Source organism: Rhodopila sp. (assembly GCF_965277165.1).
Taxonomy (GTDB): Bacteria; Pseudomonadota; Alphaproteobacteria; order Acetobacterales; family Acetobacteraceae; genus Rhodopila.
On record NZ_CBDICE010000005.1, the window covers coordinates 616,372 to 672,169 of the forward strand.

A 55,798-nucleotide genomic window follows, 5' to 3' on the forward strand; every position below is an offset into this window, starting at 1 on the left:
TCGATTGGCGCAATCCGACCTGGGACGCATGCTGGATCCGATTGCCGACAAGCTGCTGGTCGGGGCGACGCTGATGCTTCTGGTGGGCCAACACCGGCTCTCCCCGCTCGGGCTCTATCCGGCCATCGTCATTGTGCTTCGCGAAATCCTGGTCAGCGGCTTGCGCGAATATCTGGCCGGCATCCGGGTTGGTCTTCCGGTGACGCGACTGGCAAAATGGAAAACCGGTTTCCAGATGGGGGCGCTCGGCACGCTGCTGGCTGGAAGCACCTCGGCCAGCATGCTGGGCATCGGCTTTCTTCCGGTGTCCCTGATCGGTGAGGTGATGCTTTGGATCGCCGCGGCGCTAACGCTGATAACGGGTTGGGATTATCTCAACGCTGGATGGCGTCATGCCGCTGCGTCGGGCACAAGCCGACCTGGCGTGGCTGAAGGCCCGAATGACGCGGGAAGCGCTGGGCCGGATGCGTTGCGCGACCGGCGGAAGTTGGGCTCGGTCTCCTCGTAGCCTTGCCCGGGGCTGGGTCTGAGCATGGGGCCTGTCCGGTTAATCATCGCGGTATGGCATTGACTGTGGCAATGCTTACAGTGCTGTCAATAGTGCGCCGCCGGCAATGGTGCGCCGCCGGCAAAGAGGCAGACATGGCCACGCGCAACGTCGATCAGGCGCTGGGGCAATCCCGCTACGCTTCATTGGGCTTGAAGAAGATACACTTTTTGTGTATCTTCTGCTATGCTGTTTTCATGGGACGAGGATAAGCGACGGGAAAACTGGAGCTACGGAAGGTCGATCTTCTGGAAGCCGCGCTGATTTTCGGGGACCCGGAAGTCATCGAGTCCGTCGATCTCCGCAATGACTATGGCGAAGAACGCATTCAGGCGCTTGGTCAGGCGAACGGCACGTTTTATGTGATCGCCTACACATGGCGAGGCGACACAAGGCACCTGATTACTGCATGGAAGGTAGGAGAGCATGGCAGGCGACGATACAAGGCAGTCTTCGCTCGAAGAGATCAAGCAAATGAAGGCGAAGGGCCAGACGAGAGCGACACCGGCGGATGCTCCTGAAATCACCTTGAACGAGGGTTTCTGGCGCAACGCCGCCATCATGGAAACCGATGTGCCGGGCAAGACCGCTGTGCATCTGCGCCTTGAACCGGAAACCTTCGCGTTCTTCCGGGCCGGGGGAAAAGGCCACCTTACCCGTATGGCGAAGGTGCTGAACGCTTATGCGCGGAGCCATAAGCCTTAATTCGCGGTCTCACGTATGTTCCTGCCGGACACTCGGGCATTATCGCTTCAGGTTGAACCGATAATGCCCAGCAAACCATTGTTTGTAGAGGGCGATTCACGCTTTTGGTGATGCCGCCAAAAGCGATCGCGCGCTAATGCTCGCGCAAGAACCCGCGGATCTGGTCCTCGCCCATGATCTTGGATGCGCACAGACCCGAAAGGTCGCGATGGAATGCCTGCAGGCGGGTTAGCAATACATCTGCCGTGACATCGATCTGGACAGGAAAACCCTGTCGATGCAGTCGGCGCAGGCGGCGCAGGATGTTGGCTGTGCCGGCGCCGCCGCCGAACGGCTCGAAGAATAGCAGCTTGTAGTAGAAAATATGCGGCGGACGGGTATTGGCCGGGCGCAGCACGATTTCGGCAATTTCATCGATCCAGTTGATCAGGTCGCGGATCCACAGTTCTCGATCGGCCGACCCCGGCATCGTCCACAGTCGAAGCAGATGGTCGTTCATCGGTTTTTCCAGCGCGGTGAGGATGCGTTCGGCCTTTTTCTGCGTGTAGGCCATCTCCGGCAGGACGTCTGAAGCAACCAGATCGTGCAGTTCCATCGGTCTGTTCCTCCCCCCGTTGTTGGGCGCCCCGTTGTGGGGATTGCGATCGGTCAAATCAGCCGTCGTGTGGTTTTTTAGCAACGCTTGTGTATGAACGCCACGCTTCCTCCATAAGGAGGTTGCGCCAAACTTAACACATATTCATTAGATTTGCCGAGGGCTGGTGATCGTTTTCGCCGGCACCGGGGGACCGAATAGGCGGGGCAAGCAGATCGCCGGCGAACCGGCGCTACAAGGAGGACTCACATGCGCAAACTTCTCATGACCAGTGCCGCCATTCTTGGAGCATCCAGTAGTCTGGCGCTTGCCCAGAAAATTGCGAACCCGAACCAAGGCCAGTTGGTGGCGCCGTATGGCGCCGGCCCGGCCGCCAACAACAACAACAACGCCTGGGGCACCGCCAATACGCCGACTGGCTCAGCCGCCGCGGGTCCGCTGTCCACCATCTATGCGCCGAACGTCGATGCGGTGCCGGCGCCCGGCACACTTGTCATCCGGCTGAATGGGCGCGTGGAATCCGACGTCGTGGCCGATTACTCCACAGGGAACGTCGGGATTGCCCCCAGCCCGACCGGCGGCACGCCGAACGGCTACAAGCTCAATCCGGTCGGGATCGCGACCTACCTGCGGCTGTATCCCGGCATGGATGCGATGGCCGCCAACGGCCTGCGCTACGGCGCCGCGGCGGAAATCCGCACCGCGTTCTATGCCGGCATCGCCCAGTCGGGCGGCGGCGGCGCATCCAACACCCCGGGCGCGCAAACCAGCCCCAGTGGCAATACCTCCACCGAGACCCTGTTCGTCCGGCGGGCGTTTACCTACCTGGCGGCGGACCGCCTGGGGATCGTGCGCATCGGCCAGACCGACGGCGTGGTCGGGCTGTTCGACAACTGCGTGTTCAGTTCGTCGTGCTGGGACGGCGGCGTCGGCACCTTCCAGGGCGGCCTTCAGGCGACCGGGGCGATTTCCGCGGTTGGCGGTGGCGGGCTATCCTGGCCGTGGCTGGCGCAGGCCGGCAACGAATACGGCAACGCCAAGATCGTCTATCTGACGCCGCAGTTCTTCGGCTTCGACTTCGGCGTGCAGTACGCCCCCAGCCAGGGCAACGCCTATTCCAACAACACCCAGACCAACCCGCTATCGTCGACGCTGTGCAACCAGGCCAGCAACACCTGTATCTCGGTCACCTCGGGCGACGACGCGCAGCGCTGGTACAACCAGACCGGTATCGGTGGTCGTTTCCAGCAGAACTTCGGGCCGGTCGACTTCAAGGCCTACGCGTTCTATGAGGCGGCCAGCAAGGAGGACCTGACCACCACGGCCTATGTGGCGGCCCCACCTGGCTCTCTTGCTTTCAAGACCGCGAACGGCAACTTCCTGCGCTATGACACCCTGAGCTTCTACCAGGCCGGCATCGCCGTCACGGCGGCCGACTTGACCGCCGCGGTGTCGTATATCGGCGGTGCGTACAATGGCCAGGCGTCGATGCGTCCGACCGGGGGTGCGCCGGAAAATTCATTCCTCTATGGTCTGACCTACGCCAACGGCCCGGTCACCGCCGGTATCGATGCCGGCATCATCCAAGACCAGGGCAGCGCCAACCTGGTACACGTGTCGCAGCGGCATCAATTCGAGTTCGGCTTCGGTGGTGCCTATCGGCTGGCTCCCGGCATTCAGTTGGTCGCCGAATACCAGTATGTAGAGCGCCACCAGGGCGGGTTCGACTTCAACACCGGCGGTCTGGGTACCTCCAGCCCGAGCGGGGTGCCGGGTTCCAGCACCCGCGACGCGCATGGCCAGGGGTTCCTATTCTCGACTATTGTGACCTGGTGAGGGCGGCTACCTTTGGAAGACGACGACGGCGGGGCATTACCCCGCCGTTTTCCTAGTGTCCCGAGTCGGAAGTTCGCCATCATGGGCGAACCTCAATCTCGCGCCACTAGCTGTTTGTTTTCAGTGGCCTGCTTGTCTTCTATGTCCGCCGCAGAATGCGGCGAACACAGCAGGCAGGACACTCGGGCATTATCGCTTCAAGTTGAACCGACAATGCCCAGCAAACCATTGTTTGTAGAGGGCGATTCACGCTTTTGGTGATGCCGCCAAAAGCGATCGCGCGCTATCGCACCCGGTCGGACTATCCAACGCGCGGCCCTGGTGCTGTTACGCCGGCGTTGGAGGCTTCGGCCAGCGCGCGCAGTTGATCCCGGACCCCTGCGATGACGCTGCACCAGTCGCCCATCGCCGGCTGTCGGAACAGCCGAACGGTCGGATACCATGGGCTGTCGTGGCGGTGTAGCAGCCACCGCCAGCAGGTGTCGAAGCGATTCAGCAGCCATACCGGCTTGCCCAGCGCGCCGGCCAGATGGGCGACCGCGGTGTCCACGCTGATGACCAGATCCAACGCGTCGACCAGCGCCGCGGTGTCGGCGAAGTCCTCGAGCTGATCGTTCCAGTCGTGCAAATGAAGGCCGGCAGGTGGCATCCGCAATTGTGCCGCCGCTGGTCCCTTCTGCAGCGAGACCAGTGAAACGCCGGAAATCCGCGCCAGCGGCGCGAAGGCCGCCAGCGGGATCGACCGCCTGCGATCAATCAGCTCCAGGCCCGGATCGCCCTGCCGCGCGCTGCCCGCCCAGACCAGGCCGACTTTCAGGGGCTCGACACCGGACAGCAACTGCCGCCAATACCGGCACGGTTCCGCCGCCGCGGACAGGTAGCGCGGTTCGGACGGTATCGTCGCCAGTGTGGTGCGCAACGCCAGCGGCAAACTGGCCAACGGACAATGATAGTCGAACCGATCCGGCGCCTCGGACTCCGCGATGACCTCGATACGGGGATCCAGGGTGCAGATCAGACGCAGCAGCGGACGCTGGACCGAGAGGATCACGGTGGCACCCATGTCCTGCACGCGTTTGGCGAAGCGGCAGAACTGGATCGTGTCGCCGAACCCCTGCTCCCAATGGATGAAGATCGTCTTGCCGGTCGGGTCCTGCTGGCCCAGCCAGGGCGGCTGGCGAAACGTCCGGTTGCCGCGGGGCGGATCGAGCCGCTTGCGCCACTCGAAATGCGTCCATCCGGCCTCGAACCGACCCAACAGCAGGAGCAGGACTCCCTTGTTCCAATTGGCGTCGACAAAGTCCGGCTGCAGCGTGAGGGCATTGTCGTAACTGACGAGAGCATCCGAGTGACGCCCGAGGTCGTGCAGGACGCGTCCGCGATTGGAATGGGCCTCGACATAGTCGGGCCGCAGCGCGATGGCCTGGTCGAAGTCGGCCAGCGCCTGTTGATGGCGGTCCAGCGCCTGCAGCGCAACGCCGCGGTTCGAATGGGCCCGGGCGTGGCGTGGATCGGCGGCGATCGCCCTGGCGTAGCTGTCTATCGCATTTTCGTAACGTCTTAATTCGCGCATCGCGTTGCCGCGGTTGTACCAGGCTTCGGCGAAGCCCGGCCTGACACCGATCGCCTGTTCGAAACTGACGATCGCGTCTTCAAGCTTGCCGATGCTCTGGCATGAGTTGCCGCGATTGAAATATGCATCGCAAAAGTCCGGCCTTGCCGCGATGGCGCGATCGAAGCTGGAAATGGCCTGATCGAAGCTTTTCAGCTCCTGCAGGGCTCGGCCGCGATTGTAATGATCCTCCGCCGCGTTCGGATCCAATTCGATCGACTTGTCGAAACTGGCGATCGCTGCTTCGGGGCGGCCGAGTAACATCAGTCCGCTGCCCAGTGCGCCGAACTCGGCAGCCGAACGCGGATCGAGCGTGGTTGCCCTGGCCAGGAGCCCGACCGCCAAGGGCACGCGGCCGGTCTGCAGCGCGAGGATGCCGAAATGATACAGCGTTTCGACGTGGTTTGGCTGCTGGCGGAGCATAGCCGCATAGATGTCCTCGGCGGCAGCAAGCCGGCCCCGCTCGTGCAGCGCGAAAGCTTGCGCCAGTCGCTTCGGCGGCGGGCTTGCATCGCTGTTGCGACGGGGCATCTCGGACCTCATCCCTGTCTGACCTACAATGACCGGCGTGCGTCTTCCTGACCCGGTGTTGGGAAGTAATGGACGGCAGTCAGCCCATGTCGCGCTAAATCGCGCCGGCTTGCTGCAATCGCGCGACGCCGTCCGTGCCCAGCCCCAGCCATTCGCCATAGACTGCCATATTGTGCTGGCCGAGGGACGGGCTGGGCAGCGGTTCGACCCGTTCTGACCCGTGCAGCCGCAGCGGAGAATCCGGCACAATGATCGATCCCAGCGCGGGATGCTCGATCCGTCGCAGCATGCCGCGTTCGTGCATGTGGGGGTCGTTCATCACCTCGACGGGGTTGCGCACCGCGGCGGCGGGGATGCGGTTGCGTTTTGCCGCCGCCACGACATCGGCGTTGTCCAGGCCGACGGTCCAGGCGGTGACCAGCGCCTCGGTCGCGTCCATGTTGCGGGCGCGCGCCGCATGGCTGGCGAAGCGCGGATCATCGGCCAGGTCGGCGCGGCCCATCACGCGCAACAAGGCCTGCCAGTGCGCGTCGGTGACGGTGTAGATCGCCACCCATCCGTCCCTGGTCCGGAACGCGTTGTACGGCGCGCTGCCCAGCCCGGCCGGTCGGTTGCCGGTGCGCGGGGGCACCTTGCCGGTGCGCAGATGGTAATCGTAGCTGGTGGCGAGTGTCGGATACACCGCCTCTTGCATGGCAACCTCCACCAGTTGGCCCAGGCCGGTGGCCTGGCGCTGCAGCAGCGCGCTGAGGACCGCCGCATAGAGATGGATGCCGCCGAGGAAATCGACCAGCGCCGGGCCGGCTTTCATCGGCGGTCCGTCGGGGTCGCCGGTGATGCTCATGATGCCGGAGGCGGCCTGGATGGTGAAATCCATCGCCAGGTTGTCGCGGTCCGGCCCGCTGATGCCGAAGCCGGTGCCGGTGGCATAGATCAAACTTGGATTGATCGGCCGCAGCACATCGTAGCCGACGCCCAGCCCATCGAGCGTGCCCGGCGCGAAATTCTCCAGCAGCACGTCGGCCTTCGCCACCATCTGCTTCAGCAGATCTTTCCCGGCTTCGGATTTCAGGTTCAGCGTCACGCCGCGTTTGTTGGCGTTCAGCATGGCGATCGGCAGGGTGGTTTCGCCGCCGGTGGCGATCACCCGCCGGCGTAACGGCTCGCCGCCGGGCGGCTCGATCTTGATCACGTCGGCGCCGGCCTTGGCCATCAGCATGGTGGCGTAGGGGCCCTGATAGATCTGACCGAAATCGAGCACGGTGATGCCTGCCAGGGGGGTTGTCATGGGTGGGAGCCTCTTTGCCGCGGTGGGGGGAGCATAGGGCGGAAGGCGGGCGGTGGCGACGGTTGGGGAGGATTGGTCGGTGTGCGCATCAAGCCTGGCGTAGTTGTCGTTTTGCGGTCGAGCCTGGACATCCTCGGCCGCAGCATTATATAAATATTGCTAAATTCTAGAAACGAGCACAAATCATGGCGCTTAGCTTGAAGGACAAAGAGACCGACCGCCTCGCGCGCGAAATCGCGGCCCTCACCGGGGAGTCACTGACCGACACCATCCGCAAGGCGTTGCGCGAGCGGCTGGCGCGCGAGCGGCTGCGGCGCGGCCAGCCGACCGACCTGGCTGCCCAACTCGAGGCGCTTGGTAAACAGTGCGCGGCACTGCCGGACTACGACACGCGCAGCGCGGACGAAATCGTCGGCTACGATGAAGCCGGCATGTGGACCTGATGGTCATGGACACCTCGGCAATCGTTGCGGTGCTGTTCGACGAACCCGATCAGCGCCTGTTCGATGAGGCGATTGCGGCCTCGGTCGTACGCCTGGTGTCGGCTGTGACCCGGGTCGAACTCTCCTGCGTGATCGAAGGTCGCAAGGGAGAGGCCGGACGCGACCAACTCGATCGGTTCCTGGCCCTGACCGGGGTCGATATCATCGACGTGACCCACCAGCAGGCGGGGATCGCCATCAACGGCTTCCGCCGCTTTGGCAAGGGGCGGCATCGCGCGGCGCTGAATATCGGCGACTGCTTCTCCTACGCGCTGGCGATCGCCACCGGGCAGCCGCTGCTGTTCAAGGGCAACGACTTCGTTCACACCGACGTCCGCCCGGCCTTGCCGCCGGTCAGGCCGCCGTCAGCCGACTGAAGCTGACGCAGGCCGCCACCCCAGCCACGCCGGCGGCGATGAACAGCGTCACGGTGGTGCCGGTCAGCGGGAACGCGGTGAACACCAGCGCCACCATGGCCGCTCCGGTGGACTGGCCCAGCAGCCGGGCGGTGGCCTGCATGCCGCTGGCTCCGCCGGTGCGGATCGGTGGTGCCGAAGTAATGATCGCGCGATTGTTCGGGGTGTTGAAGAAGCCGAAGCCGATGCCGCACAGCGTCATCCGCCAGACGATGTCGAGGGTGGACGGATGGTCCGGCAGCAGGCTCATCGCCAGCAGGCCCAGCCCCATGACCGCCAATCCCGCTCCGCCCAGCAGCCCGGCTGGGTATTTGTCCGCCAACCGCCCGGCGAACGGCGCGATCACCGCCACCACCAGCGGCCAGGGCGTCATCAGCAGCCCGGTCATCACCTGGTCCAGTCCGAAGTGGTGCTCGAACAGGAACGGCATCGACACCTGCGCGGCGGCTTGGGCGATGAAGGCGCAGACCGACGTGGTGACCGACAGCGCGAACAGCGGAATGCGCAGCAGGTCGACCGGCAGCAGCGGCGCGGTGCGGCTGAGTTGGCGCACCACCAGCACGCAGCCGGACACCGCGGCGACGGTCAGTTCCACGCTGACGCGGACCCATGAGTCGCCGTGCCCCATCTCTGAGATGCCGAACAGCAGCAGGCCGAACGCGACCGCCTGCAGCGCCGCGCTGGGGAAGTCGAACCGGCTGCCCGACAGCGGCGTCATCGGCAGCGTGCGCAGCGCGATCACCGCGCCCAGCAGTCCCAGCGGCACGTTGATCGCGAACAGCCAGGGCCAGGGCGCCACCGCCAGGATCACCGAGGCCACCGAGGGGCCCAGCGCCGAGGCGATCGAGCCCACTGTGGCGTTCAGTCCGACGCCTCGGCCAAGCCAGCGGCGGGGGTAGATGAAGCGGATCAGGGCGCTGTTGACGCTCATGATGCCGGCGGCGCCGAGGCCTTGGAGCATGCGCGCGACGATCAGCGTCGGCAGCGAGGACGACAGCGAGCAGGCCAGCGAGGCCAAGGTGAACAGCGTCAGTCCGGCCTGGTAGATCCGCCGGTAGCCGTAGATCTCCCCCAGGGAGGACAGCGGCAGCAGGGCAATCGTCACCGCCAACTGGTAGGCGTTCACCACCCAGATCGAGTTCGCCGGCGAGGTGTTGACTTCGCGCGCGATGGTCGGCAGCGCGACGTTGGCGATGCCGCCGTCGAGCACCGCCAGGGTCAGGCCGAGGGCGATGGTCAGGATCGCCCACATCCGTTGCGGCATCGGCACGCCGTCGGCTGGAACGCCGGCGGCGGCGGTGCTCCTTGTCGGCCGGATCGGGCTGTCAGGCATCAGTCGCGCGGGCATCAATCGGGCCGGCATCTTCCGGGCGGACATCTTCCAGGCTGGCACCAGTCGGGCCGGCACCAGTCGGGCGGGCATCAATCGGTCCGGCATCCGTCGGGCCGGCATCAGTCGGGTCGGCATCACCAGTCGGGCAGGCATCCGTCGGCAGGCTTTGCAGCACTGTCTCGACCGCCAGGTCGGCCAGGTCGGGCCGCTGCAGAACCCGGGTCCAGCGGCCGCTCGGGGCGCATTGCGACGGGTTGGAATCGGCGGAGAACAGGGTGGTCGTCGCACAGCCGGCGGTGGCGAGCAGATGCATTGGGCCGGTGTCGTTGCCGACCGCGAATTGCGCCGCGCGGGCCAGGTCCGCCAGGTCGCCGAAGCCGGTCTGCCCGGTCAGGTCGATCGCCGAGGGAATTTGGGCGGCGAGGTCTTGCTCCGACGCGCTGCCGATCACCACCGGCGCGATGCCCTTCTGCCGCAGCAGCTGCGCCAGCGACTGATAACGCGCCGCTGGCCAGCGCTTGGCCGGACGCGAGGGCGAGCTGCCGGGCACCAGCAGCGCGAAATCGGCCGGCAGCGCGAAACGGGCGATGTCGCCGCGGCACCAGGACAGGTCGGCCGGCGGGAACACGCTGATCCCGGCCTGGCGCAACTGGCCCTGCTGGCGAATGGTGTCGTGCAGCACGTTGCGCCTCGGATCGCGATCGGGCAGCGCGCAGCCGAACGCGATGCCGGACCACTGCGGCCGGTGCTTGGCAGGGAACAGCCGAAAGTAGCGCGAGGATCGCGCCGAGGTCTGCAGGTCGTACACCCTGGCGAACTGTCCGTCGGCCAATGTGCGGCCCAGCCGGTGCAGGCCCGCCAGGTCCCACCAGCGCGGTCGGGGGTCAACCAGCACGTCATCGAAATAGGGAAAATCGCGCAGCCAGCCGGCGTAGGTTTGGCTGGTCAGCACGCTGATCCTGGCGCCGGAATGATGCTGGCGGATCGCCGCGAATGCCGCCAGCGAGAGGATGATGTTGCCGAACGCCCCGAGTTTGACCACTAGGATATTCTGCCGCGTGATCCGCTCGGCCGGCCGCGTCGCTGTCGTCGCCTGCGCATCGGGGGGCATGAAAGTCCGTATCAGCGTGGACCCGCAGCGGCAACCGGCGGCGGGAAATTGGCCACCCAGTGGCGCACGATATCCAGCCGCCGGGTGACCCATACCGCGTCGAACCGGCCGATATGGTCGAGCAAGCGCTGCAGGCCGGCGGCGCGGGCCGGATGCCCGATCAGGCGCATATGCAGCCCGATCGACAGCATTTTCGGCTGCGTCCGGCCTTCGGCGTAGAGAAAGTCGAAGGCGTCGCGGCAATAGTGGAAGAAATCGTCGCCGGTGGCGAAGGTGCCGCGGCCGTATTTTGAATCGTTGGTCGACAGGGTGTACGGCACGACCAGATGGGGCTTGCGGTCGACCTCGGTCCAGTATGGCAACTCGTCGTCGTAGGCATCGGAGTCGTAGAGGAAGCCGCCTTCCTCGACCAGCAGGCGGCGGGTGTTCACACTGGGGCCGCTGCGGCAGTACCAGCCCAGCGGGCGTTCCCCCATCGAGGTCCGCAGCGAGGCGACGGCGCGGGCGATCCGCTGGCGTTCGACGTCCTCGGATAGTTCGAAATGCTTTTCCCAGCGCCAGCCGTGACAGCAGACGTCGTAGCCGGCCTGGGCGATCGCGGCCGCAGCCGGGGGATTGCGCTCCAGGGCGAGGGCGCAGCCGAAGATGGTCAGCGGCAGGCCGCGTTGCTGGAACAGCCGCAGCACCCGCCAGAAGCCGACCCGGCTGCCGTAGGCGAACATGCCCTCGGCGGCGAGGTCGCGCCCGGCCACGCCGGGGTCGCCGCTGCCGTATTCGGTCAGAGCCCATTCCGAGCCGGCATCGCCATCGGCAACCGAGGGTTCCGAGCCTTCCTCGAAGTTCAGCACGAAATTGACCGCCAGCCTGGCCCGGTTCGGCCAGTTGGGATTGGGCGGGTTGGCGCCGTAGCCGATCAGATCGCGTTGCATGGGCGGCGTCCTGTCCGATGACCCGCCAACGGTATAGAAGCTGCCAGGGCGCAAGGCGAGGGACCCGGGCAAGGCGAGGGACCCGGGCAAGGCGAGGGACCCGGGGTCCGCATTGACCTTTGATGATTGACGTTTGACGGCGGGGCGCCGAAAAGCCCAGGCATGTCCGACACTGCCGCCGCATGGGTGATCAGCGAGGGTCTGGCCGGCCTGCGCGCGCAGGCGTTGGGTCTGGCCGAGGCGGCTGGCCTGACCCCGGAGTTGCGCGAGCTGAAGCCGGCCGCGCCGTGGAAATGGATCGCCGCGAAATTCTGGCCGAATCCGCTGGCCGCGGTGGCCGATGCGGTCAGGGCGCCGCGCCCCGCGCTCGCCATCGGTTGCGGCGGCATGGCGGGGTCGGTGCTGGCGGCGCTGCGGCGGCGATCGATGCGCGTGGTGCAGGTGCAGAACCCGCGCATGGATATCCGCCGCTTCGATCTGATCGTCGCCAACCGCCACGACGAGCTGACCGGGCCGAACGTCTTCGTTACCCGCACCGCGCTGCATCGGGTGACGCCGGCTCGGCTGGCCACCGAGGCGGAGATCTGGCGCGACCGACTGGGTAAGTATCGGCGCCCGCTGGTGGCCGTGCTGTTGGGCGGCAGCAACGGGCGCTACCGGCTGGACCGCGAGGTGGGCGCCGGGCTGGCGGCCGACCTGTCGGCGATGGCAAGCCGCGACAAGGTCGGCGTGGTGGTGACCCCGTCGCGGCGCACCGACCCGGCCGTCACCGACCTGATCCGCACCGCGTTGGCACCGAGCGGCGGCTGGGTCTGGGATTTCAGGGGCGAGAATCCTTACTTTGGACTGCTGGCGCTGGCCGATCTGATCGTGGTGACGCAGGACAGCGTGTCGATGATCTCGGAGGCGGCGGCCACCGCCGCGCCGGTGATGTTCGCGGCGCTGCCCGGATCCTCGCGCCGCCAGCGGTTGTTTCTCGACGGCATGATGCGGGAAGATCGGATTCGGCCGTTCGCCGGGCGGTTTTCGACCTGGAAGGTGGCGCCGATGAACGACACGCCGGCCGCCGCGGCGGAGATGCGGCATCGCCTGGGAATGCCGGGGCTGACACTTCCGGCGCCACAGCTTCCGGGCCCCGAGCGTCCGGGCCCCGAGCGTCCGGGCCCCGAGCGTCCGGGCCCCGAGCGTCCGGGCATCGAGCTTCCGGCCCCCGAGCGTCCGGGAATCCAGCATCCGGCGCCGGGGCTCGACGGATAGATCGGGGCGTCGGAACACACATGTTGCGCATTCAAACCTTTGACGCCCGCGCCGGGGGCAACGTCATCTACAAGGCGCTGGCCCATCCATTGGCGGCCGAGGCGATCGCCGCCCTGTACGCGCGACTCGAACCTCCTGTCGCACTGTACGACCCCGACGGCATCGCCGATGCGCTGCTGGCGATGTATCCGACCGCGGTCGACAGCCTGTTCGTGCACGACGTCGCCGCCGTGGGGCAGACCCGGGGCGGGCTGACCGCGCGCGCCTTGACCCGGATCGGGGAAAGCGGTGCGCGGTCGGTGCTGATCGCCGGTTTCGACGCCGCCAGGACGCTGGTTCGGGTCGCGCCGATGCTGCCCACCGGCGCGATGGTGGCGACGCTGGACGACATCCGCCTGCCGGACGCCCTGCTGACGTTTCGCGCCCGCTACCTGGACAAGCTGAACTTCGCCACCAACCACGCGTTCTTTCGCGACGCGGATGGCTTGAGCACGCGCGTGGTGTCGGCCAATTATTGGGCCAATTATGGCGCTGCCGAGGTCCGGCTGTGGCTGCGGCTGTTCGATACCGATGGCGCGGTCCTGGCGACCTGGGAGCAGGCGTTGCCGTCCGGGGCCGGCGGCTTCTCGATCGACAGCCGCGAGGTCAGGCGGCGCTTCGGTCTGGGCCCGTTCACCGGCCAGTTGTTCATCCATGCGATCGGCGTCGCCGGCCACGATGTGGTGAAATACGCGCTGGATACCTATGCCTCCGACAACGGCGCGTCACTGTCCTGCACGCACGACGCCAACGCCTGGCCGTCGGACCGCTTTGCCGGGCTGCCGGCGCCGCGCGCCGACGAGACGGTGGTGCTGTGGCTGCAGAACAGTCACGCGGTGCCGATTCCCGCGGGAGGCATCGCGCTCGACCGCATGGGGGCCGAACGACCGGTGGCGCTGGCGCAGGAAATCGGTCCGTTTGCGACCGTGGCGCTGGATGTCGCCGATCTGCTGCCGGGGCTGCGCTGGCCGGCGCAGTTGGAAATCCGCGCCGGGCGCCATGTGGTGCGGCCGCGCTACGAGGTGACGCAGAACGACCGGGTGCGGATCGCCCATGTCAATGTCGAGCGCGACAATCTGCGTGCCGACCCTGGAATCGCCACGCTGCCGGCGGAGATGGGACGGGGTTATATCCTGCCGTTCCCGATCCTGCCGGCGGACCGGTTCCGCACGTCGTTCCAGCCGACCCCGATGTCCACCGCGCAAACCAACCTGCCGATCCGGCTGGATGTGTTCGCCGCCGATGGGACCAGGCGGGGCGAGAGCTTCCTGGGGTGCCTGCGGCGGGACCATGGGCTGGCGATGGACCTGGACGGGTTCGACGTGGAGCAGGGACATGGCGAACTGGTCTACGATTTTCGCGACGGCGGCGAGGCCGACGGCTGGCTGCACGCGCTGTTCCGCTACCAGGACCGCGACTCGGGTCATGCCGCCGAGTCCAGCTTCGGCGCGCATATCTTTAACACCGCGATGACCTATCGCGACGAGCCGCAATCCTATGCCGGGCCGCCGCCGGGGCTGACCACACGGCTGTTCCTGAAACTGGGCGATGCGGTTCGGCGGAGTTTCGCAGTGCTGATCTATCCGGCGTCCGGGCCGTGGCATCGGTTCTCCTCGACCACGCTGCAACTGCTTGACGGAAGCGGCGGGTTGATCGCCGAACAGGCGGTGCAGATCGCCTGTTCGGGGTCGGTGATGGTGTGGCCGCACGCCGCGTTCGATGCCGCGGCCTTGGCGGCGGCGGGGCCGGATGGCTACGTTTTGGTGCGCGACCAGACCTGCCGCCTGTTCGGCTATCACGGGCTGATGGATCAGGCCGGCGGTTTCTCGCTCGACCACATGTTCGGATTCTGAGGGCGGCGCGGCGACGGCGCTGTTGCGCCGGCAACACGCCGCGCGGTTTCCCGGCGGAAATTTCCGTGAATTCGCAACGAATTTGCTTTTTCCGGTTGCGGCACGCATGGCGGATGCGGCAAGAATATGGCGTTGCCGATCAAAATGTCGCGAGTTTATTTAAGCCGACTCCCAGGGAACCGCGACATCGGAACCGCCTCGACGGCTCGCTGAACACCGCAACCAAACACGCATAAGGCCAAGTCTATGTCGCACTCCACACCCCTCTCGGTCGAAGAGCATGTCCATGGTGAAACGGTCTGGGTGGCGCTGCGTTCGCGCGGCGCGGACTGGTCCTGGCTGACGCCGGATGAGGCGGTCCGGCTTGGTCGCGAATGGATCGAGAAATACGCCGCGGCTGCGGTCGCGGCCGAATAATTGTCGCGCCGGTTCGGCAACCGGCGCGAACCGGGCCGAACCGGCGCGCCTTCGCGGCGTTAACCTGCGTGTCGCAACAAAGGGGACACAGATGAAACTCGGCACTCTTGGCTTGATCGGGACCGTTGTCGCCGCGCTGGCGCTGCCGGCGGCGGCGCAGACTACACATACAACCCCGAGCAAGCCTTCCCCTACGCTGGCTTCGCCTAGTCCGACGACCGGTTCGAGTTCGGCCCGTTCGACCTTGGTTGACATCAATTCGGCGTCGGCGGCTGACCTCGACGCCCTGCCGGGGCTTGGCAAGACGCGTGCGGCCGCGATCATCAAGGGGCGTCCATACAAGGGCAAGGACGATCTGGTGAACCGCAAGATCATTCCGTCGAACGTCTATAACGGCATCAAGGACAAGATCATCGCCAAGCAAGGGTAGGCGCTTTCGCTGTTTGGCGAGAGCCTGGGGCGGCAAAGCCGGGGCGGCAAAATCCTACGCATGGACATGCGAATGGGCGGCCACTCCGGATCCGTGATCGTGGATGGCGACCGACGTCCGCGCCGGTACGACGTGCAGATTGGCATGCCGAACTCCCCTCTGCGCGGTCAGTACATCCGCCAATCCGCGCACCGCGGACGTGTCCCCTTTCAACACCGACACCTCTAGACAGCTTCCGTGATCAAGATGGACGTGCATTGCGGCGACGGTCAGGTCGTGACGGTCGTGCGAGGCTTGGGTAAGCCGCCGCGCCAGGGCGCGGGTCGCGTGGTCGTAGACGTAGCCGAGCACGGCAATGCAGGGCGCTGCGTCCTCAGATGAGGGTTGCCGCGTAGCCGAATCGCGGATCATGTCTCGCACCGCGTCCGACCGGCTGGAGTAATTGCGCCGCCGCACGACAGCGTCGAGCGTTTCCAGCAGATGATCGTCGATTGTGATGGTGATGCGCTGCATGGGAGTTCCGATCCGATGACGGCGCCGAACTGCCCACTGGACGTCCTACTTTTCAAGTAAATAGTATGCTGGAAAAGACATCAAGGGGCAGCCATGCAACGTGTTATCGCCGGCATCTTCAGCGACCGGGCGGACAACCTCCGACCGAAGATCGCGGGCCTTTACGCGATCCTGATCGGTTTCAATGTCGCCGCCTGGGCATGGGCGCTGCTGGCATTCCGTCACCACCCGGTGCTGCTCGGCACGGCTTTGCTGGCCTACGGCTTCGGCCTGCGCCACGCCGTCGATGCCGATCACATCGCGGCCATCGACAACGTCACCCGCAAGCTGATGCAGGAGGGAAAGCGGCCGGTCGGGGTGGGGTTCTTCTTCTCTTTGGGCCATTCGACGATCGTCGTGCTGGCCTCGGTCGCCATCGCCGCGACCGCAATGGCCTTCAAGAACCAGTTCGACGCCTTCCAGAGCGTCGGTGGCGTGATCGGGACGCTGGTCTCGGCACTGTTCCTGCTGGCGATCGCGGCGATGAACATCGTGATCCTGATCACCGTGTATCGGACTTTCAGCAGGGTGAAGGCCGGCGCGCCTTACGTGGACGAAGACCTGAACATGCTGCTGGCCGGGCGTGGACCGCTGGCGCGGCTGTTCCGCCCGATGTTCCGGCTGATCCGGCGGAGTTGGCAGATGTATCCGCTAGGCTTCCTGTTCGGCCTGGGCTTCGACACGGCAACCGAGGTGGGGCTGCTTGGGATCTCGGCCGCGCAGGCGTCGCAGGGTCTGTCGATCTGGTCGATCCTGGTGTTCCCGGCGCTGTTCACGGCGGGCATGTCGCTGGTCGACACCACCGACAGCGTCCTGATGCTTGGCGCCTACGGCTGGGCCTTCATCAAGCCGATCCGCAAACTGTACTACAACATGACCATCACCTTCGTGTCCGTGGTGGTCGCCCTGCTGGTCGGCGGGATCGAGGCACTGGGGCTGATCGGCGTTCAGTTTGGTCTGACAGGTCGGTTCTGGGACGGCATCGGGGCGCTGAACGACAATTTCGGCACCATCGGCTTCCTGATTATCGGGTTGTTCATCGTGAGCTGGATCGCATCCGCGGTGATCTATCGGGCCCGCGGATATGATCAGCTGGAGGTCAATGCCGGCTGACGACGGCCAAAGATCCGATCGTCAACTCCAGGTGTCCCCGGTCCAGCCGTTCTCGTCGTATTCGGCCATGCACTGATCGACCAGCGCCTCCATTTTGGACATATCGCCGCCCTTCTCCGCGCCGGTCAGCGCCTGGGCTCGAATATCCTCCCAGCCGCCGGCGTAGTTGCGTTCATACAGCTCGTGCCGGCCGCCGAATTCGGTACCGACGCAGTCCCACAGCAGTTTCATGATCTTGATTCGCTCTTTGTACTCAATGCCATGCGAGCCGCGGACGTATTGCCGCAGATAGGGGTCGATCGCCGGATTGGCGAAATCCCTCGCTGACGATGGCAGGTAGATCAGGCCGGAGGCGACGGTCTGCTCGACGATCGCCTTGATCCGCGGATAGACGTCGGGGGCGAACACCCGATAGGCCTGACCCGCCTTCATGTCGGGCAGCACGGCGTCGCCGTTCCACGGGCTTGGGTTGTGCGCCATCGCGTTGGACAGCGACCAGAACAGGTTGCGCCAGGCGACCGCCTCGCCCAGCAGGACCTGGTTGCCGCGCGCCTCGTCGCCGCCGGTGCAGCGCAGCGCCTTGGCCAGCAGGCCGACGATGAAGTCCAGCTTGACGGCAAAGCGGGTGCAGCCTTGGAACTGAAAGCCGTGGGTGAAACCGGAGCGGGGATAGAAGCTGAGCACGCGCGCCGGATCGCGATAGATGAAGACATCCTCCCACGGGATGAAGACCTTATCGAGGACGAAAATCGCGTCATTCTCGTCGAACCGGGACGACAGCGGGTAGTCGAACGGGCTGCTCTGCCTGGCGGCCTGCTCGTAGGAGGTGCGGCAGAACAGCTTGAGGCCGGGGGTATCGATCGGCACCAGGAACATCAGCGACATGTCCAGATCCTCGGTCGCGGTCTTCGAGGATTGGCCCATGAAGTTGTACTGCGTCATCGCCGCCGATGTCGCGACCACCTTGGCGCCCGAGACGATGATGCCGCCATCGACCTCTTTCTGCACACAGACGAAGACGTCCTTGCTCGCTTCGGCCGGTTTGTGCCGGTCAACCGGCGGATTGACGATCGCATGGTTCATGAACGGCACGGTTTCCTGCGCCCGCTTGTACCAGGCGCGGGCGTTGCCGGCGTAGGGCCCGTAGTACTCGGGATTGCCACCCAAGGTATTGGTGTAAGCGGCCTTGTAGTCAGGGGTCCGGCCCATCCAGCCGTAGGTCAGGCGGGCCCACTCGGCGATCGCGCCTTGCGCTCCGATCAGCTCGTCCCGCGATCGTTGCACGCGAAAAAACTTGTGGGTGTAGCCGCCGGACCCGGTGTCGGTCGGGCAGGTCAGTGCGTCGTGCCGCTTTGGGTCGTGCAGCGAGTCATACAGCCGAGCGATCGAGCGGACCGAATTGCGAAACGCGGGGTGGATGGTGACGTCGGCGACCCGTTCGCCATCGATGTAGACCTCGCGTCCGTCGCGCAGACTTTCGATGTATTCCGCCCCGGTGTAGGGCCGGCGCTTGTCGGCGATGACGTCTTCCGGACGCATGTGGGTTCTCCCTGACAGCCTGCCGACCGGGGATGACAGAGGCCGATCGTCGATGCCGGCGAAGGTTAGCCCATCGCGGCCGGAAATGCGCGATATCCTGGAACCGGTCAACGCGCCGCGGCCGCCGCGGGTCAGCCGGCCCGCTGCAGGGCGGCGACTTCCCGCACCTTGCGCGCCATCGCCGCGATGCCGTTGCCGCGGTTCGTCGACAATGCCTCGAGCAAGCCGAGGTCCTTCAGGAACACCGGGTCGGTGGCGAGGATTTCGTCTGCCGATCGGCCGGAATAGACCCGCAGCAGCAATGCGATCAGGCCCGATACGATGGCCGCATCCGACAGCGCGGCGAAATACAGCTTGCCGTCGCGCGGCACCGCCTCCATCCAGACCCGGCTCTGGCAACCGGGAACCCGGTGTGCGTCATTGGTCCATTGGTCGGGAAATGGCGGCAGTTTGCGGCCCATGCCGATGATGAACTCGTAGCGCTCCATCCAGTCGTCGAACACCGAAAGGTCGTCGGTAATGGCTTCGATGGCGGCGGCGGCGGTGGGGTCTTCCGGCTGCACGAAGGGTTCAGTCATTGTTGGGATGTGCTGACGGGCGCCGGGCACGTCAAGCCCGCGGTTGCGGGCCCGGTGGATCCACGCCCTCTTGCTGGTTGCCTAGCCGGGCGGTCCGGTCTTGTCGTGCGGCCTGCCCAGCGCTCATTGTCACGCCATGCGCGCAACCGAAACGCGCGCATCCGATAGCGGAGTGAGCGGCAGTGGCGACCTTGGAGCAATACGACGCGATCATCATCGGCGCGGGCATGTCCGGGCTGTATCAGCTTCACCGGCTGCGCCAACTCGGGCTTTCGGTGCGCCTGCTGGAAGCCGGCACCGGCGTCGGGGGCACCTGGTACTGGAACCGCTACCCCGGCGCCCGGTTCGATTCGGAAAGTTACTCCTACGCTTACTCGTTCTCGGGCGAACTGCTGGACGAATGGGACTGGGGCGAGCACTTCGCCGGCCAGCCGGAAACCCTGCGCTATCTCAATCACGTCGCCGACAAGTTCGATCTGCGCCGCGACATCCAGTTCCGCAGCCGGGTCGCGGCGGCGCATTACGATGACGAAACGCGGAGCTGGGACATCCGCGTGGAGGATGGCGGGCGCTTCGCCTGTCGCTTCATGATCACCGCGGTCGGTCCGCTATCGGCGCCGACCCTGCCGGCGATCGAGGGCACCGAGAGCTTTACCGGGCAATCGTTCCACACCGCCCGCTGGCCGCATCAGCCGGTCGATCTCGCCGGCAAGCGCGTCGCGGTGATCGGCACCGGCGCCACCGCCGTGCAGACCATCCAGGAGGTCGCCAAGACGGTCGGTCAGCTTACCGTGTTCCAGCGCACCCCGAACTGGTGCGCGCCGCTGCACAACGCCAAGATCGGGCCTGAGGAAATGGTCCGGCTGCGGGCCGGCTATCCGGAGATGTTCCAGCGCTGCCAGGAGACCTTCTCCTGCTTCATCCACACCATGGACCCGCGCGGCACATTCGAGGTCACCCCGGAACAGCGCGAGGCGTTCTGGGAAAAGCTTTACGGCGAGCCCGGCTTCGGCATCTGGCAGGGCAATTTCCGCGACATGTTGACCGATCGCCGCGCCAACGCGCTGATCTCAGACTTCGTCGCCGGCAAGATCCGCCAGCGGGTCACGGACCCGGCGACCGCCGAGAAGTTGATCCCCAAGAACCACGGCTTCGGCACCAGACGAGTCCCGCTGGAGACCCGCTATTACGAGGCCTACAACCAGGACAACGTGCGCCTGGTGGACCTGTTGGACACCCCGATCCAGCGGATCACGCCGACCGGCATCAAGACCAGCGATGCCGACTACGACTTCGACATCATTATCTATGCCACCGGCTTCGATGCCGTTACCGGCAGTTTCGACCGCATCGACATCCGCGGCATGGGCGGCCAGCGGCTGAAGGACCGCTGGCAGGGCGGCCCCGAAACCTATCTTGGGGTGATGGTCAACGGCTTCCCCAACATGATGATGCTGATCGGCCCGCACATGGCGCTGGGCAACATCCCGCGCAGTATCGAATACAACGTGGACTGGGTGACCGGTCTGATGCGGCACGTCCACGACCACGGCATTATTCGGGTCGAGGCCACCGAGGCGGGCGTGACGACATGGACCGACCATGTCAAGGCACTGGGCGTCGGGTTGCTGTCGAACGAGGTCGATTCCTGGATGACCGGCGTCAACCGCAATGTCGCGGGAAAGCAGGTCCGCGTGGTCAACCGCTATAGCGGCAGCGCACCAGCCTATCGTGCGCGCTGTGACGAAGTCGCCGCCAACGGTTATCGGGAGTTGATGCTGGGCTGAAGCTCGCCGCGATGCGACGATCTCCGGTCACAGGTTGCTCAGAAATTCGAGCATTGCGGCATTCACCTGCTCTGGCCGTTCCTGCTGCGTCCAGTGACCGCATCCCGGCAGGATCGTGGCTGCGCGCAAGTCCGGGACGAATTGGCGAAGATTGGCAACGGCTTCCGCCGCGCCCGGAAACGCCAGGACCGGATCGCGTGACCCGGCCATGAACAGCGCCGGAACGGTGACCCGCGCCCCGGCGAATGCAGCGCGGAGCTCCCAGTTGCGGTCAATGTTGCGGTACCAGTTCAAACTGCCCCGCAACCCGGTGCGCGCAAATTCCGCGGCGTAGAAGTCGAGATCGAGCTCGCTGAGCCAGGCCGGCAATGCCATCGACCCGATAGCGCTCGTCACCGCCGTCAGGCCGCCGACCCGGGGAATCATGGCAAAATCGGCCGCGCCTCCCTGGCTATTTTCGAACTCCCCTGACAGCCGCAGCAGGATCCCGCGTAATGCGGCCCGGACGTCTGCCTCCATCTCCGCCTCCACCACGCCGGGCGTCTGAAAGTAAAGCTGATAGAACACCGCGTCCTCCGTCTGGGGCATCACGCTCGTCGGACGCAGCCGCCCGCGATGGGCGAACGGCACGCTGAGCGCGATGACGCCGCGCAAACGATCTGGCCGCAGCAACGCCGTATGCCAAGCCACCGGCGCACCCCAGTCGTGCCCAACGATGACCGCGGTTTCCTGCCCGAGCGCATCCAGTAGGCCCACCATGTCGCCGACCAGATGCAGCAGGGTGTACTGGTCGACGGCGGCGGGCGCCTCGGTCCGGCCATAGCCCCGCATGTCGGGTGCCACCGCATGGAATCCGGCGGCGGCCAGCGCATCGATCTGATGGCGCCAGGAATACCAGGATTCGGGAAAACCGTGGCACAGCAGAACCAGCGGACCGCTGCCGCTCTCGGCAAGGTGCATGCGGATGCCGTTGGTCTCGATACAGCGATGCGCGATTGCGGTCATTGCCGAGGTTTCCTTGTTTGCCGCGGCATCAGGCGGTGCGGCCGGCGCGGCCGTCAAGTGATCGAGGTGGGCTCCGGCCTGACCTCGCTGTCGACCCATGCGGTGGATGACGCCGTCGAACAGCGTTTGTATATCTCGCTCCAAACTTCCGGCGCCATCGCCGGATCGTCTTGTTTGAGCCGATAACGCTGAGCTCGGCCAGGATAAGCTCGATATCGAGCTAACTCAGGCTGAAGACGTGATAGAGCCACAAACCGCGTGCCGATCAGATTCGCTGGAAACGGTAACGACAGGGTAGGTTACCGTTTTTTATCCTATTGACTTTGCCCCGGCTGCCATCCCCCGCCAGCGCGGATTTAGTGCGACTTACTGCGACGATGCCGATCGCACCGGCCCCGATATCGCAATCTCGTTACCAGTCGTGGGTTGACGGTCCAATCTCCACGGGCGCGTAGTCGATCGTCAATTTGAAACAAAAACGTTATGGAATTCGGGCGGGGGAATGTTGGCTAATGGTTAGACAACGACGTGTTGTCGGTTTCACTCCGGCCGCACCTGTTGTGTTTGGAATTACAACGGACTTCGATATACCGCGGAGGCGTCTGGTTTCCTGCTCGACACCAGCTCTGCTTTGTTTCGTTTCGATTTTTATGCAGATATCGGCCGCGCTTGCCGGCGGAGCATATTACACTGCGTCGCAGGCTGAGGCCGGACATGTCGTCTTCGTTCAGAAATGCGCGATCTGTCACGGGAGAAATCTTGAGGGCAAGTCAGGCCCGGCACTTGCCGGAGACCAATTTTTAAGTGTTTCTCAGTATCAAAATCTAACCGCGGACTATCTTTTTCGCTTCATGTCGAAGCACATGCCATTAAATGCGCCAGGAAGTCTCAGTCAAACCCAATATCTCAACGTGCTCTCATACATTCTGAACGTGAACAATTATCGGCCGGGCAAGGAGGCGCTGGCTGCCGACGATGAGAAATTAACATCAATCAAAATCGAGCCAGTCGCTGGCTCTCAGCAAAGTGCCCAACAAAGCGCTCAATAACCCGGAGGAACGCAAATGAACAAAATAGCCATGAGCAAAACCACAAGGGTGGGTTTGGGCTACGCGCTCGCGACGACTACGTTTTGCGCCTGTGCAGCCCTAGCATACGCCGCGCCAAATCCGGGCGCTCAGCAGCAACCCCAACCACCCGCACCGGCATCCCTTGCACCTACATCCACTGTCGTCACGGTCACACCCGTTACGGCGAACGTCGATGTCAGTGACCAACAACGTCTGGCGGCCGACAAGAACCAGGACGATTGGATGCTGTATGGCCGAACCTACGACAACCAGCGCTTCTCGCCGTTGAACCAAATCACAGCTGAGAACGTCAAGTCTCTCCAGCCAGTCACGTTGATCCAGACCGGCGTGGTCGGCAGCTTCGAGAACAGCCCGACCGTGGTCGATGGGATCATGTATATCTCGACCCCCTACGACCACGTGTTCGCCTACAACGCGGTGACGGGAAAGCAGCTTTGGTCCTATGTTCCCGACCTGAAGTACACACAGCTCTGCTGCGGTCCCGAGAGCCGCGGCGTCGCGGTAGCCGACGGCAAGCTTTTTGTCGCACAGTTGGACGGCAACCTGGTGGCGCTGGATGCCAAGACGGGCAAGGTCGACTGGGTCAAGCAGGTCGGCGATCCACGAGGCGCATTCTCCCTCACGCTGGCGCCGCAAGTCTATGACGGCATGGTCATCATCGGCACGTCCGGCGCCGAATTCCCGACCCGGAATTTTGTTGCCGCCTACGACAACAAGACCGGCAAGGAGATCTGGCGCTTCTTCACAGTTGCCGCCCCCGATGAGCCAGGCGGCAAGACGTGGAGCGGCGATTCCTGGAAAACCGGCGGCGGGTCGGTGTGGAACACCCCGGCTGTCGATCCGCAACGCGGTCTTATGTTCTTCGCTGTCGGCAATCCCAATCCGGACAACTACGGCGAGGACCGCAAAGGCGACAACGCTTATACCGACTCCATCGTCGCCCTCCACGTCAAGACGGGAAAGCTGGCGTGGTGGTACCAGGAAGTGAAGCACGACCTGTGGGATTACGATGCGGCCGGTCCCGTCGTGCTGCTTGACGTCAAGGACGCGAGTGGCAAGACCATCCCCGCCGCGGCAGAGGCCGGCAAGGAAGGCAACGTCTTCATCGTCAACCGCGAAACCGGAAAGCTTATCACGAAGTCGGAACCGTTCGTCATGCAGTCCAAGACTATGTGGACCAAGCCGCCGCTCAACGGATACGTCAACATCTATCCTGGGGCACAAGGCGGCAATGAATGGTCGCCGGAATCATACTCGCCGGCAACTAGCCTGTTCTACCTCGAGGGCACGAACCAGTCCTGGGAGTACAGCGCGGAAAAGCCGATGACGGTCATAGGTCACCTACGACTGGGCGGCGTGCTGCAGCCGATCACCCCGGACGGTCCGATCGAAATGGGCGAATCCGGAGCGAATGCGCACAAGGCGCATGTCGACGGGGCAATCCCGTCAACAGGCACCCTCTCGGCCATCGATCCCGATACCGGCAAGATCGCGTGGCAGTACAAGTCGGACCTGCCGATGCTGGGTGGCGTCCTGACCACGGCTGGCAACCTGATCTTTGCAGGCGAGATGAACGGCGACTTTGATGCCTTCAATGCCAAGACAGGCACGAAATTGTGGAGTACGAATCTTGGGTCCGGCGTTAACGCGCCGCCGATCACCTATCGCGTTGACGGCAAACAGTACGTCGCCGTGGCGGCTGGCGGAAATGCGGCGAATGGCAACCCGGTTCTGATGAAGAAGATGGGTCTGAACTATGGCGACGCGGTTGCAATTCTGGCGGTGAAATAGTCGCGGCGGATTGGACTTTACTGCCGCGCGGCGCCCGCACGGATCCGAACGTTCCAGTGGGCAGCCCAGGTTATTGAAAATACCGGGCTGCCCGTATACGGCGGAGTACCAGCTTGCAGTCCGCACCATTGGCGTATGCTTGGTGTAATGGTCATTGGCTCAAAGAGTGATCAGGGAAAACAAGCCGAGCAGCACCGGCGTGGTGCGGTCGATTGCCGGTTCCGAGGACTGTCGCTGGGTCTCCACGCCGAGATGGCGACGTACCTCGGCGAAGGTGACCTCGATCGACCAGCGGCGGACAAACCAGCGGAGAATGTCGAGCGGGTCCGCCTCAGGATCGGTGCAGAGAAAGGCTTGCGCCCGGGACGAAGGCCGCAACCAGCAGCCCAAACAGGCGGCAGGACAGCCAACGGGCGGACCAGTTGTTGCGGTTCAGCACGCGGTGATAGTTGGTGAAGTACGGGGCCTGGTCCAATCCCATCACCCGCAATGCGGACGCGATGGTCCGTCGACCCGGGACAAGGATCGCGCCTATCACGAGCACCATCACATGCTGCCAAGTCGGCGTCGTAAATCCACTTCTGAATGGCTGCATCCACTCGGCCAGATTGCCCGACCCGTCGCGTTCCGTTTCGTCCAGCACACGCGCGTCCCCGAATCGACATTTCGGGAAGACTCGACGATCCAGAAACTCGGGAGAATCGTTGCGGCGATCACGTTAGATTCAATTACGGAAGATTCAACTCAGCCCGCATCGCAGGTCGGAACGAGATCTGTGGCTGCTGTCTTCGCACGCGGCGCGATCTGTCCGGCGGCACGTCTCCATCGCTGAAAATGGCCAAAGTCCAGCTAAGGCAGCGGCGGCCGCCCCGCCGGCCCGCGCACTCGGGGCAGCAGGATCATGTCCCACGGACTGGGCATTTCGCCGACCGGCACGTGGATCAACGCCGGCGCGCCTGACGCGAACGCCTTGCGCAGCGCTGCCTCCAGCGCGTCCGGCGTGGGGGCACGGAAGGCCGCCATGCCGAAGCTTTCGGCGAAGCGGACGAAATCGGGGTTGGTCAGATCGCTGGCGATCAGCCGGTTGCCATACTGCTGGGCCTGGATACGGCGTACGTTGCCGAACGCGCCATCGTCGAACACCACCACCACCACCGGCAGCCGGTGGTGCATCGCGGTCGCCAGTTCGGCGGCCTGGAACATGAAGCCGCCGTCGCCGGTCGCCAGCACCACGGCCCGCCCCGGTGCCGCGGCGGCGGCCCCCAGCGCGGTGCCGTAGCCCCATCCCAGGGTGTCCTGATAGCCGGGCGAGAGGAACGTCCTTGGCGCATGCACCGGCAGCGCCAGACGGCTGGCGAAGCCGACCTGGGTCACCTCCTCGACGTAGATGCCATCCTCGGGCAGCGCGGCGCGGATCGCGCGCAGGAACGCCATCGGAGGTTCGTGGCGCGCCAGCCGCTGCTCGAACGCCAGGCGCACGGCGGCCAGTTCAGGATTGGGCGCCAAAGCGGCGCCGCGCGTCGAAAGTTCGGCCAGCAAGGCTCGCAGCGTCACCGCCGCGTCGCCGAGCAGAGCGCAGGTCGGTGCGCGGAAGCGTCCGATCGAATCGGGGTCGATGTCGATCCGCACGACCGGCAGGCTGTCATCGATGCCCCAATTGGCCTGTTGCCAATACAGCCTTGTGCCGATCGCCAGCACCGCGTCCGCCGTGCGCCATAGGGCATGACCTTCGGTGAATGACACCGCCAGCGGATGCGAGGTCGGGATCACGCCGCGGCCGCGGCGGAATGACGACACCGGCGCGTGCAGCCGTTCGGCCACAGCCTGCACCTCGGCACCCGCGTCCAGCGCGCCGCCACCGACGATGATCAGTGGCCGCCGAGCCTTCGCCAGCAGATCGGCGGCGGCGGCGATGGCGGCGGGATCGGCGCAGGGCGCGGCGACCGGCAGCGGCGGCGTCAGCGAGACGTCCGCCGCCTGGCCCCAGACGTCGATGGCACACTCCAGCGCCACCGGCCCGGGACGCCCCGACATCGCAGCCGCGATCGCTTGCGCCACCCGCTCGGACGCTTCTTGCGGCGAGCGGATCCGCTCCCCCTGTTTGACGATATGGCGCAGCAGCCCGATCTGGTCGTGGATTTCGTGCAGGTGGCCGTGGCCCTGGTCGATCGCGAAGGACGGGATCTGCCCGGCCAGCGCCAGCACCGGCGCACCGGTGGCATAGGCCAGCAGCAGCGCTGCCGAGGCGTTCAGCACGCCGGGCCCCGGCACCACCGCGAACGCCTGCGGCCGCCCGGTCGCCAGCGCGGCGCCGAGGGCCATGTAGGCGGCGGTCTGCTCATGCCGGGGATGGATCACGCGAATCCGGTCCGAGGCCTTGTGCGCGGCGTCGAACAGGTGGTCGTTGTGTACTCCCGGCAGGGCGAACAGCGTGTCGATGCCGTGCGCCAACAGGGTTTCGATCACCGCCTCGGCCGTGGTCATGCGCGACATGGTGCGTCCTTACCGGTTCAGTCGATCAAGTGCACTGCTTCGCGCTTGGCCGCGGCGGCGAGTTGCTTGTCGAGCGTGGCCAGCGGCAGGTCTCGGCGCAAGGCCAGTTCCAGGTAGGCGGAATCGTAAACCGTCAGGCGATGGCGGCGGGCCAGGCTGAGAACGGAATCCCCGGCCGGCGCATGATCGACCTCGACATTCATCCTCTCGAGTGCACGCAGGAAGATCGCCCCATCCCGCTCCGAGATTCTGCCGCGGCGTTCGTTGATAAGCAGCACATTGCGGACCTCGAACCACCAGATCGCCGGGGTTACGGCGCCCCCCGACCCCATCCGCGCCCACGCGAGATCGGCGATGGTGTCGTCTTCATCCTCCAGGCCCCAGACCGCTGCGACCGAGGCGTCCAGGACGAACAGCATCAATACTTGTGGCCCTCGTGGCGCGCATCCAGCAGTTCCTGAAGCGGTATTTTCCCCATGCCCTTGCGCAGCGCCTTGATCGTCGCGATCGCCTCGGCCCGTTCCGCCCGCCGGATCTCCTCATCCGGAACCAAACGCGCCACGGGCCGCCCGTGCCGCGTGATCACGATGGTTTCCCCGCGCTCGACGTCATCCAGCAGCTGGGGCAAATGGGTCTTGGCTTCCGAAGATTGAATTTCGCGCACGGGTCACCTTGTTTCGACCAACTGGTTCGACTGGTCGGAAGATAGTCGCCCGGCCACCCCGACGCAAGGACTGCCCAGACTCGTGTGGCTAGCTAATGAATTGTCCGGGTTTGGTAGCTCGTGAAGTGTCCGGTCATCTGGACCTCCAGGTCGGGGGTTTGCGGATGGATCGGGCACGCATTCACGAGGGCATACGTCGGATGCGTTTTGCGGATGTTTTGGGCCGCTCGGAGCGGTCGGAGCTGAGCCAGATGGAAGCGGCTGAGTTGCTTGGGATCAGCGAGCGGACCTTCCGCCGGTGGCGTGACCGGCATCGCGAGTTTGGCCTGCCCGGTCTGGCCGACCGACGCCTGGCGCCGTCGCTGCGTCGCGCTCCGGTGGCGGAGATCGAGCGGATGCTGGGGCTGTATCGGGAGCTCTACCGCGGCTTCACGGTGCAGCACTTCCACGAGCAGTTGCGCAAACGGCACAATTATGGGCTGGGCTACACGGTGACCAAGCTGCACCTGCAGCGCGAAGGCCTGGTGGTTCGGGCCAAGACGCGCTCGGCGCACCGCAAGAAGCGGCCGCGCCGGCCGATGGTCGGCATGATGCTGCATCAGGACGCCTCGACGCATGCCTGGTTGCCTGGCGAGGCGCGCGTCTACGACCTGGTGGTGACGATGGAGGATGCCACCAGCGCGCTCTACTCGGCCTTCCTGGTGGATCAGGAGGGCACCGCATCGAGCTTCCGGGGACTGCGCGAGGTGGTGGCGCGGCATGGCCTGTTCTGCTCGCTCTACACCGACCGCGGCAGCCACTACTTCTTCACCCCCGAGGCGGGGGGCAAGGTGTCGAAGACGGCGCTGACGCAGGTCGGACGGGCGCTGCGCCAGCTTGGCATCGAACATATCGCGGCCTACTCGCCGCAGGCGCGGGGTCGCTCGGAGCGGGTGTTCCAGACCTTGCAGGATCGTCTTCCGAAGGAGTTCAAGCTGGCCGGGATTGACAGCGTCGAGGCCGCCAACATTTGGCTTCGCGACAGCTTCATCCCGGAGCACAACAAGCGTTTTGCGGTTGAGGCGGAGCAGGAGGGGTCGGCCTTCGTGGCTGATGCAACGGGTGCGTGGCGGGAAATCCTGTGCCTGCAGGACGACCGCGTGGTGGGGCCCGACAACACGGTCAAATGGGACCGCCTCAGTCTGCAATTGCCGCCGAGCCATTTGCGGCCGCACTTCGTCAAAACGACGGTGCGGGTGCATGGCTATCCGGACGGCCGCCTGGCGGTGTTCTGGGGTCCGCACCGGATGGGTGACTACGACGCTCAAGGCCTGATCATCGCGCCCGAGCGGCTCGCCGCATGACACGCTTCCATGATGGCGGGTCTGATCCGGGGCATGCCCCGGATCAGACCAAGAACGAAGCGGACAGATCATGAGCTACGAAAACCGGACAGGTTTACGAGCTAGCGACAGGCCTGCCCAGACTCGGCGGCCCCTGATACCCTGGCACAATGCCCCACGCCGACTTCGTCCACTTGCGCACCCATTCCGCCTATTCTCTCAGCGAGGGCGCGATCCGCCCCGACCGGATCGCGGCGATGGCGAAGGAGGCCGGGATGCCGGCGGCGGCGATCACCGACACCGGCAATCTGTTCGGCGCGCTGGAGTTTTCCCAGTACTGCGCCGGCAAGGGCATCCAACCCATCATCGGCTGCCAGGTCGGGCTTGCCCGCGCCGACAATCCTCGGCTGCCGCCCGACCCGCTGGTGCTGCTGGCGCAGGACGCCACCGGCATGGCCAACCTGCGGCGCCTGTCCTCGCTGGGCTTCCTGGAGACAGACCCGGCGCTGAAGCCGCAATTGCCGTTCGCCCGCATCGCCGAATACGCCGCCGGCCTGCTGCTGCTGACCGGCGGCACCACCGGGCCGGTGGGGCGCCTGCTCGCCGAGGGTCAGAAGCCCGAGGCGGAACGTCTTCTCGATGCCATGGCGGAGGCCTTCCCCGACCGCACGCTGCAGGAACTGCACCGCCACGGCCTGGCGGTCGATGCCGCCATCGAGCCCGGCCTGATCACCCTGGCCGACGCCCGGGGCATCCCGCTGGTCGCCACCAACGACTGCTATTTCGCCGAACCGGACATGCACGAGGCGCACGACGCGCTGCTGTGCATCGCCGAGGGCCGCACCCTGTCCGAACCCGATCGCCGCCGGGTGACGCCGGAACACTGGTTCAAGCCGGCGGCCGACATGCGCACGCTGTTTGCCGACCTGCCGGAGGCCTGCGACAACACTCTGGCCGTTGCTCGCCGCTGCGCGGTGATGGCCGAAGCCCGCAAGCCGCTGCTGCCGGTGTCGCCCAAGGTGCGCCCCGGCCAGACCGAGGAAGCAACCGTGCGCGCCATGGCGATCGAGGGGTTGCAGCGGCGGCTGGACGCCGCCGGGGTCGAGCCGGCGGCGCGCGAAACCTACCGCGTTCGGCTGGACTACGAGTTGTCGGTGATCGCCAGCATGGGCTTCGCCGGCTACTTCCTGATCGTGGCGGATTTCATCCAGTGGTCGAAGGCGCAAGGGATTCCGGTCGGTCCCGGGCGCGGGTCGGGGGCCGGGTCGGTCGCCGCCTGGGCGCTGACCATCACCGACCTCGACCCGCTGCGCTTCAACCTGCTGTTCGAGCGGTTCCTCAATCCCGAACGGGTGTCGATGCCCGACTTCGACATCGACTTCTGCCAGGAGGGCCGCGACCGCGTCATCGACTATGTGCGCAACGAATACGGCGGTGACCGGGTCGCCCAGATCATTACTTTCGGGAAACTACAGGCTCGCGCCGCGGTTCGCGACGTTGGCCGCGTGCTGGGCCTGCCGTTCGGGCAGGTCAACAGGGTCGCCGAACTGATCCCCAACAATCCGGCCAAGCCGGTTACCCTGCAGCAGGCGGTGGACGGCGAACCCAGGCTGCAGGTGCTGCGCGACGAGGACGAGGGCATCGGTCGGCTGATGGAAATCGCGCTGCGGGTCGAAGGCCTGTATCGACACGCATCCACCCATGCCGCCGGCGTGGTGATCGGCGACCGCCCGCTGGTCGAACTGGTGCCGCTGTACCGCGATCCGAAATCGGATTTCCTGGTCACCCAGTATTCGATGAAGCACGTCGAGCAGGCCGGCCTGGTCAAGTTCGACTTCCTCGGCCTGACCACGCTGACCATCCTGCGCCGAGCGGAGACTTTTTTGAGGGGGTTGGGGATCGAGGTCGATCTCGATCGGCTGCCGCTCGATGACGCCAGGACCTTCGAGATGCTGCAGCGTGGCGACGCCGGCGGGGTGTTCCAGATGGAGGGCCAGGGCATGCGCGACACGCTGCGGTTGATGCGCCCCGACCGGTTCGAGGACCTGATCGCCGCCGTCGCGTTGTATCGTCCGGGGCCGATGGCCAACATCCCGGACTACTGCCGGCGCAAGCATGGCGAGAAGTGGGACGCGCCGCACCCGCTGATCCACGACATCCTGGCCGAAACCTATGGCATCATGGTCTACCAGGAGCAGGTCATGCAGATCGCCCAGCAAATGGCCGGCTACAGTCTGGGGTCGGCCGACCTGCTTCGCCGCGCCATGGGCAAGAAGATCGCCGCCGAGATGGAGGCGCAACGGACTATCTTCACCGAAGGCGCGATCAGCAACGGCATCGACCCGGCCAAGGCCACCGAAGTGTTCGACCTGATGGCGAAATTCGCCGATTACGGCTTCAATAAATCGCACGCCGCCGCCTACGCCCTGGTCGCCTATCAGACCGCATGGCTGAAGGCCAATCACCCCGAGGTGTTCCTCGCCGCCAGCATGAGCCTGGCGGTCAACAACACCGACCGCCTGGCGGCGCTCAAACAGGAAGCCGAACGCGGCGCGATCACCATCCTGCCGCCCGACATCAATCGTTCGGGGGCCGATTTTGCCGTCGAACGCATCCAGGACGGCCACCTGGCGATCCGCTATGCGCTGGCCGCGGTCAAGAAGGTCGGTTCGGCAGCGATGCAATCGGTTGTCGCCTGCCGCGCCGAGGCGGCGTTCGAGGATGTCACCGACTTCGCCACCCGGGTCGATCCGCGCCAGATCAACCGCATGCAGATCGAGAACCTGGCGCGCGCCGGCGCGTTCGATCGGCTGGACCCCAACCGTGCTCGGGTGTTCGCCGGTGCCGAAACGATTCTGCGGCGAGCCCAGGCCGACCAGCAGGAAAAGGACAGCGGCCAGATCGGCCTGTTCGGCGGCATTATCAGCAAGCCCGAACCGCTTCGGCTGCCCGAAATCCCCGACTGGCCGCCGCTTGAACGCCTGGCGTTCGAAGCCGAGGCGGTCGGTTTCCATCTGACCGCACACCCGCTCGACGCCTACGCCCAGGCATTGCGACGGCTTGGCGTGGTATCTTCGGTCCAGGTCGACTCCCGCGCCGCCGCCGGGGTTAGCCGCGTCAAGCTGGCCGGCACGGTCGTATCGACCAAACAACGTATCACTCGCACCGGAAGCCGCATGGCGTGGGTGCGGATTTCCGACGCCGCCGGGTCGGTGGAGGTCACCTGCTTCAGCGAGGTGCTGAACCGTGCCCGCGACCTGCTGGTATCGGGTGCCAACCTGCTGGTGACCGCCGAAGTCAAGACCGAGGGCGATGCAGTTCGCGTCACCGCGCTGGACGTCACGCCGCTGGACAAGGCCGCGGCGGCGGCTGGCGCGTCAATACGCGTGTGGCTACGCGAAACCGCCGCCGTGCCGCATATCCGCGACCTGCTGGGCCGCGAGGCCGGCGGGCGCGGGCGGGTCACCCTGGTGCCCAGCATCGGCAGCGAACAGGACGTCGAAATCGACCTGCCCGGCGGCTACAACGTCACCCCGGGGCTGGCTCAGGCGCTGAAGGCGCTGCCCGGCGTGGATCAGGTCGAGGAACTATAGCCGGCTTCCGGAACGGGCCGGCCGAGGGGTCCGCCGCTCTTCTTCTCTGCTACGCTGACCGCGTCCTGAGGAGGGGTTCATGGTCCCGACGATAAATCCGCTGGTCGCCGCCGGTGTCGTGGTCGCCACCGCGGCGACCGACGCGGTCTATGTGATGTTTACCTCCGCTGTCGCGGCGCGCCGCCGCGTGCCCGCCGCCACCTGGAGCAGCGTCTGGTACCTGCTGTCTTCCTACGCGGTCATCAGCTACACCGAAAACTGGGTCTATGTGGTGTTTGCCGCGATCGGGTCCTGGCTTGGGGCGTTCATCTCCATCACCCTGCTTCAGCGTTCCGCTGCTCGGCCGCCGGGACGCGCGACCCCGGGATGATTGGCTGGCTTGAGCGGGTGACGCGAGCCGTCGGGTTGACCAGGCTGTGGGTGCGGCATTCACGGGAGACGCGGATGGCAGCCCTGACAGGTCAAACGGCATTGGTGACCGGCGCCCAGAAAGGCATCGGCAAAGCCATCGCGATCGCTCTGGCGCACAGGATCGATCAGGATTTGTCGTTCGATTGCCGCCATTGTTCGATCGCCTCGATCGCGATGGCGGCATCGATTACGTCGGCGTATCGCCGCTCGACGTCCTTCAGGTTCTGCGCGTGCGCCTCGGCATCATGATCGCCAACACAATCATGCGGCACCATCACGCGGAAACCCAACGAGAAAGCATCGATCACGCTGGCCCGCACGCAGCCCGAGGTGATGCACCCGGTGACGATGACGGTATCGACGCGCTCCTTGTTCAGGATCGCGGCCGCCGGTGTGGCGAAGAAGATCGATGGCGCGGACTTCATCAAGGTCACGTCGGGGGCGGCCGCGGCGATGCGCGGGTCGAGGTCCACCGCCGCCGACCCGCGCAGCAGATCGAACACCGCGCCCACCTTCCAATGCGGCGCCGCGCGCGGGCTGTCGTAGCCGTTGACGCAGGCGATGACGGGCAGGCCGGCACGCTTCGCCGCCTCGATCACCGGAACGGTGTTGCGCACCGCCTGATCCACCATCGGCGCACCGCCCATCGGGAAATCGGCGCCGACGAAGCCGCGCTGAAAATCCACCACCACGACACCGATCTTGGCACCGAAGCCGACCGGCCGATCGCCGTAGCCGCGTTGCGCGTAGATGTCCGACATCGCTCGAACCCTTTGTGTGGTGGTGCAATCAGTGTCTTCGGCCGATCCGGAAGCGGGGCGGGCGCGGGCGGATCGAGACCTGGCGCCGGACGTTAGCCGGCCAGCGGCGGCAATGTTGATCGCCGGCACCACGCTGTCAATTCGTTGCCGCTATAGGCGGCAACCCACCTTAACCGGCGGTTTCCTTGGCCGCCACGTCCGGCCCGGTGTACAGATGCGACCAACGGCGCTTCACCAGCGGCCCGTTCTGATCATAGGCCAGGCAACTGTTCAGGATCTTGTTGCCGCCGCCCCATTGTTCGGTGATCCTTTTGTCGAGCGCCTCGCTGCCGGGGGTATCGTCCGCGACGCCCTCGGCTGCCATGTCCCGCCGAGCCTTGGCGGGGGTGATGGTCTGCAGGGCAGTGGTGGCGATTTGCTGCAGCAGCTCGCGCAAATGGGTGCACCCAACGATGCCCCCGACCCTCTGGGCCGCTTCACGCAGGAAGCCGGGCTTGATCCGCAATCCCGCCAGCCGGGTGAAGTTGGGCGCCGCGGCCGGGCAGATCGCATAGGGCGTGTTGTCGCTGACCGCCTCGACCGCATGGATGCGCATTTGGTCATCCACAGTCAGACGCAGCCACATGTCGTGGACCGGTTCGCCCGGCTGAATGACCCCGCGGTCGAGATTGGTCTGGGCGAAACTTTTGCAATCGGTCAGGTGCGCCTCAATGTCGTAGTGGCCGTCGGTGCGGAGGTAGCCATTGATTTCGATGCTGCGCGTGTGCAGGCGCTGGCGCGCGGCGGGCTGGGTCAACGGCATGACAGGCTCCCAAGGCGGTGCGCGGATCGGACCGCTAGCGACCGATACCGCATTGCAGCAAATCCTATCGCATCCGCCGTGGCGGTTGCAAAGCCTCGGGCCGGCATTCGGGATTTGGCCGCGCGATCAATCGGACGCTGATTAAGCTTAAATAATCCGCGCGATTCCGGTTGACGCGATGCTCAATCTGCGCATTTCTCCGTTGCGCGTTGATTAACCTGGAACAAAATCCGCTGTGAACAGGTTCATTGGTTTGGGGGATCCGATCGCCGAGAACGGTCCGTCGCCCTGGATTGCCAGGGCGGAAATTGACGGTGGCGCAAGCTGAGGGTTCCGAAGGATGAACGCGTTCAAAGACCATTGTCGTCGGTCCCTCTCCTCGATCCGCGATCAAGGGCGTTACCGGATTTTTACGCCGCTGCAGAAGCGCGCCGACGATTTCCCGTATTACAGGCGGCCGGATGGGGCGCGCGTGCTGGTGTGGTCGTCCAATGACTACCTCGCCATGGGCGGTCATCCGGTGGCGGTCGACGCTGCCTGCCAAGCGGCGCGGACGATGGGCGCCGGGGCTGGGGGAACCCGCAACATCAGCGGCACCAGCCCGGTGCACGACGAGTTGGAGGCGGAGGTCGCCGATCTGCACGGCAAGCAGGCCGGGCTGCTGTTCACCTCCGGCTTCGTGTCCAACCAGGCGGCGCTGTCCACCATCCTGAACAGCGCGCCGTTGGGCTCGGATCAGCCGTGGCAGGTGTTTTCCGACGCCAAGAACCACGCCTCGATGATCGCCGGCATCAAGGGCGCGCGCGGCATCGTCAACATTTTCCGCCATAATGATACCGCGCACCTGGAAACCCTGCTGCGCGCCGCGCCGACGGCCGCGCCGAAGCTGATCGCCTTCGAATCGGTCTATTCGATGGACGCCGATATCGCCCCGATCGGCGAAATCTGCGACCTTGCGGAACACTACGGCGCGATGACCTACCTCGATGAGGTGCACGCCGTCGGCATGTATGGCCCGAATGGCGGCGGCGTGTCGGAGCGCGACGGGGTCGCCGCCCGCGTCGACATCATCGAGGGCACCCTGGCCAAGGCGTTCGGCTGCCACGGCGGCTACATCACCGGGGATGCCGAGGTGGTGGACTTCATCCGCTGCACCGCGCCTGGGTTCATCTTCACCACCTCGCTGCCGCCGATGACCGCCGCCGCCGCACTTGCCAGCGTGCGCCATGTGCGCCAGGACCATGTGCGGCGGGCCAAGCTGTTCGAACGGGCCGCGGCGTTGAAATCCCGGTTCGACGCGGCCGGCTTGCCGCGGATCGAATCAATCAGTCATATCGTGCCGCTGCATGTCGGGGAGGCCGCGCTTTGCATGGATGTCAGCCAGCGCCTGCTGAACGAGTTCGCCATGTATGCGACCCCGATCAACTATCCGACCGTGGCCCGCGGCGAGGAGCGCCTGCGCTTCACCCCCGGCCCGCTGCACACCGACGCTATGATGAACGAACTGGTCGCCGCGCTGGTGCGGATCATCCCGGTGGAACGGCGCCGGGCGGCGTGACCGAAGCGCCCGCGCCGGGCGGCGTGACCGAAGCGCCCGCGTCGGGCGACGTGACCGAGGCGCCCGCGTCGGGCGACGCCATCGCGCGGGCAGGCCGGATCAACCGCGGTGCGGCGGTGTCATGATCGTCGAGCTTGGTCATTTCGCGCTGATCCTGGCGCTGTTCGTGGCGATCATTCAATCGACGGTTCCGCTGATCGGCGCGGCTCGGCGCCACGTCGGCTGGATGGCGATCGGCAAATCCTGCGCCCTGATCGGCTTCGCGCTGACCGCGCTGTCGATGCTGTCGCTAATGTACGCCTACGTCACGTCGGACTTCACCGTCGTCAACGTGGTGGAAAACAGCCACACCGACAAACCGTTGCTATATCAGATCACCGGCGTCTGGGGCAATCACGAGGGCTCCATGCTGCTGTGGGTGTTCATGCTGTCGCTGTGCGCCGCCGCGGTGGCGCTGTTCAGCGACAACCTGCCGCCCGCGCTGCGCGCCCGGGTGCTTTCGGTGCAGGGGATGATCGCGACCGGATTTCTGCTGTTCATCCTGCTGACCTCCAACCCGTTCCTGCGTACGTTCCCGCCGCCGCCGAACGGCCAGGGGCTCAATCCGGTGCTGCAGGACCCTGGCCTGGCGTTCCATCCGCCGTTCCTCTACCTCGGCTATGTCGGGTTTTCGGTCGCCTTCGCCTTCGCCGTCGCCGCGCTGATCGAGGGCCGGGTCGATGCCGCCTGGGCGCGCTGGGTGCGGCCGTGGACGCTGGCGTCGTGGTGCTTCCTGACCATCGGCATCGCCATGGGATCGTGGTGGGCGTACTACACGCTGGGCTGGGGCGGCTGGTGGTTCTGGGACCCGGTCGAAAATGCATCCTTCATGCCCTGGCTGGTCGGCACCGCACTGATCCACTCCTCCATCGTGGTGGAGAAGCGGGACACGCTGAAATCCTGGACCATCCTGCTGGCGATCATCACCTTCTCGCTGTCGCTGGTCGGCACCTTCCTGGTTCGCTCCGGCGTGCTGACCTCGGTCCATGCCTTCGCCACCGACCCGCAGCGCGGCAGCTTCATCCTGTTGCTGCTGGTCGCGGCGATCGGCGGGTCCCTGACGTTGTATGCCATTCGCGCCCCGTCGCTGAAGGGGGGCGGGCTGTTCGCGCCGATCTCGCGGGAGGGCGCGCTGGTGCTGAACAACGTGCTGCTGTCGTGCGGTTGCGCGACGGTGTTCCTGGGCACGCTGTATCCGCTGTTCCTGGATGCCACGGGCGGCCCGAAGCTGTCGGTCGGGTTCCCGTTCTTCAATCGCACCTTCGCGCCGATGATGGTGCCGATGGTGATAGCGGTCGGTATCGGCCCGATGCTGGCCTGGAAGCGCGGCGACATTCTCGGCGCGCTGCAACGGCTGTGGGTCGCCTATATCGCCACCGCGCTGGTCGTGCTGGGCGCGTTCTATGTCACCCATGGCGGGCCGGTGCTGGCGGTGTTCGGTCTCGGCCTGTCCGCTTGGCTCGCCACCGCGGTGCTGACCGAGTTCGCCGAGCGGATCCGGCTGTTCCGCATCCCGCTGGGTGACAGCCTGCGGCGCGCCATCCACCTGCCGCGAGCAAGCTATGGCATGAGCCTCGCGCATTTCGGCCTGGCGGTGTCGGTCGCCGGATTTTCCGCCTCGGCCTGGGCGCAGGAGGCGATCCAGGCGCTGAAGCCCGGCGGCAGCATCGACATCGCCGGCTATCATCTGACGCTGGAGCATGTGGACCATGTCCCAGGCCCCAATTTCATGGCCGACGACGCCTCGATCCGGGTCACCTATGGCCCCAAGGGCGGCGGCGAATTCGTCGCCATGATGCACCCGCAACGGCGGTTCTTTCCGCTGCAACAGCAGACCACCGGGGAGACCGCGATCCGCACCAATTTGCTGGCCGACCTTTACGTCGCGCTGGGCGATTCCGGCACCGCTGGAGACTGGACGGTGCGGGTCTACTGGAAGCCGCTGGTGCCCTGGATCTGGCTCGGCGCGGTGATCATGGCGTTCGGCGGCTTCGTCAGCCTGAGCGATCGCCGCTGGCGTGTCGGCGCTGCCGCCCGGGCGCCGCGGCGGGCCGAGCAGCCGGTCCCCGCCGCCGGCGAGTAGATCATGAAGCGCCTGTTCTACTTGCTGCCGCTGGCGATTTTCCTGATCGTCGCGGGATATTTTGCCCTCGCGTTACTGCCCGGCCACGACACCCACATACTACCCTCGGCGATGATCGAAAAACCGGCGCCGAACTTCGACCTTGCCGGGCTGGACACCAGCAGGAAGCTGGATCTGGATGCGCTGAAGGGACACCCCTTCGTCATCAACTTCTTCGCGTCCTGGTGCGTGCCCTGCCGGATCGAGCATCCGCTGTTGATGCGGTTGTCGGAGCAGGACCACCTGCCGCTATATGGTATCGCCTATAAGGACAAGCCGGCCGACACGGCGCGACTGCTGGCGACGTTCGGCGATCCGTATCGCCAGGTAGGCGTTGACGAGAACGGAAGTGTCGGCCTCGATTTCGGCGTTTATGGCGTGCCGGAGACTTACGTGATCGACCGCACCGGAACCATCCGCAAGCGCTTTGTCGGGCCGTTGACCGCCGAGACGGTGAACCGCGAACTGCTGCCGTTGCTCAAGCAATTGGGGCAGGCATGAGAGCGGCCGTTCGCGCTCGCTTGCCGCGTGCCTGGCGGGCGCGCGGATGGCTGTTGGGTGTCTGCCTGCTGGGTGGCGTGCTGTTGCTGAGCGCGGTTGCCGCCCATGCCGTCGAACCCAGCGAACGGCTGGCCAACCCGGTGCTGGAGGCCAGGGCCCGCAGCATCAGCGCCGGGCTTCGCTGTCTGGTCTGCCAGAACGAATCGATCGACGAATCCGGCGCCAGCCTGGCGCACGACATCCGCATCTTCGTGCGTCAGCGGCTGACTGCCGGCGATACCAACGCCCAGGTGATCCAGTCCGTGGTCAATCGGTATGGCGCCTTCGTGCTGCTGAAACCGCCGGTCGAGCCGGCCACCTACGTGCTTTGGTACGGTCCACCGGCCCTGGTGCTGTTCGGGCTGGCAGGAAGCCTGCTTTGGCTGCGCCGGCGCCGGGCAACGTCCGTCGACGACGCCCCGCTCAGTCCTGACGAAGCCCGCCGCCTGGACGGCCTGATGCGGGAGAGAGACGTTTGATCCTGCCGTTCCTGCTGGCGCTGCTGGCATTCGGCACGCTGCTGCCGATCCTGGCGCCGCTGTTGCGCGGCAGCCGCCCGGTGCCGGCTCGTGCCAGCTTCGACCAGGCGGTGTATCGCGACCAACTGCATGAACTCGACCGCGACATCACGCGCGGGCTGATCTCACCGGCCGAGGCCGCCGCCGCGCGACTGGAAATCCAGCGCCGGCTGCTCGCCGCCGACCGGGTCCCCCCCGCCCCGCCGCGGCTGTCGCGCAGCCCGGTGCTGGCCGCCATCGTGTTCCTGGTCATTGCCGCCGGATCGGTCTCCAGCTACCTGTGGCTTGGGTCTCCTGGCGTGCCGGACGAGCCGTATTCTTCGCGTACCGCGGAATTCGCCGCCGACAACAGCCAGTCCTCGATGCGCGGGGCGGTCGCCGCACTGGCGGCGCAGTTGAAACAGAACCCCGGGAACGCCCAAGGCTGGCTGCTGTATGGCCGCAGCCTGGCGATGCTGGACCAGTGGGATAAGGCCGAGGACGCTTACCGCCACGCCATCGACCTGGGCCAGACCAGTCCCGTGGTGCTGGCCGACCACGCCGAGGTGATGGTGATGCAGGCCGGCGGCACGGTGACCCCGGCGGCCGAGACGGCGCTGAAACAAGTGCTTAAAGCCGACCCTGCCAGCGGCATCGCCCGCTATTACCTTGCCATTGCCGCGATGCAGGCCGGCGAGCCGCGCCGCGCGATCGACGGGCTGCAGGCGCTGCTGGCCGACCTGCCGGCGGATTCCCCGGTGCGGCCTCAGTTGGGCCGCCAGGTTGCCGCGGCCGCCCAGTCCGCCGGCATCGCGGTGCCGAAACTGGCCGAGGGCAGGCCGCCCGCGCCCGGCCCGACCACGGGATCGGACGCCGCCGGTTCGGGGGCCGCCGGTTCAGGGGCCGCCGGTTCAGGGGCCGCTGGTTCAGCTGGGGGACCGGACGCCAAGGCGGTCGCCGATGCCGCCAACATGTCCGATGCACAGCGCCAGGGGATGATCCGCGGCATGGTCGCCCAACTGGCGGCGAAGCAGCAGGCCGATCCATCGAACCTGGACGGCTGGCTGCGCCTCGGCCGCGCTTATGGCGTGCTGCATGAACCCGACAAGGCGGCCGACGCGTTCGACAAGGCGGCCGGGCTGAAGCCGGACGATGTCTCGATCCCGTTACAGGAAGCCCGCGCGCTGCTGAGCGATCACGCCCCGACCGACAAGGTCTCGCCCCGGGTGGTCGGTCTGCTGAAGCGCGTCCAGGCGTCTGAGCCGACCCAACCGCTGGTGCTGTGGTATCTCGGCATGGCAGCCGCCCAGGATGCCCATCCGGATCAGGCTCGGCAGTATTGGAGCACGCTGCTGACTCAGGTGCCTCCCGGCAGCGCGGACGCCAAGGTCATCCAATCCGCGCTGGATACGCTATCGGGGCAAAAACCCGGCGCCGGCGGGTAGCGACTGGGCTGCGCCGGATGGGATGTCCAAATCAAGCGTGATCGTCGCTCGCGGCGCAGCGCGCGTGGCACCTGAAGCGGTTTCCGTTCGCCTTGGCTCACCGACCCCGCTTTAATGCCAGCCGCCTGAAAACTTGGTTCATCGGTTGGCCGACGGGCCGCCGGTATCGATTGATTTTGCGCGCCAACCGCCACGCCAACCCTGCGCGCGTACCAGCCAGCCCTTTGAGCCACTGTATAACACCTTGTTTGATCGCGTGATTCCCCGCTTCGGTGATGCCACCTGCACGGATCACGCTCTGCCGAACCACGACCGTCTCGGTTTGGGATCTACGCCGCCATCAGCGATCCTTGGCCGGCCGAGGCGGCGCACGCCCATCGAGGACGCAGGCGGCCCGGTCCTTGGCCGCGCGGCCATAGTGGCGTATCGCAGCCAGGCCGGCCTGCCCGGAGCAATCCGCGCCGCGACGGAGGCCCCTGATCTCTGCCATCCTGATCCTCGACAGACGGAGCAAGACGATGAGCACGATTACCCAGACCGCGGACCAGTTCTTCAAAGCCTGTGAGACCGGACAAGGTTGGGACGGTTGCAGCGGCTTTTGCACGGCGGACGCGACATTCTCAGCCCAGGCCGAACCACTGGCTGAAATCAAGACTCTGCGCGATTATACCGAATGGATGAAGGGCCTGCTGACGTTCATGCCGAACGGCCGCTACGAGGTGAAGTCGTTCGCGACGGACGAGCAACGCCGGAACGTATGCGCTTTTGGTGTGTTCTCCGCTACCCACACCGGACAGGGCGGACCACTGCCGCCGACCGGCAGAAGCACTACCACCGACTACGTCTACGTCATGCAGTTTGACGGCGGGAAAATCTGCCACATGGTAAAAATCTGGAACGCTTCCTGGGCAATGAAGGAGCTCGGGTGGGCCTGATCGTCGCGCATCGAGCGACGCGCCTTCCAGTTTGCCCGTCCTCCACTGCAGCTTTCACAGTCGGGTAGCGGGATCGGCGCAGTGGGGATCGACGGCGAGTGACCCCGTGAGTGGATCGCGCTCCGATTGGGACAGCCCTGCGGCGAGCATCTCGAAGGTCTTCTCTAGCACGCGAGCACGGATAGCCCGATTTCAGCTTTGCCCGGTCGGGCTGGAAATGGTCTAGCGGCCGCAAGCCCAGCATTTTGTTGCGCTCGCGGTGACTCGGGACGCAGTGATTTTTGCGTCCCTTCGGCGGTTACGCGGCAGAGCGGGTCATCTCCGGCACTGCCCTGCGATGCAAGAGCGGGCCATGGCCGGCACTTGCATGTCCCACCTCGGTCGAGGCGGTGTGGAAGTAATTCGCGATATAGACCCGGACCGCACTGGTGCGGCCGCCTACGTGCCCGGCCGCTTCGATCTGACGCACCAAGGTGCTCATATCCTGCGCTTCGCGTTCGCAAATTTCACTCAGCATGTCCCAGAGTTCGGGTTCCAGCCGCATGCTGGTCCGGCCGCGCTCGGCGACGACGTTTCGATTGACTAGACGACTTGTTGCCATGGGCCACCTCCTGATTGCCGCAGCGGAGAAGACCAGGAAATCGTTAAAAGAACGTTCACAACGCGCATAAAACGGCGGTTTTTGGCACGCCGGGGTAGTCGCTTGGGCAATGCGGCCGTCGCATGCGTCAATCCGGTCACACTGGCAGCTCATACTGGCAGCTCACACTGGCAGCGGGGCCGCCTTCATCCGCTCCATGCTGAAACGGCTGCTGACGTTGCGCAGCGGCACCGCGGCGATCAGTTTGCGGTAGAACTGGTCATAGGCGGCGATGTCGGCGACCACCACATGCAGCAGGTAATCGACCTCGCCGCTCATGCGCCAGGCGTCGATCACCTCGGGGGTGTCGCGGATCACCTGGGCGAAGCGGTCGAGCCATTCGCTGGAATGGTCGGCGGTTTCGACCGCGACGAAGACCGATACCGGAAGCCCGACCTTGTCGGCGTCCAGAACGGCGACCCGACGCTGGATGATGCCGTCCTGCTCCATCCGGCGGATCCGTTTCCAGCACGGGGTCGGGGTCAATCCGACCTTGGCGGCGATGTCGGCCAGTGACAACGACGCATCGACCGTGATCAGCCGTAGAATCTCGCGATCGAGGCGATCGATATCCTTGTCCGAGGCCATTCACCGCAACCCAGATTCAGCACACGAGCAGGCTCTTTGGGAGAAGAAAATCATCCAAGTCAAGATACTTATCAAGAACCGGAGAATTATCTTCCGTGCGTGGCCGCCTGCTCCCGAGGCGTGCGCAGGGTCAGCGCCAAGGCGTGCATGCCGCCCTGCTCCGCCGGACCGAACTCCGCCGCCAGGGCAGCGTGCACCGCGCGCGATCGAGCGACGCGGCTGACGCCCTGGAACGCGGCGCTGACCAGCAGCACGCTGTAGTGCGATTGGCCGCCAGGCTGCGCTCCGGCGTGGCCGGCGTGGCGGCCGCTGTCGTCCTGGATCGCCAGTTCGGTGGGGGCGAACGCCTGAATCAGGCTTGCCCGGATACGGTCGGCACGCGAGGGACTGGTCATGGCGACGGTGCGTATCCTTCTCGATCCGATCCGGCTTGGCGATCCGTCCGCCGTCGGATCCAGGATCGATCGCGGATCGGCGCGCAAACGGGGCTGCATCCTACCGGTGAGGCTGGTTTGGTCAAACCTGGTGTTGATCATCGGTCGCATGGCCATCGCGGGCGGCGCTGCCCGGCGTCGCAAGCCGGTGGGTCAGCGCTCACCGGCTGGCCGTCGGACGATCGCCTCGCCGCCGCCAGTCGCCTCGGCGCCACCGCCCCGCGCGGCATCCACGACGCGCATCGACCGCCATGCGATCACCGGACGCTCTGCAACTGAGCGCCGCGCAGGAGGCAGGCTGCGCGGCGTTTCTCACCAAGACCGGCGGCTGCCGGCGGTGCCGGGTTTACGGGTCTTGCGGCTTGCGTCCTACGGTGGGTGAGCGTGCGGCAGACCGGTGCGACTGACAGCCAAGCTTGACCACGGATCGCCAACCAGCCGGATCACCGCTCTTCGGACGGCGTTGGCGATGTTCGTTCGTCCCGCTCTGTCAACAATTGTTGCCCGCCGTCGAATCCGCGCGAATCATCGCCGCTGCCGCCGCCGCTCTCCAGCCACCCCAGCAACGCCGCCCGGAACGGTAGCAAACTCTTGTAGTGCTGAACCTCCGCCGGCAGCGCCCGCACTGCCGCGGCCAGGGCGGCAGCGTGCTCCGGCCCGTCGATCACCCGTTCCAGCGGAGAGACATGCACCCGGATCGCGAACAGCACCGCCCCGCTCTGCGGCAATCGCCGCAGCGTCTGCCGTTCCACGCGCAGGAACACGCAACGCCCCGCGTTCTGCGCCGTCACACCCGACCCGCCTGTCGCCCGCCACTTGCCGCCGGGCTGGAACAGCGCCGGATCGTCCAGCACAGACCAATTCAACCGCGCGGCGATATGTCCCGGCTTCAAGTGCCGCATGAACCGGTCCACCGGCCGCGCCAATCGGTCGGCATAAAACGGCACCGGCCCATGCACCGCCGAAAGCGGTTTCCCGATCTTGTCGATCAGCCGCCAGCGACTCGGGAAACACAGCGAGGCGGCGGTGAACATCGGCCCGTCCCCGCCGTTCTGGATAAGACACAAATCCTCCTGCACCAGCCGTCCGGCCAGGTCCAGCGGATCGATCGACCCAAGCTTCCAGGCCTCGTCCGTCAAACGATCCCGCACCACCATCCCATCACGGCTGAACCAGGTCGGATGGTGCAACACCAACGCCGCCACGACCGTTTCCAGCGCCTCCCTCCGCGCCGCAGCCGATGCCGGCATCGCGGCAAACACCGCATCATGCGAGCCAGCCAGCAACCGCCGCTTCTCGGCCATCTCGGTCCGATACAACCGATCGATCTCGAACCAGTCCGCCTCCGGCACGGCAACCAGGTCCATCGCCATCCGGTAGGGACCTGCCTCGAACGGCCGGTGCAGCCGTTGTTCCGGAAGCGGGCGCACCGGATCAGACAGCGAGAAACGAAAGGATAGCCTGCGTCTGCGGCGGATCGAGCAGCGCCGGGGCGTGTCCGGTCAGCGGCACCTCATACCCCTGGGCGCCTGATGCCTGCATCCGAGCGAAGGTCTCGGGCAGCAGGATATCGCTGGTTTCGCCGCGGATCACCATGCGCGGCACCCGGATGCGGTCCCACAGCGCCCACATATCCACATCGACCGGATGGTTGGCCCGCAACGGCTCGCCGATACGCGGGTCGTAATGCATGGTAAACCGCCCGTCCGGCAGCGCTCGGGCGGAGTTGCGGGCGAGTTGCGCCCATTGCGGGTCCGACAGCGGCCCGAACGGCGCATGGACGATGCGCAAATGCCGCTCGACCGCCGCGAGGTCGGGAAAGCGTGCCATCAGCGGCGAGTCGCCCGAAGCCACCATGTAGTCCCGAATCCGCCGCAGTGCCTCGGCCGGCATGAACGGCCCGACATCGTTCAGCACCAGCCGACTGATCGGCGCACCGTCGGATGCGGCAATCACCATGCCGCAGATACCGCCCAGCGAGGTGCCGACCCAGGCCACATCGCGGCCGATCCAGGCCAGCAGATGCGCCAGAGCGGTGACGTAGTGCTGCGCCTGATACAGCATCGGGTCGTCGAGCCAGTCGGAGTGGCCGCGTCCCGGCAGATCGGGACAGATCACCCGCCTGGACCCGGCCAAGGCCTCGGCCAGGGCATCGAAATCCCGCCCGTTGCGGGTCATGCCGTGCACGCAAACCACCGGTGGCGCGGCGGGATCACCGGATTCCTCGAACGCCAGGCGATAGAACTTGCCGCCCAGCAGATAGCGAACCGAACCGGGGCGGCGTTGCATCAGATCACGTTCTTCTCGCGCAGGGCGGCCAGCGCGGCGGCGTCAAGACCCAATCGTTCGGACAGCACTGCGTCGGTGTGCTCGCCCAGCAGCGGCGGGGCGATGCGGTAGTCGGCGGGGGTTTCCGACAATTTTATCGGATTGGCGATGACCTTGACGGTCTGGCCGGAGCTGTGCGCCATCGGCAGCACCATCTCGCGGGCGATGACCTGTGGGTCTTCGAACACCTCGGACAGCTTGTTGATCGGGCCGCAGCCGATCTTCAGCGCCTCCAACCGCTCGATCCACCAGTGCGTGGGGTGCTGTCGCATCACCGGGGTCAGCGCGTCGGTGACCAATTGGCGGTTGCCGACGCGGGCGGCGTTGGTGACGAAGCGCGGATCCCCCAGCATGTTGGTCAGGTTGAACGCCTCGCAGAAGCGCTTGAAGGTGGGGTCGTTGGCGACCGACAGCACGATATGGCCGTCCTCGGTGGGGAACACCTGGTAGGGGGCGATGTTGGGGTGCTGGTTGCCCAGGCGGGCCGGATTCTCCCCGGTCGCCAGATAGTTCATGCCCTGGTTGGCGAGCCAGGCGACATGGGTGTCCAGCATGCCGATGTCGATCTGCTGGCCTCCGGTATTGCTGCCGGTATTGCCGCCCTGGCCGGTCAGGTCGCGATGGCGCAGCGCCGCCAGGATGCCGATGCAGCCATAAAGGCCGGCGAACAGATCGGCCACCGGGACGCCGACCTTCTGCGGCAGCCCGTCGGGTTCCCCGGTCAGGCTCATGACGCCGCCCATCGCCTGGATCAGGCTGTCATAGCCGGGCCGCGGCGCGTACGGGCCGGTTTGGCCGAAGCCGGTGATCGAGCAATAGATCAGCCGCGGGAAGCGGGCGTGCAGTTGCTGATAGCCGAGGCCGTACTTGGCCAGCGCCCCGACCTTGAAGTTCTCCACCAGGATGTCGCAATCGGCGATCAGCCGCAGCGCGATGTCCTGGCCTTCCGGCTGTGAAATATCCAGGGTGACCGATTGCTTGTTGCGATTGACACCAACGAAATAGGCGCTCTCCTCGGTGCCCGGCACCGTGGGCGGGGCGAAGCCGCGGGTGTCGTCGCCGGCGCCGGGGCGCTCGATCTTGATCACGTCGGCACCGAGGTCGGCCAGCATCTGCACGCAGGTCGGCCCGGCCAGCACGCGGGTCAGATCGAACACGCGAATGCCCCTCAGGGGACCGGTGGGTTCGGGTCCGGTGGGCTGGGGCCGGCCGGGTGCGGTCATAGCGGTCTCCAGGATGGCGGGTTGATTGGACCGGGTTTTGGTCGATAAAGGGTTATAGATCGGTGCCCGGCGCAGGCCAATGACCGGGCGGCCAGACGAGGAAACCTCCGTGCAGCGAAATGCCGCCGGCACCATCGAATCACGGCAGTCGTGGCACGCCGCGCTGCTGACGCTGGGAATCCTGTCATTGTCGTTTGGCTCGCCGCTGCTTGCCGTGGTGGGGCTGCGCGAGATCCAGGCGTCGTTGCACACCGACCGATCGGTGGTGTCGCTGGCAAGCGCGCTGGTGTGGATCGGCAATGGCCTCGGCGGCATCCCGATGGGTTGGCTGGCCGACCGGATCGGTATCCGCAAGACGGTTGCAATGGGTACGATATGCATGGCGGCGGGGCTGGCGCTGTCCAGCCTGGGCACCGTCTGGGCACTATATGTCGGCCACGGGCTGCTGATTGGCCTGCTTGGCAACGGCGCGATCTATGCGCCGCTGCTGATCCATGTCAGCCGCTGGTTCGACCGCCGCCGGGGCACCGCGTTGGCGTTGATCTCGTCAGGACAGTATATCGCCGGAATGCTCTGGCCGACCTTGCTGGAGGTCGGGATGAAGCGGTTCGGCTGGCAGCCGCTGATGCTTGGCTACGGTGTGGTGGTGCTGGCGATCCTGCCGCTGCTGACCTTGCTGCGGCCAGCCCCGGAAGCGCTGCCGCCGGCGCGGGGAGGTGCCGGCGCTCACGCCGCCGACCGTGTGCTGGGGCTGCGACCGAACGTGACGATGGGGCTGATCTGCATGGCAAGTTTCTGCTGCTGCGTGCCGATGGCGATACCATCCTCGCACCTGGTCGCGTTCTGCGGCGACCTTGGCATCAGCGCCGGCCATGGCGCGGCGATGCTGTCGGTGATGCTGGCCTGCGCCTTCATCGCCAGGCAGTTCTGGGGCGCGTTCGCCGACCGCTTCGGCGGCCTGCGCACGGTGATGGCCGGATCGGCGCTGCAGGCGCTGGCGATCTGCGCGTTCCTGCTGACCCGGAGCGAAGTCGGGTTGTTCGCCGTCGCCAGCGCGTTCGGCTTCGGCTTCAGCGGTATCATCCCGGCCTACTCGGTGGCGATCCGCGACTTGTACCCGTCCCACGAGGCGTCATGGCGGATCCCGACCGTGCTGATGACGGCCATGTCGGGAATGGCATTCGGCAGTTGGTTCGCTGGCAAGCTGGTTGACATGTTTCTGTCGTACCGGCCCGCGTTCGCCTCGGGGGTGCTGTTCAATCTGGCCAATCTTGTATTGTTGGCGTTCCTGGTCAGCCGGATGACCCGCCGCCGCGGCCTTCGGGTGGCGGCGGCGTGAGCGGCGGCGCCGTGACCCGTTCGGTGTAATCTCCCCACGAGCTGGCCTCGCATTCGGAGATGCGATCGAGCTCGCCGCCGACCGCCGAAAGCTTGCAGCCACCCCGCCGCCATGCGACGACTCGACGCAACGCCGGGACGCCCCGGCAAGCGGAGGATCCGATGAACCAGACCCTCGATGCGCACGCCCTTGATGCAACGCCGGGCTTTGCTCCCGACTACGACTCACCAATCCCCTACATGCGCCGAACCCGCGAGTATTACGCCGCGATCGGCTACACCGCGCCGTATCGCTGGGCGCACTATCTGGCCGCGCCGTTCACCCCATTGGCCAGGAAGTTGACCCAGTCGAGCGTCGCCATCGTCACCACCGCCGCGCCGTACCAGCCGGGCAAGGGCGACCAGGGCCCCGGCGCGGCCTATAACGGCAGCGCCAAGTTTTACGCGGTGTATTCCGGCGAGACGGCGCGCGACCACGACCTGCGCATCTCCCATATCGGCTACGATCGCACCCACACCAGCGCGACCGACAGCGGCACCTGGTTCCCGCTGCCGGCACTGCGCCGCGCGGCGGCCGAAGGCCGGATTGGGGCGATATCGAAACGGTTTCACGGAGCGCCGACCAACCGCAGCCAGCGGGTCACGCTGGAAACCGACGCCCCCGAGATCCTGGCCCGCATCCGCGAAGACGGCGCCGATGTCGCCGTGATCGTGCCGAACTGCCCGGTGTGCCACCAGACCAGCACGCTGGTGGCTCGTCATCTCGAAGCCCACGGCATCCCGACCGTGGTGATGGGTTGCGCCAAGGATATCGTCGAGCACGCCGCCGCCCCCCGCTTCCTGTTCAGCGATTTCCCGCTCGGCAACAGCGCCGGCAAGCCACACGACGTGGCCTCGCAGGACCGCACGCTGGATCTGGCGCTGCGGCTGCTGGAAACCGCCCCCGGCCCGCAGACCACAATGCAGTCGCCGCTGCGCTGGAGCGCCGACGGCAGATGGAAGCTGGACTACCTCAACCTGGAACAGATCGGCGAAGCCGAACTGAAGCGTCGGCGCGAGGAATTCGACCGCCAGAAGGAACTCGCCCGCCCGAACCGGGCTGTAAACGCAGCGTGACCACCCAGACCAAGGCCAGCGAGACCAAGCCTGGCGCCGGGATCAAGGCGGGGCGTCCGTTCTCCGGGGTCCGCATCCTGGATTTCACCCAGGTGCTCGCCGGCCCCTATGCCAGCTATCAACTGGCGCTGCTGGGCGCCGAGGTGATCAAGATCGAGCGCCGCGGCGGCGAGGACATGCGGCGCACGCCGCTGTCGCGCGAATGGGCCGACCGCAACATGGCCTCGGCGTTCATCGCGGTGAACGGCAACAAGCGCAGCCTGACGCTGGACCTGCAAAAGCCCGCGGCGCGCGAGGTGGTGCTGAAGCTGGCGGCCAAGGCTGACGTGGTGATGGAAAACTTTCGCGCCGGGGTGATGGACCGTCTGGGCCTCGGCTACGCAGCGCTGTCGGCGGTCAACCCCGGGTTGATCTATTGCGCGATTTCGGGCTTCGGCCAGACCGGTCCGGCCAGCAACGAAGCCGGCTACGACGGCAAGATCCAGGCGATGTCCGGCATCATGGCGATCACCGGCCATCCCGAGATGGGGCCCACCCGCGCCGGCTTCGCGGTCTGTGACGTGCTGTCGGGGGCAACCGGGGCGTTCGCGATCTCGTCGGCATTGTTCCAGCGCACCCACACCGGCAAGGGCCAGTTGGTGGACGTTTCCATGCTGGAGGCCAGCCTGGCGTTTCTGGCCACCCAGGTCGCCGACTATACCGTGGCCGGCCATCACCAGCCGCAGGCCGGCAACCAGGCGATCAGCCGCAAGGCAACCGCCAACCTGTTCAGAGCCAAGGACAGCTTTGTGCTGCTGGCGGTGAACGACGAGAAACAGTACCGCGCACTGATGACCGGCATCGGCCGCGCCGATGTGCTGGACGATCCGCGATTCAGCGATTGGTTCCTGCGCAAGGAGAACGAGGCGGCGCTGCGCGCCATCATCGAGCAAGCGCTGGCTGCCGCGGACTCGAAAATCTGGGAGCGTCGGCTGAACGACGCCGGCGCGCCATGCGCCAGCATCTGGAAGGTGGAAGAGATCATCGACCATCCGCAGATCGTCGAGCGCAACGTCATGCAAACGGTGGACAGCCCCTGGGGCCGGCTGCGGCTGATCGGGTCCGGATTTCAGATGGCGCATGGCGGCGGCCGGTTGGACACGCTGGCGCCCGAGGTCGGTGCCGACACCAACGCCGTTCTGAACGAGATCGGCTATGACGACGCCGCGATTGCCACACTCAGGGCGGAGGCGGTGATCTAGGTTCTGATGGCGGCGGCAACCGGGAACTGTTGTGGTCTAGCGAAGTCGTCGGTGACCAGGACCGCTATGATCGGTCACTGGAACCAAAGAGCCGATGGCACCGGTATCGAGATGACGCCGGCGTGTTGAAGGAACCGCGCATCAATGAACAGTGTCGAGGGTGATGCCACGGGGTCAGATGGCCCCGATCGGGACGTGGTCGACGCGCCCACGAAGCGCGGCGGCAGCGCGGCGGCGATCAGCCACCACTACGATCTGAGTAACGAGTTTTATACGCTGTGGCTGGATCAGACACTGACCTATTCGTGTGCTCTGTGGAACGAGGGTGACGACCCGGACGACCTGACTGCGGCGCAGCTTCGCAAGCTCGATTTTCATCTCGCGGCATCCGCCGCGGATCGGGGTCGGCGCATCCTCGACATCGGCTGCGGCTGGGGCAGTCTGCTGCGGCGCGCGGTCAGCCAAACCCGGATCGAGCAGGCCACGGGTCTGACGCTGAGCGAAGCGCAGTTCCGCCATATCGACGCCTGGCAGGATGGGCGCGTGCGGGTGCTGAAGGAAAGCTGGATCGATCACGCGCCGGCGGCAAAGTATGACTCGATCGTTTCAATTGGCGCGCTGGAGCATTTCGCCAGTCCGGGCGACAGGCCGGGGGAAAAGATCGCGCTGTATCGCGAGTTTCTGAGCAAGTGCCGAAGTTGGCTGGCGCCGGGGGGTGCGATGTCGCTGCAGACCATCGCCTACGGCACGATGCGGTCGAACGAGAACAACGCCTTCATCAGCACGCAGATCTTTCCGGACTCCGAATTGCCGCAGGCGCACGAAATCCTCGAAGCGGCAAGCGGGGTGTTCGAGGTCACACTGCTACGCAACGACCGCACGCAATACGGGCGAACTTGCGACCTGTGGTACCGTGCGCTGCATCGGCGCCGTGATGAGGCGGTGGAGATCGTCGGCGAGCAGAAGGTGCGCCAATACGAGGCGTATCTACGGATGTCCGCGTTCGGCTTCCACACCGGCCGCGTCGGGCTGTTGCGGCTGGCAATGGTGCCGGTTCTGGGATCCTGACAAGGCGACCGTGCGTGACACGGTTGTGGCTACGCGCTTGTGTCCACCTCGGCGAAGCGCGAGGGTTCGATTGCCTCGATCAGCGCCGCGGACTCGCCCGGATCGCGCCGCAGCACCAGGTCGGCGACCAGGCGTCCGGCGGCCGGCGCGGTCTGGATGCCATACCCGCCCTGCCCCACGCTCCAGAAGAACCCCTCGACGTGCCGGTCCCAGCCGAACGCCAGGCTGCCGTCCGGGGTGAAGGTGCGCAGCCCGGCCCAGCTGTGCTCCACCCGCCGCACCGGAATATCCAGCGCCTGCTGCATCCGGTCGATGCCGGTGGCGACGTCGAGCTCCTCGGGCTGGACGTCGTGCGGATGGGTCGGCGTGGCGTCGGCGGGGGACACCATCAGGCGCGCGCGTGCCTCCGGGCGGGCATACCAGCCTTCGGCGACATCGTTGATCATCGGCCAGTCGGAGACGTCGAACGGCGCGGGATCGACGATCGCGGCGGTGCGCCGCTTCGGCTGCAGACCCAGCGGCGCGACGCCGGCGATCCGGGCGACCTCATCGCCCCAGGCGCCGGCGGCATTGACCACGATGGGCGCCCCGAAGACGTCCCCCGAACTGGTGTGGACGCACCACAGCGGGCCTTGGCGCTCGATCCGCCCGGCGCGGTTGCGCAGCGCCAGAACGCCGCCCCGGGCGCGCAGGGTGCGCAGGAAACCTTGATGGATGGCGGCGACATCCATGTCGAAGGCATCGTCTTCCAGCGCGGCGCCGGCGCAGTATCCGGGCCGCAGCGCCCCCACCATGGCCCGCGCATCCTGGGGACTGACACGGCGCAGGCCCTGGCCGACGGCGAGCGCGGCGTCGAGCACAGGCAGTTGCGCCTGGGTGGCCAGCAGCAGCACCGGACGGCGGCGGATCAGCGGCGTTTCGGTGAAACCGGCCGGCGGGTCATGGTAAAACGCGCGTGACAGCCGGGTGAGTTCGCGGACATCGGGCGGCCCGTAGTTCTGCACCCAGATCGCGGCGGATCGGCCGGTGGTGTGGTAGCCGGCGACGTCCTCGGCCTCGATCAGGGCGGTATGTCGGTCGGCGGACAAATGGGCCGCGGCGGTGGCCCCGGCGATGCCGGCGCCGATCACCACGATTTCAAAATGCTGGGTCGCCATCTGGCCTCCTGATGGGTTGGGCATCCCCCGAAGTGGACCGTATCAGCTTTCCGGCAAACCCAGCAGTCGGCGGCGCAGTTGTTGGGACGGGGGGTGCGGACCAATGAAGCCGGCGAGCAGGTGATAGGCCAGGTCCTTGTTGGCGAAGTTACCGATCAGCCGCTGGTTGGCGAACACCTGGACACCGGTCGCGGTGAACACATAGGTCGAAGTGTCGCCGCGCTCCACCGCGGGGGCGGCGGCGATAAGACGTTCGAAATCGGCCTTGTCGGCCGCGGCACAGCCGCCCTGGCCGCAATTGTTCCGCTCGCCGGCTCGGTATTCGGTCTCGATCCTGGCCTTCGAGGCGGAGCGCAGGAAGCGCAGGATCACCACCCGGGGCTCGCCCGAGGCCAGGATCTGGGTCGCGTCGTGGCTGGGCCGCGGCAAATACAGGCCGGCGATGTAGGCCCGGATGCCAAAAATGGTCAGGGTGCGCAGGCCGACCCCGTTGAGTACCAGCGATTGGCCGTCGACGATGTAGCTGTCGGGCAGCGACATGCCGGCCAGGCTGGCGGCGCGGGCCGACGAAGACAGCAGGCATGCGACAACGGCGGCGCCGATTGCCTGGCGGATGAAAGAACGCGATGCCACGTTGCGATCCGAAGCGGTTGGTGGGGACCGCAGCGAAGCGGATGGCGACGGCTTTGCCAAGTAGCCGCTTTGGTCCAGCCCGCAATGCCGACCCCGCTTGCCGATCTCGCCCCGGCAGGCGACCATGCGGCAAAGCTTGCTGATGGGGGACGCAATGATCGATCTGGTGATTCGCGGCGACACCGTGGTGACGCCTCAAGGTGTCGGTGCGCACGACATCCTGATCGCCGGGGGGGTGATCGCCGCGGTGGCGGCGCCGGGTGGCATCGCGTTGCCCGAGGGCACGCGCGTGATCGACGCCACCGGAAAGATCGTCATGCCCGGCGGCATCGACCCGCACGTGCATTGCAAGTGGCACCTGCCAGGGCCGGACGGCAGCGCGACCGAGACCGCTCCGCCCGACGTGGTCAGCAAGGCGGCGCTGTGGGGTGGCACCACGACGATGCTGGACTTCACTCGCGCCTCACAGGGCAAGAACCTGCGCGATGCGATCGAACGGCGCGAGGCGGAATGGAAAGGCCACTGCGCCTGCGACTATGCCCAGCACATCATGGTCGAGGGTGCGCTGCCGGTGGACCTGCCCGACCAGGTGGGTGAGGCGATCCAGGCGGGGTTCGCGACGGTGAAGATCTTCACCACCGACATCACCCCCAGCCGCAAGGGTCGGATGGTTGATTTCGGCGACATCTGGGAAATCTTCCAGGTGCTGGCGGCGAACCGGGGCCTGGGCGTGATCCACTCGGAGGACAACGACATTGTCATGCACATGTATGGCAAATTGATCCGCGAAGGCCGTGCCGGATTCGAGAACATGGCCGAGGTGCACAACACCTTGTCCGAGGACGTGTCGTTCCGCCGGGTGATCCGGCTGGCGGAGAAGGTAGCGGGGACCGCGCTGTATATGATGCACGTCTCGGCCGCGACCGGGGTGTCCGCGATCCATGAAGCGAGGACCCGAGGCGTGCCGATCTATGGCGAGTCGCTGCACCAGTACATGCTCTACAGCAGCGAGGATTATAAGCGGCCGAATGGGCAGATCTATCATACCTACCCGTCGTTGAAGGGAGCCGAGGACCACAAGGCACTGTGGCAGGGAACCCTGGACGGGTCGATCAACTGTGTGGCGACCGACGAAATCTGCTGCACCCTGAAGCAGAAGTTGCAGGGCGCCCGGATCGACGACACCACCGGAGGCAACGCCGGCGTGGAGCCCAGGGTGGCGCTGATGTACACCGAGATGGTGGGAAAGCGCGGCTATTCGTTACGACGCTATGTCGATCTGGTCTCGACCAATGCAGCCAGGATCATGGGCCTCTATCCACGCAAGGGAGCGCTCGCGGCAGGATCGGATGCGGATATCTGCGTGCTGGACCCGGCGGACAAGCGAGTGATCCGGGCCGAGGATCTGCACGAGGCAGATTACACGCCGTGGGAGGGGCGCCAGATGGATGCGTGGCCATGCCTCACGGTGTTGCGCGGCAAGGTGGTGGTGGAGAATGGATCGTTCAAAGGCAGTCTCGACGACGGCAAATGGCAGCACCGCAAGGTGGCCGAGGAGATGTTCACCGCGCCTCGGCTGTAACCGCCGGGTCGCGGGCCGGCGTCTCTTCAGGACGCTGGGCGCGAGGGCATGACGGACGCCCAGCTTCGCGGACTGCTGCTGGACTGTCTGAAGCTATGGGAGATCGGCGGCACGGTCAGCGCCGGCGTCGGCGGGCTGGTCGTCGAAACACCGAACGGGCGGTTCACCGTAAGGCGGGCGGACCCCGGATTACGACCGGCACGATGGTTCTATCAGACGCCGTGGCGGGCGGCGGCGGGGCGTCCAGACCGGGCGGCACCGTCGATCGTTGCGCTGCTGTCAGCGCTGCGCAACGCGATGGAAGGAACCGGGGGAGATCGGCTGCGCGTAGGCCGCTTGTAGGGCCGCGGCTTCGCACACCTCTGCCGGCGAATAGGCGGCCGGCTCGACCAAACCCAATCGATTGCGTTAGTTGAAGCGCTCTATGCGAT

55 protein-coding genes (2 of these 55 running past the window's edge) are annotated in these 55,798 nt (G+C 65.9%); 30 read left to right on the plus strand and 25 right to left on the minus strand.

The features are described from left to right. The 3 genes from pgsA to ACQY4Y_RS03515 all read left to right on the plus strand — a co-directional run. A protein-coding gene (gene pgsA, locus ACQY4Y_RS03505) for a CDP-diacylglycerol--glycerol-3-phosphate 3-phosphatidyltransferase (RefSeq protein ID WP_428489169.1) crosses the window boundary here: on the plus strand, positions 1 to 508 show its 3' portion. Its footprint begins 164 nt before the window's first position; only the last 508 of its 672 coding nucleotides appear in the window; the start codon falls outside the window, past its left edge; its stop codon occupies positions 506 to 508. Positions 509 to 771: 263 nt separating this feature from the next. Next, a complete protein-coding gene (locus ACQY4Y_RS03510; protein WP_428490725.1) occupies positions 772 to 1,068 on the plus strand; it encodes a BrnT family toxin in 297 nt (98 codons plus the stop codon). Next, complete coding sequence (locus ACQY4Y_RS03515) at positions 974 to 1,252, plus strand: BrnA antitoxin family protein (protein WP_428489170.1); 279 nt, start codon at positions 974 to 976, stop codon at positions 1,250 to 1,252. The genes ACQY4Y_RS03510 and ACQY4Y_RS03515 overlap by 95 nt, the downstream gene beginning before the upstream one ends. A gap of 133 nt (positions 1,253 to 1,385) precedes the next feature. Here the strand turns inward: ACQY4Y_RS03515 and ACQY4Y_RS03520 are convergent, their stop codons facing one another. Then, positions 1,386 to 1,847, minus strand: coding sequence for a hypothetical protein (locus tag ACQY4Y_RS03520; protein ID WP_428489171.1), 462 nt, complete (start codon positions 1,845 to 1,847; stop codon positions 1,386 to 1,388). A gap of 249 nt (positions 1,848 to 2,096) precedes the next feature. Between ACQY4Y_RS03520 and ACQY4Y_RS03525 the strand changes: the two genes are divergently transcribed. Further along, on the plus strand, positions 2,097 to 3,683 hold the full coding sequence (locus tag ACQY4Y_RS03525; protein ID WP_428489172.1) for a hypothetical protein: 1,587 nt from the start codon (positions 2,097 to 2,099) through the stop codon (positions 3,681 to 3,683). Between the two features lie 301 nt (positions 3,684 to 3,984). On the opposite strand, the gene ACQY4Y_RS03530 is transcribed toward ACQY4Y_RS03525, so the two are convergent. Then, positions 3,985 to 5,826, minus strand: coding sequence for a tetratricopeptide repeat protein (locus ACQY4Y_RS03530; protein WP_428489173.1), 1,842 nt, complete (start codon positions 5,824 to 5,826; stop codon positions 3,985 to 3,987). Between the two features lie 94 nt (positions 5,827 to 5,920). Next, on the minus strand, positions 5,921 to 7,114 hold the full coding sequence (locus ACQY4Y_RS03535) for a CaiB/BaiF CoA transferase family protein (protein ID WP_428489174.1): 1,194 nt from the start codon (positions 7,112 to 7,114) through the stop codon (positions 5,921 to 5,923). A 197-nt stretch (positions 7,115 to 7,311) separates the two neighbouring features. Here ACQY4Y_RS03535 and ACQY4Y_RS03540 point away from each other — a divergent pair, with 197 nt between their 5' ends. Together ACQY4Y_RS03540 and ACQY4Y_RS03545 are read left to right on the plus strand one after the other, a co-directional pair. After that, the gene (locus tag ACQY4Y_RS03540) at positions 7,312 to 7,557 is read left to right on the plus strand and encodes a type II toxin-antitoxin system VapB family antitoxin (protein WP_428489175.1); all 246 of its coding nucleotides are present in this window, start codon (positions 7,312 to 7,314) and stop codon (positions 7,555 to 7,557) included. Beyond that, positions 7,557 to 7,973, plus strand: coding sequence for a type II toxin-antitoxin system VapC family toxin (locus ACQY4Y_RS03545; RefSeq protein WP_428490726.1), 417 nt, complete (start codon positions 7,557 to 7,559; stop codon positions 7,971 to 7,973). The genes ACQY4Y_RS03540 and ACQY4Y_RS03545 overlap by 1 nt, the downstream gene beginning before the upstream one ends. Here the strand turns inward: ACQY4Y_RS03545 and ACQY4Y_RS03550 are convergent. From ACQY4Y_RS03550 to ACQY4Y_RS03560, 3 genes are read right to left on the minus strand one after another with little or no spacing between them, the layout of a single operon-like run. Next, positions 7,951 to 9,360: an MFS transporter gene (locus ACQY4Y_RS03550; protein WP_428489176.1), complete on the minus strand. Its 1,410-nt coding sequence runs from the start codon at positions 9,358 to 9,360 to the stop codon at positions 7,951 to 7,953. The two genes, ACQY4Y_RS03545 and ACQY4Y_RS03550, sit on opposite strands and share 23 nt — an antisense overlap. Further along, positions 9,338 to 10,456, minus strand: a complete 1,119-nt coding sequence (locus ACQY4Y_RS03555; protein ID WP_428489177.1) for a glycosyltransferase family 9 protein — start codon at positions 10,454 to 10,456, stop codon at positions 9,338 to 9,340. Before ACQY4Y_RS03555 ends, ACQY4Y_RS03550 begins: the two co-directional genes overlap by 23 nt. Positions 10,457 to 10,467: 11 nt before the next feature. Further along, positions 10,468 to 11,385, minus strand: coding sequence for an allantoinase PuuE (locus ACQY4Y_RS03560; RefSeq protein ID WP_428489178.1), 918 nt, complete (start codon positions 11,383 to 11,385; stop codon positions 10,468 to 10,470). 162 nt (positions 11,386 to 11,547) lie between these two features. On the opposite strand from ACQY4Y_RS03560, the gene ACQY4Y_RS03565 reads away from it, so the two are divergent. The 4 genes from ACQY4Y_RS03565 to ACQY4Y_RS03580 all read left to right on the plus strand — a co-directional run bounded on the left by ACQY4Y_RS03565 (position 11,548) and on the right by ACQY4Y_RS03580 (position 15,381). Beyond that, a complete protein-coding gene (locus ACQY4Y_RS03565; protein ID WP_428489179.1) occupies positions 11,548 to 12,642 on the plus strand; it encodes an ELM1/GtrOC1 family putative glycosyltransferase in 1,095 nt (364 codons plus the stop codon). Between the two features lie 20 nt (positions 12,643 to 12,662). After that, on the plus strand, positions 12,663 to 14,534 hold the full coding sequence (locus ACQY4Y_RS03570) for a hypothetical protein (RefSeq protein ID WP_428489180.1): 1,872 nt from the start codon (positions 12,663 to 12,665) through the stop codon (positions 14,532 to 14,534). A gap of 246 nt (positions 14,535 to 14,780) precedes the next feature. Next, the gene (locus ACQY4Y_RS03575; protein ID WP_428489181.1) at positions 14,781 to 14,951 is read left to right on the plus strand and encodes a hypothetical protein; all 171 of its coding nucleotides are present in this window, start codon (positions 14,781 to 14,783) and stop codon (positions 14,949 to 14,951) included. A 91-nt stretch (positions 14,952 to 15,042) separates the two neighbouring features. Then, positions 15,043 to 15,381 carry a ComEA family DNA-binding protein gene (locus tag ACQY4Y_RS03580; RefSeq protein ID WP_428489182.1) on the plus strand — a complete coding sequence of 113 codons (339 nt, stop codon included), beginning with the start codon at positions 15,043 to 15,045 and terminating at the stop codon, positions 15,379 to 15,381. A 54-nt stretch (positions 15,382 to 15,435) separates the two neighbouring features. Here the strand turns inward: ACQY4Y_RS03580 and nikR are convergent, their stop codons facing one another. Next, a complete protein-coding gene (gene nikR, locus ACQY4Y_RS03585) occupies positions 15,436 to 15,894 on the minus strand; it encodes a nickel-responsive transcriptional regulator NikR (RefSeq protein WP_428489183.1) in 459 nt (152 codons plus the stop codon). Positions 15,895 to 15,987: 93 nt separating this feature from the next. Between nikR and ACQY4Y_RS03590 the strand changes: the two genes are divergently transcribed. Next, a complete protein-coding gene (locus ACQY4Y_RS03590) occupies positions 15,988 to 17,046 on the plus strand; it encodes a HoxN/HupN/NixA family nickel/cobalt transporter (RefSeq protein WP_428489184.1) in 1,059 nt (352 codons plus the stop codon). A 21-nt stretch (positions 17,047 to 17,067) separates the two neighbouring features. Here ACQY4Y_RS03590 and ACQY4Y_RS03595 read toward each other — a convergent pair whose 3' ends face one another. Then, entirely contained in the window at positions 17,068 to 18,585 is a 1,518-nt protein-coding gene (locus tag ACQY4Y_RS03595; RefSeq protein ID WP_428489185.1) for a 4-hydroxyphenylacetate 3-hydroxylase N-terminal domain-containing protein, read from the minus strand. A 131-nt stretch (positions 18,586 to 18,716) separates the two neighbouring features. After that, the gene (locus ACQY4Y_RS03600) at positions 18,717 to 19,163 is read right to left on the minus strand and encodes a SufE family protein (protein ID WP_428489186.1); all 447 of its coding nucleotides are present in this window, start codon (positions 19,161 to 19,163) and stop codon (positions 18,717 to 18,719) included. Positions 19,164 to 19,345: 182 nt separating this feature from the next. On the opposite strand from ACQY4Y_RS03600, the gene ACQY4Y_RS03605 reads away from it, so the two are divergent. After that, positions 19,346 to 20,950, plus strand: coding sequence for a flavin-containing monooxygenase (locus ACQY4Y_RS03605; RefSeq protein ID WP_428489187.1), 1,605 nt, complete (start codon positions 19,346 to 19,348; stop codon positions 20,948 to 20,950). A gap of 27 nt (positions 20,951 to 20,977) precedes the next feature. Here the strand turns inward: ACQY4Y_RS03605 and ACQY4Y_RS03610 are convergent, their stop codons facing one another. Then, positions 20,978 to 21,955 carry an alpha/beta fold hydrolase gene (locus ACQY4Y_RS03610; RefSeq protein ID WP_428489188.1) on the minus strand — a complete coding sequence of 326 codons (978 nt, stop codon included), beginning with the start codon at positions 21,953 to 21,955 and terminating at the stop codon, positions 20,978 to 20,980. A 512-nt stretch (positions 21,956 to 22,467) separates the two neighbouring features. On the opposite strand from ACQY4Y_RS03610, the gene ACQY4Y_RS03615 reads away from it, so the two are divergent. Continuing rightward, on the plus strand, positions 22,468 to 23,004 hold the full coding sequence (locus ACQY4Y_RS03615; RefSeq protein WP_428489189.1) for a c-type cytochrome: 537 nt from the start codon (positions 22,468 to 22,470) through the stop codon (positions 23,002 to 23,004). Between the two features lie 15 nt (positions 23,005 to 23,019). Beyond that, entirely contained in the window at positions 23,020 to 24,837 is a 1,818-nt protein-coding gene (locus ACQY4Y_RS03620) for a pyrroloquinoline quinone-dependent dehydrogenase (protein ID WP_428489190.1), read from the plus strand. A gap of 331 nt (positions 24,838 to 25,168) precedes the next feature. Here the strand turns inward: ACQY4Y_RS03620 and ACQY4Y_RS03625 are convergent, their stop codons facing one another. From ACQY4Y_RS03625 to ACQY4Y_RS03640, 4 genes are all read right to left on the minus strand, one after another. Beyond that, positions 25,169 to 25,480, minus strand: a complete 312-nt coding sequence (locus ACQY4Y_RS03625) for a hypothetical protein (protein ID WP_428489191.1) — start codon at positions 25,478 to 25,480, stop codon at positions 25,169 to 25,171. Between the two features lie 206 nt (positions 25,481 to 25,686). Then, the gene (locus ACQY4Y_RS03630; protein ID WP_428489192.1) at positions 25,687 to 27,330 is read right to left on the minus strand and encodes a thiamine pyrophosphate-dependent enzyme; all 1,644 of its coding nucleotides are present in this window, start codon (positions 27,328 to 27,330) and stop codon (positions 25,687 to 25,689) included. Positions 27,331 to 27,347: 17 nt separating this feature from the next. Continuing rightward, on the minus strand, positions 27,348 to 27,749 hold the full coding sequence (locus ACQY4Y_RS03635; RefSeq protein ID WP_428489193.1) for a type II toxin-antitoxin system VapC family toxin: 402 nt from the start codon (positions 27,747 to 27,749) through the stop codon (positions 27,348 to 27,350). Further along, on the minus strand, positions 27,749 to 27,994 hold the full coding sequence (locus ACQY4Y_RS03640) for a type II toxin-antitoxin system Phd/YefM family antitoxin (RefSeq protein WP_428489194.1): 246 nt from the start codon (positions 27,992 to 27,994) through the stop codon (positions 27,749 to 27,751). Before ACQY4Y_RS03640 ends, ACQY4Y_RS03635 begins: the two co-directional genes overlap by 1 nt. Positions 27,995 to 28,194: 200 nt before the next feature. On the opposite strand from ACQY4Y_RS03640, the gene ACQY4Y_RS03645 reads away from it, so the two are divergent. The 3 genes from ACQY4Y_RS03645 (at position 28,195) to ACQY4Y_RS03655 (ending at position 33,279) form a co-directional block, all read left to right on the plus strand. After that, on the plus strand, positions 28,195 to 29,337 hold the full coding sequence (locus ACQY4Y_RS03645) for an ISNCY family transposase (RefSeq protein WP_428489195.1): 1,143 nt from the start codon (positions 28,195 to 28,197) through the stop codon (positions 29,335 to 29,337). 149 nt (positions 29,338 to 29,486) lie between these two features. Next, positions 29,487 to 32,909, plus strand: a complete 3,423-nt coding sequence (gene dnaE / locus ACQY4Y_RS03650; RefSeq protein ID WP_428489196.1) for a DNA polymerase III subunit alpha — start codon at positions 29,487 to 29,489, stop codon at positions 32,907 to 32,909. 79 nt (positions 32,910 to 32,988) lie between these two features. Beyond that, complete coding sequence (locus ACQY4Y_RS03655) at positions 32,989 to 33,279, plus strand: hypothetical protein (protein ID WP_428489197.1); 291 nt, start codon at positions 32,989 to 32,991, stop codon at positions 33,277 to 33,279. Positions 33,280 to 33,445: 166 nt separating this feature from the next. Here ACQY4Y_RS03655 and ACQY4Y_RS03660 read toward each other — a convergent pair whose 3' ends face one another. Together ACQY4Y_RS03660 and ACQY4Y_RS03665 are read right to left on the minus strand one after the other, a co-directional pair. Continuing rightward, positions 33,446 to 34,081: an isochorismatase family protein gene (locus tag ACQY4Y_RS03660; protein WP_428489198.1), complete on the minus strand. Its 636-nt coding sequence runs from the start codon at positions 34,079 to 34,081 to the stop codon at positions 33,446 to 33,448. Positions 34,082 to 34,250: 169 nt separating this feature from the next. Beyond that, on the minus strand, positions 34,251 to 34,883 hold the full coding sequence (locus ACQY4Y_RS03665) for a DUF2889 domain-containing protein (protein ID WP_428489199.1): 633 nt from the start codon (positions 34,881 to 34,883) through the stop codon (positions 34,251 to 34,253). A 340-nt stretch (positions 34,884 to 35,223) separates the two neighbouring features. Here ACQY4Y_RS03665 and hemA point away from each other — a divergent pair, with 340 nt between their 5' ends. From hemA to ACQY4Y_RS03700, 7 genes are all read left to right on the plus strand, one after another. Further along, positions 35,224 to 36,441: a 5-aminolevulinate synthase gene (hemA, locus tag ACQY4Y_RS03670; protein ID WP_428489200.1), complete on the plus strand. Its 1,218-nt coding sequence runs from the start codon at positions 35,224 to 35,226 to the stop codon at positions 36,439 to 36,441. Then, complete coding sequence (locus tag ACQY4Y_RS03675) at positions 36,438 to 36,566, plus strand: hypothetical protein (protein ID WP_428489201.1); 129 nt, start codon at positions 36,438 to 36,440, stop codon at positions 36,564 to 36,566. The genes hemA and ACQY4Y_RS03675 overlap by 4 nt, the downstream gene beginning before the upstream one ends. After that, entirely contained in the window at positions 36,563 to 38,563 is a 2,001-nt protein-coding gene (locus ACQY4Y_RS03680; protein ID WP_428489202.1) for a heme lyase CcmF/NrfE family subunit, read from the plus strand. Before ACQY4Y_RS03675 ends, ACQY4Y_RS03680 begins: the two co-directional genes overlap by 4 nt. A gap of 3 nt (positions 38,564 to 38,566) precedes the next feature. Further along, complete coding sequence (locus ACQY4Y_RS03685) at positions 38,567 to 39,103, plus strand: DsbE family thiol:disulfide interchange protein (RefSeq protein ID WP_428489203.1); 537 nt, start codon at positions 38,567 to 38,569, stop codon at positions 39,101 to 39,103. Then, complete coding sequence (locus tag ACQY4Y_RS03690) at positions 39,100 to 39,621, plus strand: cytochrome c-type biogenesis protein (RefSeq protein ID WP_428489204.1); 522 nt, start codon at positions 39,100 to 39,102, stop codon at positions 39,619 to 39,621. Before ACQY4Y_RS03685 ends, ACQY4Y_RS03690 begins: the two co-directional genes overlap by 4 nt. After that, a complete protein-coding gene (ccmI, locus tag ACQY4Y_RS03695; protein WP_428489205.1) occupies positions 39,618 to 41,084 on the plus strand; it encodes a c-type cytochrome biogenesis protein CcmI in 1,467 nt (488 codons plus the stop codon). Before ACQY4Y_RS03690 ends, ccmI begins: the two co-directional genes overlap by 4 nt. 518 nt (positions 41,085 to 41,602) lie before the next feature. Continuing rightward, entirely contained in the window at positions 41,603 to 42,019 is a 417-nt protein-coding gene (locus ACQY4Y_RS03700; RefSeq protein ID WP_428489206.1) for an ester cyclase, read from the plus strand. A 298-nt stretch (positions 42,020 to 42,317) separates the two neighbouring features. Here the strand turns inward: ACQY4Y_RS03700 and ACQY4Y_RS03705 are convergent, their stop codons facing one another. From ACQY4Y_RS03705 to ACQY4Y_RS03730, 6 genes are all read right to left on the minus strand, one after another. Continuing rightward, positions 42,318 to 42,620 (minus strand): ribbon-helix-helix domain-containing protein, encoded by a 303-nt coding sequence (locus ACQY4Y_RS03705; protein WP_428489207.1) that lies wholly within the window; start codon positions 42,618 to 42,620, stop codon positions 42,318 to 42,320. Between the two features lie 162 nt (positions 42,621 to 42,782). Continuing rightward, positions 42,783 to 43,247, minus strand: a complete 465-nt coding sequence (locus ACQY4Y_RS03710; protein WP_428489208.1) for an Lrp/AsnC family transcriptional regulator — start codon at positions 43,245 to 43,247, stop codon at positions 42,783 to 42,785. Positions 43,248 to 43,333: 86 nt separating this feature from the next. Then, positions 43,334 to 43,642 carry a BolA family protein gene (locus ACQY4Y_RS03715; protein WP_428489209.1) on the minus strand — a complete coding sequence of 103 codons (309 nt, stop codon included), beginning with the start codon at positions 43,640 to 43,642 and terminating at the stop codon, positions 43,334 to 43,336. Positions 43,643 to 44,124: 482 nt separating this feature from the next. Next, complete coding sequence (locus tag ACQY4Y_RS03720) at positions 44,125 to 45,111, minus strand: heme-dependent oxidative N-demethylase family protein (RefSeq protein WP_428489210.1); 987 nt, start codon at positions 45,109 to 45,111, stop codon at positions 44,125 to 44,127. A gap of 4 nt (positions 45,112 to 45,115) precedes the next feature. Continuing rightward, positions 45,116 to 45,970 (minus strand): alpha/beta fold hydrolase, encoded by an 855-nt coding sequence (locus ACQY4Y_RS03725; protein WP_428489211.1) that lies wholly within the window; start codon positions 45,968 to 45,970, stop codon positions 45,116 to 45,118. Then, entirely contained in the window at positions 45,970 to 47,232 is a 1,263-nt protein-coding gene (locus ACQY4Y_RS03730; protein ID WP_428489212.1) for a CaiB/BaiF CoA transferase family protein, read from the minus strand. Before ACQY4Y_RS03730 ends, ACQY4Y_RS03725 begins: the two co-directional genes overlap by 1 nt. A 79-nt stretch (positions 47,233 to 47,311) precedes the next feature. Here ACQY4Y_RS03730 and ACQY4Y_RS03735 point away from each other — a divergent pair, with 79 nt between their 5' ends. From ACQY4Y_RS03735 to ACQY4Y_RS03750, 4 genes are all read left to right on the plus strand, one after another. After that, positions 47,312 to 48,571, plus strand: a complete 1,260-nt coding sequence (locus tag ACQY4Y_RS03735) for an MFS transporter (protein WP_428489213.1) — start codon at positions 47,312 to 47,314, stop codon at positions 48,569 to 48,571. A gap of 161 nt (positions 48,572 to 48,732) precedes the next feature. Next, positions 48,733 to 49,686 (plus strand): glycine/sarcosine/betaine reductase selenoprotein B family protein, encoded by a 954-nt coding sequence (locus ACQY4Y_RS03740; protein WP_428489214.1) that lies wholly within the window; start codon positions 48,733 to 48,735, stop codon positions 49,684 to 49,686. Next, positions 49,683 to 50,927 (plus strand): CaiB/BaiF CoA transferase family protein, encoded by a 1,245-nt coding sequence (locus ACQY4Y_RS03745; RefSeq protein ID WP_428489215.1) that lies wholly within the window; start codon positions 49,683 to 49,685, stop codon positions 50,925 to 50,927. The genes ACQY4Y_RS03740 and ACQY4Y_RS03745 overlap by 4 nt, the downstream gene beginning before the upstream one ends. 144 nt (positions 50,928 to 51,071) lie before the next feature. Beyond that, positions 51,072 to 51,995: a class I SAM-dependent methyltransferase gene (locus ACQY4Y_RS03750; RefSeq protein ID WP_428489216.1), complete on the plus strand. Its 924-nt coding sequence runs from the start codon at positions 51,072 to 51,074 to the stop codon at positions 51,993 to 51,995. A 29-nt stretch (positions 51,996 to 52,024) separates the two neighbouring features. Here ACQY4Y_RS03750 and ACQY4Y_RS03755 read toward each other — a convergent pair whose 3' ends face one another. Together ACQY4Y_RS03755 and ACQY4Y_RS03760 are read right to left on the minus strand one after the other, a co-directional pair. Beyond that, positions 52,025 to 53,152 (minus strand): NAD(P)/FAD-dependent oxidoreductase, encoded by a 1,128-nt coding sequence (locus ACQY4Y_RS03755; protein ID WP_428489217.1) that lies wholly within the window; start codon positions 53,150 to 53,152, stop codon positions 52,025 to 52,027. 42 nt (positions 53,153 to 53,194) lie between these two features. Next, complete coding sequence (locus ACQY4Y_RS03760; protein ID WP_428489218.1) at positions 53,195 to 53,785, minus strand: chalcone isomerase family protein; 591 nt, start codon at positions 53,783 to 53,785, stop codon at positions 53,195 to 53,197. A 124-nt stretch (positions 53,786 to 53,909) separates the two neighbouring features. On the opposite strand from ACQY4Y_RS03760, the gene ACQY4Y_RS03765 reads away from it, so the two are divergent. Continuing rightward, on the plus strand, positions 53,910 to 55,367 hold the full coding sequence (locus ACQY4Y_RS03765) for an amidohydrolase family protein (protein WP_428489219.1): 1,458 nt from the start codon (positions 53,910 to 53,912) through the stop codon (positions 55,365 to 55,367). 48 nt (positions 55,368 to 55,415) lie between these two features. Then, a complete protein-coding gene (locus ACQY4Y_RS03770) occupies positions 55,416 to 55,709 on the plus strand; it encodes a hypothetical protein (RefSeq protein WP_428489220.1) in 294 nt (97 codons plus the stop codon). A gap of 66 nt (positions 55,710 to 55,775) precedes the next feature. Here the strand turns inward: ACQY4Y_RS03770 and ACQY4Y_RS03775 are convergent, their stop codons facing one another. Next, positions 55,776 to 55,798 carry the end of an FAD-dependent oxidoreductase gene (locus ACQY4Y_RS03775; RefSeq protein WP_428489221.1) on the minus strand. Its footprint extends 2,824 nt past the window's final position, so the window shows 23 of its 2,847 coding nt (coding positions 2,825–2,847); the start codon falls outside the window, past its right edge; it ends in the stop codon at positions 55,776 to 55,778.

Coding starts and splice junctions, on each gene's coding strand:
- ACQY4Y_RS03515 (WP_428489170.1), top strand. CDS start 974: ATGGCAGGCGACGATACAAGGCAGTCTTCGCTCGAAGAGATCAAGCAA.
- ACQY4Y_RS03520 (WP_428489171.1), bottom strand. CDS start 1,847: ATGGAACTGCACGATCTGGTTGCTTCAGACGTCCTGCCGGAGATGGCC.
- ACQY4Y_RS03525 (WP_428489172.1), top strand. CDS start 2,097: ATGCGCAAACTTCTCATGACCAGTGCCGCCATTCTTGGAGCATCCAGT.
- ACQY4Y_RS03530 (WP_428489173.1), bottom strand. CDS start 5,826: ATGCCCCGTCGCAACAGCGATGCAAGCCCGCCGCCGAAGCGACTGGCG.
- ACQY4Y_RS03535 (WP_428489174.1), bottom strand. CDS start 7,114: ATGACAACCCCCCTGGCAGGCATCACCGTGCTCGATTTCGGTCAGATC.
- ACQY4Y_RS03545 (WP_428490726.1), top strand. CDS start 7,557: ATGGTCATGGACACCTCGGCAATCGTTGCGGTGCTGTTCGACGAACCC.
- ACQY4Y_RS03550 (WP_428489176.1), bottom strand. CDS start 9,360: ATGCCCGCGCGACTGATGCCTGACAGCCCGATCCGGCCGACAAGGAGC.
- ACQY4Y_RS03555 (WP_428489177.1), bottom strand. CDS start 10,456: ATGCCCCCCGATGCGCAGGCGACGACAGCGACGCGGCCGGCCGAGCGG.
- ACQY4Y_RS03560 (WP_428489178.1), bottom strand. CDS start 11,385: ATGCAACGCGATCTGATCGGCTACGGCGCCAACCCGCCCAATCCCAAC.
- ACQY4Y_RS03565 (WP_428489179.1), top strand. CDS start 11,548: ATGTCCGACACTGCCGCCGCATGGGTGATCAGCGAGGGTCTGGCCGGC.
- ACQY4Y_RS03570 (WP_428489180.1), top strand. CDS start 12,663: ATGTTGCGCATTCAAACCTTTGACGCCCGCGCCGGGGGCAACGTCATC.
- ACQY4Y_RS03575 (WP_428489181.1), top strand. CDS start 14,781: ATGTCGCACTCCACACCCCTCTCGGTCGAAGAGCATGTCCATGGTGAA.
- ACQY4Y_RS03580 (WP_428489182.1), top strand. CDS start 15,043: ATGAAACTCGGCACTCTTGGCTTGATCGGGACCGTTGTCGCCGCGCTG.
- nikR (WP_428489183.1), bottom strand. CDS start 15,894: ATGCAGCGCATCACCATCACAATCGACGATCATCTGCTGGAAACGCTC.
- ACQY4Y_RS03590 (WP_428489184.1), top strand. CDS start 15,988: ATGCAACGTGTTATCGCCGGCATCTTCAGCGACCGGGCGGACAACCTC.
- ACQY4Y_RS03595 (WP_428489185.1), bottom strand. CDS start 18,585: ATGCGTCCGGAAGACGTCATCGCCGACAAGCGCCGGCCCTACACCGGG.
- ACQY4Y_RS03600 (WP_428489186.1), bottom strand. CDS start 19,163: ATGACTGAACCCTTCGTGCAGCCGGAAGACCCCACCGCCGCCGCCGCC.
- ACQY4Y_RS03610 (WP_428489188.1), bottom strand. CDS start 21,955: ATGACCGCAATCGCGCATCGCTGTATCGAGACCAACGGCATCCGCATG.
- ACQY4Y_RS03615 (WP_428489189.1), top strand. CDS start 22,468: ATGGTTAGACAACGACGTGTTGTCGGTTTCACTCCGGCCGCACCTGTT.
- ACQY4Y_RS03620 (WP_428489190.1), top strand. CDS start 23,020: ATGAACAAAATAGCCATGAGCAAAACCACAAGGGTGGGTTTGGGCTAC.
- ACQY4Y_RS03630 (WP_428489192.1), bottom strand. CDS start 27,330: ATGTCGCGCATGACCACGGCCGAGGCGGTGATCGAAACCCTGTTGGCG.
- ACQY4Y_RS03635 (WP_428489193.1), bottom strand. CDS start 27,749: ATGCTGTTCGTCCTGGACGCCTCGGTCGCAGCGGTCTGGGGCCTGGAG.
- ACQY4Y_RS03645 (WP_428489195.1), top strand. CDS start 28,195: ATGCGTTTTGCGGATGTTTTGGGCCGCTCGGAGCGGTCGGAGCTGAGC.
- dnaE (WP_428489196.1), top strand. CDS start 29,487: ATGCCCCACGCCGACTTCGTCCACTTGCGCACCCATTCCGCCTATTCT.
- ACQY4Y_RS03655 (WP_428489197.1), top strand. CDS start 32,989: ATGGTCCCGACGATAAATCCGCTGGTCGCCGCCGGTGTCGTGGTCGCC.
- ACQY4Y_RS03660 (WP_428489198.1), bottom strand. CDS start 34,081: ATGTCGGACATCTACGCGCAACGCGGCTACGGCGATCGGCCGGTCGGC.
- ACQY4Y_RS03665 (WP_428489199.1), bottom strand. CDS start 34,883: ATGCCGTTGACCCAGCCCGCCGCGCGCCAGCGCCTGCACACGCGCAGC.
- hemA (WP_428489200.1), top strand. CDS start 35,224: ATGAACGCGTTCAAAGACCATTGTCGTCGGTCCCTCTCCTCGATCCGC.
- ACQY4Y_RS03680 (WP_428489202.1), top strand. CDS start 36,563: ATGATCGTCGAGCTTGGTCATTTCGCGCTGATCCTGGCGCTGTTCGTG.
- ACQY4Y_RS03685 (WP_428489203.1), top strand. CDS start 38,567: ATGAAGCGCCTGTTCTACTTGCTGCCGCTGGCGATTTTCCTGATCGTC.
- ACQY4Y_RS03690 (WP_428489204.1), top strand. CDS start 39,100: ATGAGAGCGGCCGTTCGCGCTCGCTTGCCGCGTGCCTGGCGGGCGCGC.
- ACQY4Y_RS03700 (WP_428489206.1), top strand. CDS start 41,603: ATGAGCACGATTACCCAGACCGCGGACCAGTTCTTCAAAGCCTGTGAG.
- ACQY4Y_RS03705 (WP_428489207.1), bottom strand. CDS start 42,620: ATGGCAACAAGTCGTCTAGTCAATCGAAACGTCGTCGCCGAGCGCGGC.
- ACQY4Y_RS03710 (WP_428489208.1), bottom strand. CDS start 43,247: ATGGCCTCGGACAAGGATATCGATCGCCTCGATCGCGAGATTCTACGG.
- ACQY4Y_RS03715 (WP_428489209.1), bottom strand. CDS start 43,642: ATGACCAGTCCCTCGCGTGCCGACCGTATCCGGGCAAGCCTGATTCAG.
- ACQY4Y_RS03725 (WP_428489211.1), bottom strand. CDS start 45,970: ATGCAACGCCGCCCCGGTTCGGTTCGCTATCTGCTGGGCGGCAAGTTC.
- ACQY4Y_RS03730 (WP_428489212.1), bottom strand. CDS start 47,232: ATGACCGCACCCGGCCGGCCCCAGCCCACCGGACCCGAACCCACCGGT.
- ACQY4Y_RS03735 (WP_428489213.1), top strand. CDS start 47,312: ATGACCGGGCGGCCAGACGAGGAAACCTCCGTGCAGCGAAATGCCGCC.
- ACQY4Y_RS03740 (WP_428489214.1), top strand. CDS start 48,733: ATGAACCAGACCCTCGATGCGCACGCCCTTGATGCAACGCCGGGCTTT.
- ACQY4Y_RS03750 (WP_428489216.1), top strand. CDS start 51,072: ATGAACAGTGTCGAGGGTGATGCCACGGGGTCAGATGGCCCCGATCGG.
- ACQY4Y_RS03755 (WP_428489217.1), bottom strand. CDS start 53,152: ATGGCGACCCAGCATTTTGAAATCGTGGTGATCGGCGCCGGCATCGCC.
- ACQY4Y_RS03765 (WP_428489219.1), top strand. CDS start 53,910: ATGCGGCAAAGCTTGCTGATGGGGGACGCAATGATCGATCTGGTGATT.
- ACQY4Y_RS03770 (WP_428489220.1), top strand. CDS start 55,416: ATGACGGACGCCCAGCTTCGCGGACTGCTGCTGGACTGTCTGAAGCTA.